The organism is Collinsella sp. OM07-12 (assembly GCF_003438275.1).
Lineage (GTDB): Bacteria > Actinomycetota > Coriobacteriia > Coriobacteriales > Coriobacteriaceae > Collinsella.
This window is the reverse complement of the sequence record NZ_QSTQ01000019.1, coordinates 1-52,405: the sequence shown is the minus strand read 5'-3', so window position 1 is coordinate 52,405 and position 52,405 is coordinate 1. Positions and strand designations below refer to the sequence as shown.

44 protein-coding genes are annotated in these 52,405 nt (G+C 59.0%); 22 read left to right on the top strand and 22 right to left on the bottom strand.

Annotated features, from left to right (window positions below; all coding sequences use genetic code 11):
* A partial coding sequence (locus DXB98_RS07835) for a hypothetical protein (RefSeq protein ID WP_147330313.1) occupies positions 1 to 467 on the bottom strand: 467 nt, incomplete at its 3' end.
* Positions 468 to 479: 12 nt separating this feature from the next.
* Positions 480 to 1,190, bottom strand: a complete 711-nt coding sequence (locus DXB98_RS07830) for a TetR/AcrR family transcriptional regulator (RefSeq protein ID WP_117743743.1) — start codon at positions 1,188 to 1,190, stop codon at positions 480 to 482.
* A 506-nt stretch (positions 1,191 to 1,696) separates the two neighbouring features.
* Here DXB98_RS07830 and DXB98_RS07825 point away from each other — a divergent pair.
* Positions 1,697 to 3,820, top strand: coding sequence for a hypothetical protein (locus DXB98_RS07825; protein WP_117743742.1), 2,124 nt, complete (start codon positions 1,697 to 1,699; stop codon positions 3,818 to 3,820).
* A 70-nt stretch (positions 3,821 to 3,890) separates the two neighbouring features.
* Here DXB98_RS07825 and DXB98_RS07820 read toward each other — a convergent pair whose 3' ends face one another.
* A complete protein-coding gene (locus DXB98_RS07820) occupies positions 3,891 to 4,481 on the bottom strand; it encodes a macro domain-containing protein (protein ID WP_158553180.1) in 591 nt (196 codons plus the stop codon).
* A 147-nt stretch (positions 4,482 to 4,628) separates the two neighbouring features.
* Between DXB98_RS07820 and DXB98_RS07815 the strand changes: the two genes are divergently transcribed.
* From DXB98_RS07815 to DXB98_RS07805, 3 genes are read left to right on the top strand one after another with little or no spacing between them, the layout of a single operon-like run.
* Positions 4,629 to 6,761 (top strand): hypothetical protein, encoded by a 2,133-nt coding sequence (locus DXB98_RS07815; RefSeq protein ID WP_117743740.1) that lies wholly within the window; start codon positions 4,629 to 4,631, stop codon positions 6,759 to 6,761.
* A 2-nt stretch (positions 6,762 to 6,763) separates the two neighbouring features.
* On the top strand, positions 6,764 to 7,837 hold the full coding sequence (locus tag DXB98_RS07810) for a hypothetical protein (protein WP_117743739.1): 1,074 nt from the start codon (positions 6,764 to 6,766) through the stop codon (positions 7,835 to 7,837).
* Positions 7,838 to 7,889: 52 nt separating this feature from the next.
* Entirely contained in the window at positions 7,890 to 8,879 is a 990-nt protein-coding gene (locus DXB98_RS07805) for a hypothetical protein (RefSeq protein WP_158553179.1), read from the top strand.
* Between the two features lie 256 nt (positions 8,880 to 9,135).
* Here the strand turns inward: DXB98_RS07805 and DXB98_RS07800 are convergent, their stop codons facing one another.
* The 3 genes from DXB98_RS07800 to DXB98_RS07790 form a co-directional block, all read right to left on the bottom strand.
* Entirely contained in the window at positions 9,136 to 10,125 is a 990-nt protein-coding gene (locus DXB98_RS07800; RefSeq protein WP_117743737.1) for a hypothetical protein, read from the bottom strand.
* Positions 10,126 to 10,288: 163 nt separating this feature from the next.
* Positions 10,289 to 11,122 carry a hypothetical protein gene (locus tag DXB98_RS07795; RefSeq protein ID WP_117743736.1) on the bottom strand — a complete coding sequence of 278 codons (834 nt, stop codon included), beginning with the start codon at positions 11,120 to 11,122 and terminating at the stop codon, positions 10,289 to 10,291.
* 10 nt (positions 11,123 to 11,132) lie between these two features.
* Positions 11,133 to 12,230 carry an RtcB family protein gene (locus tag DXB98_RS07790; protein ID WP_117743735.1) on the bottom strand — a complete coding sequence of 366 codons (1,098 nt, stop codon included), beginning with the start codon at positions 12,228 to 12,230 and terminating at the stop codon, positions 11,133 to 11,135.
* Positions 12,231 to 12,452: 222 nt separating this feature from the next.
* Here DXB98_RS07790 and DXB98_RS07785 point away from each other — a divergent pair, with 222 nt between their 5' ends.
* Both DXB98_RS07785 and DXB98_RS07780 read left to right on the top strand, forming a co-directional pair.
* A complete protein-coding gene (locus DXB98_RS07785; RefSeq protein ID WP_158553178.1) occupies positions 12,453 to 13,463 on the top strand; it encodes a YafY family protein in 1,011 nt (336 codons plus the stop codon).
* Between the two features lie 7 nt (positions 13,464 to 13,470).
* Positions 13,471 to 16,758 (top strand): ATP-dependent DNA helicase, encoded by a 3,288-nt coding sequence (locus DXB98_RS07780; RefSeq protein ID WP_117743733.1) that lies wholly within the window; start codon positions 13,471 to 13,473, stop codon positions 16,756 to 16,758.
* Between the two features lie 152 nt (positions 16,759 to 16,910).
* On the opposite strand, the gene DXB98_RS10525 is transcribed toward DXB98_RS07780, so the two are convergent.
* The 6 genes from DXB98_RS10525 to DXB98_RS07755 form a co-directional block, all read right to left on the bottom strand.
* On the bottom strand, positions 16,911 to 17,036 hold the full coding sequence (locus DXB98_RS10525; protein ID WP_255412936.1) for a hypothetical protein: 126 nt from the start codon (positions 17,034 to 17,036) through the stop codon (positions 16,911 to 16,913).
* 471 nt (positions 17,037 to 17,507) lie between these two features.
* A complete protein-coding gene (locus tag DXB98_RS07775; RefSeq protein WP_117743732.1) occupies positions 17,508 to 18,365 on the bottom strand; it encodes an HAD-IIB family hydrolase in 858 nt (285 codons plus the stop codon).
* An 87-nt stretch (positions 18,366 to 18,452) separates the two neighbouring features.
* Positions 18,453 to 18,791 (bottom strand): P-II family nitrogen regulator, encoded by a 339-nt coding sequence (locus DXB98_RS07770; RefSeq protein WP_117734256.1) that lies wholly within the window; start codon positions 18,789 to 18,791, stop codon positions 18,453 to 18,455.
* A gap of 191 nt (positions 18,792 to 18,982) precedes the next feature.
* Positions 18,983 to 20,260, bottom strand: coding sequence for an ammonium transporter (locus tag DXB98_RS07765; RefSeq protein WP_117743747.1), 1,278 nt, complete (start codon positions 20,258 to 20,260; stop codon positions 18,983 to 18,985).
* Positions 20,261 to 20,458: 198 nt separating this feature from the next.
* Positions 20,459 to 21,478: a putative ABC transporter permease gene (locus DXB98_RS07760; RefSeq protein WP_233502083.1), complete on the bottom strand. Its 1,020-nt coding sequence runs from the start codon at positions 21,476 to 21,478 to the stop codon at positions 20,459 to 20,461.
* 3 nt (positions 21,479 to 21,481) lie between these two features.
* A complete protein-coding gene (locus DXB98_RS07755) occupies positions 21,482 to 22,039 on the bottom strand; it encodes an HD domain-containing protein (RefSeq protein WP_117743731.1) in 558 nt (185 codons plus the stop codon).
* A gap of 228 nt (positions 22,040 to 22,267) precedes the next feature.
* Between DXB98_RS07755 and DXB98_RS07750 the strand changes: the two genes are divergently transcribed.
* The 6 genes from DXB98_RS07750 (at position 22,268) to DXB98_RS07725 (ending at position 28,803) form a co-directional block, all read left to right on the top strand.
* Positions 22,268 to 24,049, top strand: a complete 1,782-nt coding sequence (locus tag DXB98_RS07750; RefSeq protein WP_117743730.1) for a 1-deoxy-D-xylulose-5-phosphate synthase — start codon at positions 22,268 to 22,270, stop codon at positions 24,047 to 24,049.
* Positions 24,050 to 24,516: 467 nt separating this feature from the next.
* The gene (locus DXB98_RS07745; RefSeq protein WP_117743729.1) at positions 24,517 to 25,512 is read left to right on the top strand and encodes a glutamate ABC transporter substrate-binding protein; all 996 of its coding nucleotides are present in this window, start codon (positions 24,517 to 24,519) and stop codon (positions 25,510 to 25,512) included.
* 138 nt (positions 25,513 to 25,650) lie between these two features.
* Positions 25,651 to 26,310, top strand: a complete 660-nt coding sequence (locus DXB98_RS07740) for an amino acid ABC transporter permease (RefSeq protein WP_117743728.1) — start codon at positions 25,651 to 25,653, stop codon at positions 26,308 to 26,310.
* Entirely contained in the window at positions 26,307 to 27,140 is an 834-nt protein-coding gene (locus tag DXB98_RS07735; RefSeq protein ID WP_117743727.1) for an amino acid ABC transporter permease, read from the top strand. Before DXB98_RS07740 ends, DXB98_RS07735 begins: the two co-directional genes overlap by 4 nt.
* Before the next feature lie 36 nt (positions 27,141 to 27,176).
* Entirely contained in the window at positions 27,177 to 27,941 is a 765-nt protein-coding gene (locus DXB98_RS07730; RefSeq protein ID WP_117743726.1) for an amino acid ABC transporter ATP-binding protein, read from the top strand.
* Positions 27,942 to 27,993: 52 nt separating this feature from the next.
* A complete protein-coding gene (locus tag DXB98_RS07725) occupies positions 27,994 to 28,803 on the top strand; it encodes a gamma-glutamyl-gamma-aminobutyrate hydrolase family protein (RefSeq protein ID WP_117743725.1) in 810 nt (269 codons plus the stop codon).
* A 103-nt stretch (positions 28,804 to 28,906) separates the two neighbouring features.
* Here DXB98_RS07725 and DXB98_RS07720 read toward each other — a convergent pair whose 3' ends face one another.
* From DXB98_RS07720 to DXB98_RS07705, 4 genes are read right to left on the bottom strand one after another with little or no spacing between them, the layout of a single operon-like run.
* Positions 28,907 to 29,263, bottom strand: a complete 357-nt coding sequence (locus DXB98_RS07720; protein WP_117734248.1) for an Hpt domain-containing protein — start codon at positions 29,261 to 29,263, stop codon at positions 28,907 to 28,909.
* A gap of 23 nt (positions 29,264 to 29,286) precedes the next feature.
* Positions 29,287 to 30,210, bottom strand: coding sequence for an HD-GYP domain-containing protein (locus tag DXB98_RS07715; RefSeq protein ID WP_199407157.1), 924 nt, complete (start codon positions 30,208 to 30,210; stop codon positions 29,287 to 29,289).
* Positions 30,180 to 30,599, bottom strand: coding sequence for a hypothetical protein (locus tag DXB98_RS07710; protein ID WP_147330312.1), 420 nt, complete (start codon positions 30,597 to 30,599; stop codon positions 30,180 to 30,182). Before DXB98_RS07710 ends, DXB98_RS07715 begins: the two co-directional genes overlap by 31 nt.
* Before the next feature lie 55 nt (positions 30,600 to 30,654).
* Positions 30,655 to 31,452, bottom strand: coding sequence for an alpha/beta fold hydrolase (locus tag DXB98_RS07705; protein ID WP_158553177.1), 798 nt, complete (start codon positions 31,450 to 31,452; stop codon positions 30,655 to 30,657).
* A gap of 174 nt (positions 31,453 to 31,626) precedes the next feature.
* Between DXB98_RS07705 and DXB98_RS07700 the strand changes: the two genes are divergently transcribed.
* The 3 genes from DXB98_RS07700 to DXB98_RS07690 all read left to right on the top strand — a co-directional run bounded on the left by DXB98_RS07700 (position 31,627) and on the right by DXB98_RS07690 (position 34,475).
* Positions 31,627 to 32,403: a radical SAM protein gene (locus DXB98_RS07700; RefSeq protein ID WP_117743721.1), complete on the top strand. Its 777-nt coding sequence runs from the start codon at positions 31,627 to 31,629 to the stop codon at positions 32,401 to 32,403.
* Between the two features lie 116 nt (positions 32,404 to 32,519).
* On the top strand, positions 32,520 to 33,407 hold the full coding sequence (gene map / locus DXB98_RS07695; protein ID WP_022094665.1) for a type I methionyl aminopeptidase: 888 nt from the start codon (positions 32,520 to 32,522) through the stop codon (positions 33,405 to 33,407).
* A 132-nt stretch (positions 33,408 to 33,539) separates the two neighbouring features.
* Positions 33,540 to 34,475 carry a D-2-hydroxyacid dehydrogenase gene (locus DXB98_RS07690; protein ID WP_117743720.1) on the top strand — a complete coding sequence of 312 codons (936 nt, stop codon included), beginning with the start codon at positions 33,540 to 33,542 and terminating at the stop codon, positions 34,473 to 34,475.
* Between the two features lie 252 nt (positions 34,476 to 34,727).
* On the opposite strand, the gene DXB98_RS07685 is transcribed toward DXB98_RS07690, so the two are convergent.
* Complete coding sequence (locus DXB98_RS07685) at positions 34,728 to 36,113, bottom strand: M18 family aminopeptidase (RefSeq protein WP_233505130.1); 1,386 nt, start codon at positions 36,111 to 36,113, stop codon at positions 34,728 to 34,730.
* Positions 36,114 to 36,274: 161 nt separating this feature from the next.
* Between DXB98_RS07685 and DXB98_RS07680 the strand changes: the two genes are divergently transcribed.
* The 4 genes from DXB98_RS07680 to DXB98_RS07665 all read left to right on the top strand — a co-directional run bounded on the left by DXB98_RS07680 (position 36,275) and on the right by DXB98_RS07665 (position 40,676).
* Entirely contained in the window at positions 36,275 to 37,360 is a 1,086-nt protein-coding gene (locus DXB98_RS07680) for a carcinine hydrolase/isopenicillin-N N-acyltransferase family protein (protein ID WP_117743719.1), read from the top strand.
* Positions 37,361 to 37,500: 140 nt separating this feature from the next.
* Positions 37,501 to 38,580 (top strand): 6-phosphofructokinase, encoded by a 1,080-nt coding sequence (locus DXB98_RS07675; protein ID WP_117743718.1) that lies wholly within the window; start codon positions 37,501 to 37,503, stop codon positions 38,578 to 38,580.
* 393 nt (positions 38,581 to 38,973) lie between these two features.
* On the top strand, positions 38,974 to 39,912 hold the full coding sequence (locus DXB98_RS07670) for a helix-turn-helix domain-containing protein (protein ID WP_117743717.1): 939 nt from the start codon (positions 38,974 to 38,976) through the stop codon (positions 39,910 to 39,912).
* A gap of 443 nt (positions 39,913 to 40,355) precedes the next feature.
* On the top strand, positions 40,356 to 40,676 hold the full coding sequence (locus DXB98_RS07665; RefSeq protein WP_117734238.1) for a multidrug transporter: 321 nt from the start codon (positions 40,356 to 40,358) through the stop codon (positions 40,674 to 40,676).
* 116 nt (positions 40,677 to 40,792) lie between these two features.
* On the opposite strand, the gene DXB98_RS07660 is transcribed toward DXB98_RS07665, so the two are convergent.
* Positions 40,793 to 43,558, bottom strand: a complete 2,766-nt coding sequence (locus DXB98_RS07660; RefSeq protein WP_233505129.1) for an ABC transporter permease — start codon at positions 43,556 to 43,558, stop codon at positions 40,793 to 40,795.
* 5 nt (positions 43,559 to 43,563) lie between these two features.
* Complete coding sequence (locus DXB98_RS07655) at positions 43,564 to 44,265, bottom strand: ABC transporter ATP-binding protein (protein WP_117743716.1); 702 nt, start codon at positions 44,263 to 44,265, stop codon at positions 43,564 to 43,566.
* 317 nt (positions 44,266 to 44,582) lie between these two features.
* Between DXB98_RS07655 and DXB98_RS07650 the strand changes: the two genes are divergently transcribed.
* Entirely contained in the window at positions 44,583 to 45,818 is a 1,236-nt protein-coding gene (locus DXB98_RS07650; protein ID WP_199407155.1) for a chloride channel protein, read from the top strand.
* Between the two features lie 206 nt (positions 45,819 to 46,024).
* Here DXB98_RS07650 and DXB98_RS07645 read toward each other — a convergent pair whose 3' ends face one another.
* The 3 genes from DXB98_RS07645 to DXB98_RS07635 all read right to left on the bottom strand — a co-directional run bounded on the left by DXB98_RS07645 (position 46,025) and on the right by DXB98_RS07635 (position 49,594).
* A complete protein-coding gene (locus DXB98_RS07645) occupies positions 46,025 to 46,603 on the bottom strand; it encodes a methylated-DNA--[protein]-cysteine S-methyltransferase (RefSeq protein WP_233503857.1) in 579 nt (192 codons plus the stop codon).
* A gap of 403 nt (positions 46,604 to 47,006) precedes the next feature.
* A complete protein-coding gene (locus DXB98_RS07640) occupies positions 47,007 to 48,032 on the bottom strand; it encodes an aspartate-semialdehyde dehydrogenase (protein ID WP_117743715.1) in 1,026 nt (341 codons plus the stop codon).
* 173 nt (positions 48,033 to 48,205) lie between these two features.
* Entirely contained in the window at positions 48,206 to 49,594 is a 1,389-nt protein-coding gene (locus DXB98_RS07635; RefSeq protein WP_117743714.1) for an aspartate kinase, read from the bottom strand.
* Between the two features lie 104 nt (positions 49,595 to 49,698).
* Between DXB98_RS07635 and thrC the strand changes: the two genes are divergently transcribed.
* Both thrC and thrB read left to right on the top strand, forming a co-directional pair.
* A complete protein-coding gene (thrC, locus tag DXB98_RS07630) occupies positions 49,699 to 51,216 on the top strand; it encodes a threonine synthase (protein ID WP_117743713.1) in 1,518 nt (505 codons plus the stop codon).
* A 204-nt stretch (positions 51,217 to 51,420) separates the two neighbouring features.
* Positions 51,421 to 52,302 carry a homoserine kinase gene (gene thrB, locus DXB98_RS07625; RefSeq protein WP_006234874.1) on the top strand — a complete coding sequence of 294 codons (882 nt, stop codon included), beginning with the start codon at positions 51,421 to 51,423 and terminating at the stop codon, positions 52,300 to 52,302.
* The last annotated feature ends 103 nt before the right edge of the window (positions 52,303 to 52,405 follow it).

Here is a 52,405-nt window from a genome sequence, read left to right as displayed (position 1 = left end):
CATTGGGAGAGCAGCAGACCACCCGAACCGGTAATGGCGCAGGTCATCTGGGCCGTCGGCAGCACGGTCGCAGCGCCCTCGAACAGGTCGCGGGCGCAGGCGCGGACGTCGGTGTGATGGCGCTGGTACTTGGCGTACACGATCTGGTTGTCGTCGTTGAGCACGGCGAGCTTGACGGTAGTGGAGCCCACGTCGATGCCCAGGTGCAGGTTGCCGCGGGCGGCCTCGGGGTTGAAGATCGCGCCTTCGGGGGCTTGGGCGGCGGTGGCGGCTGCGGGCTCAGCGGCGGTGGCGGGCTCGCTAGCGATGGACGTCTCCCCTGCCGTGTTCTTGGCATCGGCAACTGCCTCGGCGACCTTCTCGGCAGCGGCGGTCGCGGCCTTCTGCGCAGCGTCCACCACGGCGGGCGCGGCCTCGCGTGCGGCAGCGACCACACGGTCTTTAATGCCCTCGACGAGTTTGCTCATCTGTTTCTCCTCTTAGTTGTTGGACTTGACGGTTGCGGCGGTGTCGGCCGCGTCCTCGAGCTGCAGGTTCAATAACTTCATGCCGTATTCCGGCACGTTGATATCGATGGGTTGGCCATACAGGTCGCCGGGGCGCACAAAGGCGATAACCGTCATGATGCGCGCCATGGTCTCGGGCGATTCGGAAAGGTCACGCTCAAACCAGCGCTGAATCATGCCGACCTCGGCACTCACGACGTAGGTGACGTAGTAGTCAAAGAACGTGCCCAGCGCCAGGCCCAAAATGCCCGTCTGCGCACGCGGCGCCACGGCCTCACGTGCGGTGTCGATAATCCTTTTAATGAAGGCCTGGTCGCCGCCCGGACCCAGCAGCGCACCGATTAAGTCACGGTTGGCCGCAAGATAACGCAGCAGCTCAACCGAACCGGGCGCCGGCTCGAGCTCGTCAATGTTACGATAAAGATCGGGCAGCTGAGCTGCGGTGATGAGCTCAATGCGCTCACGAATCTCGGCCAGCAAGCCGTCCTCGATTTGATTGATAAAGTCGGGAATATCGCGGTAGTGCGAATAGAACGTGCGGCGCGTAAGGCCGGCGCGCTCGGTGAGCGACGCAACGTTAATGCGCGAAAGGTCGCCGCTTTCGGCAAGCTCGCTGGCAAGTGCCTGGCGAAGGGCACGCTGCGAACGAAGGGACCGGCGATCGCATTTCTCGAGCTGGGACAAGCATCCTCCTTGTTACTCAGTCTGCGCGCTATTGCACAGTGCGAGTATTATTGCACACCGTGTGCATCAACACGTAAAGGCAATATTTGGAATGTGGCAGAGGGACTGTCCCTTTGTCACATTCACCCTTGTCGCAGAACCCCACCTACATTTTTCGAGTTATTCGGCCTCACTGCCAATCCTCCGTGAATGTCATACGGAATACTCGAGCCGCTTTGTTTTTATTTGGGCGTTTATTCGCTCACTTTTCACAGAATCGAACACCGTAAAGGACGCAGGCGGTTCGAAGAAGGCCCTTCTCGTCAGTAAGCACCCTCGGAAAGGCCGAATAACTCGATTTTTGCTGGTGGCGCAAACGGTGTTGCCAAAAACCGGCCTTGCTCGCCCGCAACGCGGCAAATTGACTATCTCAATGTCGTAGCGAGTTGCGACTTGATCCCGTTAATAGGACTAACAATGGCCCCACGCGTTGCATCATGCCGGTAACAATCGATAAGGAGGCCGACATGAACAACCACGCAAACGATAGCATCAGCGTTACTGGCAAGGACCTTGTCCTCAGCTGCATCAGAAGCCAAGAGCTGCGAGACCACATGCGCAAATACTTATACTGGCCGGCACCAATCATCGCTGGCTCTCTTAAGACGCTTGATGAAAAGCGCACCATGCTCGAGCAACTCCGCAAGGAGGTTTCGCCAGAGCTGACCGAAGATATCGATTCGCATCTCGCCCAACTTAACAGCGCGCTTGAAATGCTCGACAACATCGAGCGCGGCCGCGGAATCCTCCTGTTGCACGTCATGGTCTACAACGAGGAGGAACGCGGCGCCGACGCCCTTGACGGTCCCTTCCCCACCGCATCCTGGGAAGCCGCGCAAACGCTCATGAAGCGCTACATCGAAGAGTATCCTGAAGACGACTGGTCCGAATCGTACTGGAAGATCGACCTATACACCTCAGAAGACCTGCACGAACATCAAACGGCGCAGCCCTCCCTGTCGTTCGCGGCAACCAGGGATGGCGAGCTTATATTTCTCCGCGATCAGCGCAATAACCGCACTCGCAAATCGTATGTCGAAAGCGCCTGGCGAAACGATAGCAGGCGGTTCTGCGCGAACAACGAGCCTATCTACACGCCGTGGGTACCGGGCGACATCCTCAAAATCGACGGCCGTCCCTTCGACCACGGGCCTCGCTTTGCCATTGTGCTCGAAAACGACTACGAGCACACGCTCCGGGGACAGATCTGGTGTGCGGGCCCCAGCAGAGATCACGGCGTTAAGGAGGGTTCGCCTTCATCCGGCACCTTCAGCGACAGTCTCTTGGACCCCTTCATCCCCTCTGCCCTCTACACCGGCGAGCGCTATACCGGCGACTTGCCGGACGACTGCGCCTTTATGCTCGAGCTCTCGCAAAAGTTGCACGATGATCCCGACTACGGCAAACAATGGTCCGAGGGTTCCGTCGGACATGACTGCCTTCAGCCGTATCGCAAGCCCGCCAGCCAATGTGAGTTGGATATTCGTCCGGACATCTTTGAGTTTTTGGACTCGCGCAGCATTAAGGAGCATCTTCAACGAATCAACTACGAGCTCACCACGCCCGTAGCGGCTTTTATCGTCAATTGCTCGCATAAAGCAACGCTACAGCAAAAGCTCGAAGGCTGGCAAAAGATCATCGACAATATGCCCAATTGCGCCATGAGCCGCAGAAACGACACGATCAACATCCCGGACTTCCATGCCTTTCTGCGCAATGTCATCAGGCAGGAGCAAAGAAAGCTCGCGCACTTTAAAAGGACAGACGGCCAGAGTCTGTATTTCTTTGATGACTACTCATGGGACCGGCGCGGGCAGGGCGGTTGTCTTTACGGCCCGTACAGCAGTTATCAAAAGTGCTTCGATGCAACCTGGAAAGGGCTCGACGGTGACGATCCCAAAGCCATCAGGATCACTCGTCGTCCCATCGACCCAGACGAAGATCACTATGCCGACGACATGGTCTTACTCAATGCGAACGGCGAAGTAATGTCTTGCGATTATCGCAACAAAAGCGAGTGGGACGAGGCGGGCACCGCCAGCGATTTCGAGGACATGTGGTTTGATATCCCAACGCCCTTCCATGCCGGAGACATCGTCTGCAACCTCCAACGTCCCGACGAGCCGATGGTGCTATTTGACCTGCAAACTTGGGGATCCGAACGAGTCGACAAAGAGCTGGCCTCCTCCGTCTACAAAGAGCGCCTCGTGCAAAAGGCCGACAAGCTATTGCGTTGGCACCGATATGACGGCGACACCAGCGACATGTACGCCTACGGCTGCCAAGTCTCATCCGCCTTGCATTTCCCCTTCTACATTGGGGAGCCTGAGGGCTTTCTTTTGGACATCGATTATTACCGCAAGCCGCTCAAGTCAGAGGAGCGAATCCTTTACGGCGTCAGGGCATATGTCAAAGGCGACCTGGCGGTTGACTCACTCGCCGCGATGGCCAGCGCATGCGAGCTACAAGCACTGGCGGAGAAAAAGGTGCGTGGCTTCGAGGACGCAGACAGTTGGCTCAAGGACCGCTACCCGGAGCTGTTCGATGCGACGATAGACCCTTTGCTAAAGGGAGATAGTACCGGTTGCTAGGATTAAGGGGCCAACGCCTCAGCGGCGGTGACCCCTTCTGTTACGCTTCGATGCGCTGTTCATCAGCACATCAGCGGTACCATTCCTCCAAATTGCGCGACCACGCATACTCCCAAGTGATCTCTGCGGGAGGTTCGACGATTTGAAGATAGGCCTCCCACATGAGCATGGCTATTTTCTTGAACGGAAGAAATCCGCACGCTCCGCCGAACGCGGGAACCACGATTCGCTGACGTGAGGTTCGCATCGCTTCCATAAGCGTTGTCCTCATGCATTGATAGACAACCAAGGGGTCAACGATGGGAGTGGGGACCCGCATGGTTGGAGTGTGTATGAGCAGAATGTCCTCGTGCCCGGGAATTGGAACTGAAAAGCTCGTACCAACCGGCTGCTCGCCGTAAAACCGCTCCATAATAACCGTTCGCACTCGTTCGGCAAGCTCCGGTCCATACTTATCGGTTATCGCTAGGTCGTAATTGCCATCCATCAAGCCATATGAGTTCGCCGGCGATACGACGGCATCGATTTCAGGCTGCTGTTCGACAAACGCCTTAAAATCACAGCAATGCACCGCAATGCCTCTGTAGCCCCTAAATGTGTCCTCCCAGGCCTCCGCCATACCGGTGCTGTTCGTCACAAGATCCAGCATTATATTCTCCATGGCAATCCTTTCAGTACGCGCGCCCCCCATGCACCAGTGCGTTTCCAAAAGTATGTTTGCCGCGAGATTCATATCAGACCCGTTAATGGGACCACAAAGCACAACCTCTGATGGATGCTAACGGCAACGACCGAATTGGAGGTTGCTATGGACAGCAAAGCAGATACCGTGATCACCGATGCCGGCAGGGAGCTCGTTTGCAGTTGCATCAAGGACGATGAGCTGCGTGTTCATATGTTCAAACACATGGGAATGGCAGATGGCTCCCTCTGTAGAATCATCGGCGGTTCCCTCAAGACGCTCGACGAAAAACGAGCCATGCTCGAGCAGCTTCGCAAAGAGGTCTCATCGGATTACGCTGAAGCGATTGACTCCGGCCTTGACCAGCTCAACAGCGCGCTCGATATGCTTTACAACGTTGACCGCGACCACGGCATCTTGCTGGTCTCCGGCATGTTTTACAGTGAAGAGGAGCGCGGGCACGACACCTTTGACGGCCCCTTCCCCGTTGCCTCATGGGGAGCTGCGCAAACCCTCATGAAGCAATACGTCGATGATGACCCCGATGAAGATTGGTCCGAATCATTCTGGCAGATTAAGCTCTATACCGCCGAAGACTTACACGACCGCCCGTGCGCTCAAGCCTCGCTGATATTCGCCGCGACCATGGCTGGCGATTTGGTCTTTTTGAGCGATCGCCGGAATCAGCGGACTCCGCACCAAAGCATCGATCACTTGCCGTGGAACAATAGCAAGCACTTCTGCGCCAATGGCGAGGTCTTCTACACCCCCTGGTCCCCCGGCGACATCATCAAGATCGATAGTCGGCCCTTCGACCACGGCCCCCGTTTCGCCATCGTGCTCGAAGACGACTACGATAGTTCGTTCAAAGGCCAGGTTTGGTGTGCCTATCCGAGCAAAATCTACGGCGTTGAGGAAGGCAATCTCCGCTTGAGGGATTTCACGGACGGCTTCCTCGACGACTTCACGCCCTCTGCCCTCTATACCGCCGAACGTTATACCGGCGAATTGCCCGATGATTGCTCCTTTATGCTCGAACTCTCGAAAAAGCTGCACGATGACCCCAGCTACGGCAAACAATGGTCGGACGGATCGGTCGTACACGACTGCCTGCAGCCATACCGCACATCGGCCGGTCCCAGTGCCAACGCTATACGTTCGGACATTCTCGAGTTTCTCGACTCGCCTGACATCAAGGAGCATTTGAGAGACATCGGCTACGAGTTCACCACGTCCGAGGCGGCATTTATTGTTGCCCGTTCGAACGAAAAGGCGCTACGGCAGAAGATCAAGGGCTGGCAAAAGATTATCAACAACATGCCCAATTGTGCGATGAACAGGCGATACGGCACGTTCAATATCCCCAACTTCCATGTCTTTCTTCGCGACGTCATCAGATGGGAGCGCAAGAAAATCGCCCGGTTCAAACAGCCTGGCAAGCACATGTATTTCTTTGAGGACAAGACGGGAAGTCCCCATGAGAGCGGGTGCAATTATGGCCCCTACACCAGCTACGAAAAATGTTTCGAGGCAATCTGGAATGAGCTTGAGGAGGAAAATCCTACCTCGATAGAAATAACGCGCCGCCCGATCGATCCGGACGAAGACTACTATGCCGCCGACAGGCTCATGCTCAACGCAAAAGGCGAAATTATGGACTGCCAGCTGAGCTGCATCGACATGGAACGCGAGGGCGAAGACCCCACTTTCGCTTTTGAGTTGATGTGGTTTGACATCCCGACGCCATTCCACGCCGGCGACATCATTTGTCGTCACGGCGACCCTGGCGACCCCATGCTGCTTCTCAATATGCAGACATGGACCACGCAGCGGGTCATGGATGAGCTTCCGCCTTCCACCTACAGGGAATGCGCCGCAAAAAATGCCGACGACCTGCTCAGACACCATCGGCAAAATGGCGATACGAGCGACATGTACGCCTACGGCTGTCAGATTGAATATCCCCTGGAGTACCCCGTCTATATCGGAGAGCCGAGTTGTTTTCTTCTCGATATGGAATACTGCCGCACCCCGCTCAAGCCGGAGGCGAGAATTCTGTACGGCGTGCGGGCATATCTCGACGGCTATCTGGGTCTTGACTCACTTATTGCGCTATCGAGCCTTTACGAGCTGCAGGCGCTGGTCAAGAAAAAAGCCGAGCGGTTTGAAGGGGAAGACGGCGGGCTCAAGACCCGCTATCCGGAGCTGTTCGATGACACGATAGCCCCGCCGGCACGATTCAAAACAAAGAGGAGCTAACCATGGACATCTTGGATTTTGTGGACTCCCGGGACATTCGGGAGCATCTCCGCCGCATCAATTTTCAACCCGACACCATTGAGGCCGCCTATCTGGTTTGGTTTTCGAAGACCGCCACGCTCGATCAGAAATGCGAAGCTTGGCAGGAGATCGCCCGAACCATGCCCAATTGCTCGCTGGAGGCAACCCATGCCGGTCTTGGAAGGCCGGCCATCCCCGATTTCCATGCTTTTTTGTGCTGGACAATCGATTACAACAAGCGGTGCGTCGATGCGTTTGCGAGTGGGACGGGCTACGTTTATCAGTATGAAGAGGAGATTGTGCCCGACGGGCAACTTTGTGGGGCCTTCGGCGCGCCATTCAGCTGTTATGAGAAATGTGCCGAGGCGTTGCGCGGTGATGATGAGCTGGCGAGCCGTCCAGAGGCACGCGTACGCATCACCCGGTGTCCGCTCGATGCCGACGAAGAACATCACCGGGAAGATTGGCTCATGGTGAACGGTAAAGGCGAGGCCCTTTCCGTCTATTGCCCTTCCGCCGGCCCCGTTGAGAACGATTGGGAAATCGCATTCGAGTTCATCTGGGTCGATATCCCCACGCCGTTCCACACCGGCGATATCGTCTGGACGCCGCAAGGCAGTGCCCGCGAGCCGTTCACGCTGTTCGATCTGCGCACGTGGGACCGGACAAAGCTCGAGGCAGAGCTTCGGCAGGCAGACCGTTCTGACGAATGGCTTGATCATGCGCAGCAGCGCCTCGAGCACTATCGCCATGCAGGGGATATCAGCAACATGTGTGCCACTGGCTGCTCGATTACCTACAACGAGACGTTTCCCCTCTACATCGGCGAGCCAGACCCGCTTTACCTGAATCTTGAGTACTATCGCAAACCACTCGAAGACGAGCAGCGAATTTTAATCGCAGCCCAGGCGTACCTGCGCGGCGACCTGTATGTCGACTCACTCATCGCGTTTATCGACACCATAAGGATGGAGTCCAAGGCAAAGCGCAACCTGGAAGAGCTGCGTCTGGATCAGGCGCCGCTCAAGGAGAAGTACCCGCAGCTATTTGAATAAAGGCCGCATGTCCGAATCCACAAGAAGTCGCACCAACAACTCGGAGACTATCGTGCACGAAGAAATAATCAACTTGATCGACTCTCCGGAGCTGCGAGAGCATTTGCTGCATAATCCGCAGCTCCTGAGCGGCGACCATTACATGCAGATTGTCGGCGGAGCACCGGTTGAAATTACCCGCAAACGAGAGCTACTCGGCAGACTGGTTGCTGGCGGGTGCAACTCGTCAGACGACACCCCTTACTGGCACTATCGGCAGATTTGCATCGACTACATCGATGACTGTCTAGACGCGCTAAAGGCCGTCGACGGAAACAGGAAAGTGCTGCTTATTAGCGAAATTAGCTTTGTCGACGACGAAGTGGGATCCGCCATCACGCATGGCCCCTTCCCTGTGGCATCGTGGCAGGCCGCCTTGACGGCAATGAGGACATACGCAGACAAGTGGAGCGGAATGACAGATTTATCGTCCTCATACTGGATGATCGAGCTGTTCAACCTTGCCAACGACCCGAGCTGTTCATATCCATACGACGGCTTTCTGCAACCAGACTACACTTACTACGCAAACGCCTCCGGCGAAATCCAGTACATCTGCAGAGAAGAAGAGGGCGAATGCGGCGAGGTGCTCGACTGCATTGTGGGTGGAATCTTTGGGCCATGGTTCAAAGGGGCGTACGTTGACTTGCCCACGCCGTACAAAAAGGGCGATATTCTTGAAATCGACTGCAGGCCATGGGCACCAGGTCCTTGTTATTGTCTGGTAGCAAACTCGAAATTGGACTGCCTGTATCCCGATGGCGATGGGCGGATCAGATGTGGCTCTATCCCCTACGGCAGCTGCTTTGCCGGATGGGCACATACGAATCTGATGCTGTCGCCTGTGTTCAGGGCGAGAAAAGCAACGCAACCTTTGCCAGAAGAATACGCGGCCTTGCAAGCGATCGGGTTGGACCGGATAGATAACTTGCTAGAAGCGTGCACCGACAACAAAGAGGAAGAGCCCGGCTGGCTGGATATATATCGGCATCGCGCGTGTTGACGGATGCCGCAGACAGAGTTTCAAAGACGGCAAACAGCGGCGACGCCGATTCTACCGACAACACAGCATCGCGGTGCCCTACCGGTGGAGGCCCGAGTCACACGTGGCTCAAGGATGGCATATCGGAGCCAGCTGCATCCCAGACCAGAGCATTCGAGGCGTTCTGCCAGAAAAAGGCCTCGATAACTGAATGAACAAATAGCCCTCGACCAAAAGGTTGGACGAGGGCCATTTAATGCAGTATCTGTCAGCATCCCTAACAATCGATTGCAGCCAAAGCATGCTTGATACGCTTGCCGCTTGCACCCTTGAAGTAATACCAAATTAACCGGTCAACTTCGCGGTAGCCAATTTCGCCATTCTGATTATTGTCAGCGCGCCATTTATTGATGCCCTCGAGAACGGCGTCGTACAAGTTCCTGTATCTGGTATATCCATCCTCATCTTTTTTGTAATTCTCGATTGTACTTACGAGTTCCTGGCTGTCCTTGGCCCCCTTTATCCTCTTCATCCTGCAGCAGTCCCAGCTAGCCAGCCCCCCGCTCGCATAGCTATCCACGAAATATGGGAAAACACTGGCGACGACTTTATCGTAGATACAATACTTGTCGCCCAACTTCAAATACTGGCAGGTCCAGTGGCAAAACTTTGTAGCAAACGAGAAATTATTCTTGTTAACATCTGCCACATGAGCCTTATTCAGATAGGTTTTTGCAGCATACGCAATTTCAGGAACAAGCCGATCGTCGCCTACGTTTAATCGCTCTTTGAGATTCTCGATGTCGGCAATTATCTGAGCGGTAAAAAGCACGCCGCCGGTTACCGTCTTCTCCTCTTCGCCATAGAACATTTTCTTCACGACCGTTGGCTTCAGATCAAGCTTTTTCATGATGTCGTCGACTTTATGTCTACCAACGGCAGTTAAATGGGTCGAGTTTTCATTGTCAATTTCGTAAACCACTCTTCCTATGCACGTCATTCGCTCATGTGCATCGCCAACAAACATGCCTTCGATTATTTTGCAAAGTTCTTTTTTGTCCGTCTTGTTGTAATTCGAATCGTTTTCAACCATGCCGTTAACAAAGTTAATGTTTTTATCCGTAAAAAGGGGCACGCCGTTCTGATCCACGTCAAACTGATATGGGTCAGCCGTTCGCCCCGCATCTTTCACGTAAGGCATTACCAGTTTATTGACGCCATTGACCTCTTCCATCACCGGATTAAAATACATTTCTTGACGACCCATATGAACTCCTTCCCAGAGCTGTTCAGACATGACGTCAACAGAACGTAACGCCTAATATTGATGGTAATTCTTGACCCGCCCAGTAGTTTCTCCTTGGTTGTCGAACGGTCGCTTTCCGTCGATAGGCGCACTGCGGACCAGGCTATCGTTATTGACTACTGCTTCAGCCAAACACCAATGTGCAGGAAGGTTCCATGCCATCGGGGCTCATGCGGACCAAGGCGTCCGCATTGCAGTGGGTCTCCGCGAATACCGCATCGTTGTTTCGATCCCCGGCCGCAAAGCAACCCGCTAGGATGGCGGATGTCGGGCTGAGCATGTTACGTAGATCGCGCAGGACTGCGTTTATCGGGCGGTTGTCGTCGAGCATTTCGAGTCCGTCGATTACGACCACGACGTCCTTTAGCACCGCTCTGCCCCATGTTTGGTTGCCGAGCAACCAGCTCGTTAAAAGGTCCATGGTCATGTTATCTTCGGCAAACATACCCAGGTTACGCTGCTTGAGACGCACCGTTGCGAGGATCGCCTCGACCCGTCGTTCCTCAAGATCCCCCGGCACCTTGGCGCCCATCTCAGCTCGAATAAGCCGGGCGACCGCATCCTCTTCACGCTCCCGCATCGGCACGTAAAGCACGGTACACTGCTCGCTCAGGCATAAAACCGCATGCGCCAGCACGTTCGAAACGTCTTCATGTGCGCCGCCAATCACGCTGAGCTTGCCCAGCCCAACGCCGCCACCTAGGGCATCATCGACCGGCATACCGGTCTTCAACACTCGCGGGGCTTCAAGCACCGACGTCTCCATACCGCGATCGAGCCCAGAAACCAGCCGACTGTGAAAACCGCTGAGGTCAAAACCCTCGTCATCACGTTCTTTGCGATTCCCACTACGCTGATTCGCGGGCGTCGGCGGCATCACGCCCGGGAAGCTCACCATCTCGCCCAAACTCACAGAACGGCCAATTCGGTCGTCCCTGGAGTCCATCTTTAGCGTCATCGCAACCCTCCTAACGCCTACCGCGCTTACCAGTAGCCTTAAAATTCCAAATGGGCTTAAGCCGGTGAATGACCTCGACCGTCGGGTCCATGAGCCTCAGTACATCATCTGCAGGTTTATACGCTTCGGGAGATTCGTCGAGCGTCGTCTCACATGCGCTCGGACAGTAGACGCCGGCATCGCGCATCTCGTTAACGAACGACCTGGTATCGAGCGTTTGGAACGCTTTGACGCGGCTCATCGCACGACCCGTCCCATGCGGCGCCGAGCAGTTCCAGTCCTCGTTTCCCTTGCCGCGCGCAATAACGGCACCGTCGCGCATATTAAACGGAATCAGTACCATCTCTCCCGCATGAGCGCTAATGGCGCCCTTGCGAATCATGCCGCCTTCCGAGATGTAGTTGTGCATGGTGGTAAAGCCGTCTCCGTCGAGTCGAATTCCCGTACGCTCAACAATCTGTGCGACAATCGCCTTGCGGTTCTGGTTCGAAAAGCGCTGGCAGTTATGCATATCGACGAGATACTCGGCAGAAAGATCGCCCCCGAGATACTTAAGCTCGTCGGGGATATCTGCCGTGCACGTCTTCTGCGCCAGCGCCTGATGGTGCTCCGCCGTCTGCTTGCCCATGTTGCGCGAGCCGGTGTGCACGACCAGATATTGGCACCCATCCTCGTCCTCGTCGAGTTCAATGAAGTGGTTGCCGCCGCCCAGCGTGCCCATGGAGCGCTCAACCTTGCGTTTATCCTGCAGCCAATCACGCGACTCCATGTCAAAGTCCGCGAGTACGCAGGCAGGATCGCGATGAATGCTAAAGCCCGTAGGCACCGCGCGCTTCACGTCGCGATTGAACTGAATGAGGTCATCGCGCGCAATGGTCTCCGCAAGCGGCACACAATACATCCCGCATCCGATGTCGACCCCCACCAGGTTGGGAATCACCTTGTCGCCCAAGTTTGCCGTAAAGCCAATCACGCAGCCCTTGCCCTTATGGGCATCGGGCATGATGCGGATCTTGGCGCCTTCAAACGCCGGGCAGCTGGAAATCTCCTCGATCTGCTCCTTGGTTGAATCCTCAAGATTCTCGGCAAAGACTTTGATGTCTGCCATCGCATTTCTCCTGTTTTGATCCTTGTAAACCGGAACCGGCCCCAAGCCAACAGAGTGCATGTCACGCCAGCCAGCCAAACCGCCGATTTCCGTTTAACCACCTTTCGCCCTATTCGGACTCTTATTGCTGCGAATACTACGGTCGCGCGGGCTACAATGAGTCCCAATAACGGGTCTTGTTTTGTATCTTCGGCTGTTACCCTGCCGGCGAAAGGAGACAACGTGGCGAACAGACCAAATCAAAAGCTCAGGCTTCTGTTCCTGCTTAAAACCTTGATGGAAAAGACCGACAGCGCGCACGGGCTCACAACACAGCAGATCATCGAGGAGCTCGCCTATCACGATCTCGAGGCCGAACGAAAGGCCATCTATCGCGACCTGCAAACACTTCGCGACTTTGGGCTCAACATCGACCAGCGCGGTGGCAAGGAATGGGCGCTGGTCTCACGCCCGCTCGACCTGCAAGAACTCATCATGCTTGTTGACGCCGTGCAGAGTTCGCCGTTTTTGACCGATAAGTTGACCGACCACCTCATCGGCAAGCTGCAGAGCCTCGCCAGCCTGGGCGAACGCGAGCTGATGCACAAGCGCGTCGACGTGCCTTCGCGCGTGAAGATGCAAAACTCCGATGCCCTGCTCAACATCGACTTGATTCAGCAGGCTATGCGCGAAAAACGCAAGATTCGGTTTCGTTACTTCCACTACGACGCCGCCAAGCAAAAGGCCCTTAATCATGACGGAAAGACCTACGAGCTCACGCCCGTGCGCCTTATCTACTCCGACGAACTCTATTACATGATCGGATTTCGAGATAAATGGGCTAATGCCGGCTCGGGTCATCAGCCGTTCACGCCTTATCGCGTCGATCGTATGCTCGACGTTGCGGTGTCCGAAGAGTCCGCAACCAAAGATCCGCGTATTGCGGGCTATGTGCTTGAGGATCACGTTTCACCATCATTTGGTGTTTATGCTGCCGACAAAACCACCGTGGTACTGGAACTCGACGATCGTGCGATGAACCCGCTCATCGACAAGTTCGGGCTCGACGCCGTTGTGTTTGAGAACCAGGATGGGCGCTTGCTGGCGACCGTCAAAGCCCCACTGTCGCCGCAATTCTTTGGCTGGCTCTTGCAACTCAGCACCTTCATTAAGATCGTTCAACCTCAAAGTGCCATCGATACGTATCTCGACTATCTCGATAGCACGCGTGCACTCTACCAGGAAGACAGGTAATACTGCCATGAACATGACCCCCGAACTCATAGCATCGCTAGACCGACTAAACCCCGAACAGCACGAGGCCGTCGAATGCCTAGATGGTCCGCTGCTCGTCATTGCCGGCCCCGGCACCGGCAAGACGCAGCTGCTGAGCCTGCGCGCGGCGAACATCCTGGCCAAGCGCGATGCCGCCCCGCGCAACATCCTCTGCCTCACCTATACCGAGGCGGGAGCGGAAGCCATGCGCAAGCGCTTGATTGAGCTCATTGGGCGCGACGCCTACGGCATCGAAGTCAGCACGTTCCACGGATTTGCAAGCAGTATCAGGTCGCGCTATCCCGAGTACTTCGTGCGCCCTTCGACCGACACGCTTGTTACCAGCCTGCACCAGCAAGAGATTTTTGATCGACTGCTCAAATCGCTGCCCTTTTGTTCTCCGCTAGGCGGAGGGTCACCTGATATGCCTGCGCAAAACATCGGTAAGATGATCGGCTTTGTCTCCAAAATCAAACGCAGTGGCCTGGACTACGACACGCTGAGCGCCATCGCGCAGCAGAATATCGACGCCGCTACCTGGCTCACCGAACATTCCGAGCTGCTTACACTTGTCTGTGAAAGGGCAAGCGCTGCGTTGGCTGAGCGTTTTGAGGAAGAGGCCGAGCGTGCCTGCGGCATGGCGCCTACATCGCTCACCCGCCCGATCGGCTGTCCTGCTGGCACGTATGTACCGTACATTCTTGAGTTGCGCGACACCGTTCGCCGCACCGAGCTTATTGACGAGAAGGGAAAGTCGTCGGGATACACCAAGGTACGCGACCAATTCTTTGGCGGTAGCAACTCCCAAGGACGTACGTTTAAAATTGCCGAGCAAAGCGAGCGACTTAAGGCTGCTTGCGACGTTGCACGTCGCTACCAGAGCGAGCTCAACCAGCATCATCTCTACGATTACGACGACATGATCGGCGACTTTGTTAACGCCGTCGAGCACAACGACGCATTGCGCCAAATCCTCCAGGACACCTATAGCTACATTCAGGTCGACGAATTCCAGGACACCGATGGTGCCCAGATGCGCATCATCGAGCTGCTCTGCGACGGCGTTGGTGCGCCCAATATCATGGCCGTCGGCGATGATGATCAGGCCATCATGCGTTTTCAGGGCGCCACGATCGAATGTGCTAACCAGTTTGCGGCCGAGTTCTCGCCCCGGAGCATCGTGCTCAAGACCAACTATCGCTCCACGCCCGCCATCGTTGAGCTTGGTCAAGCTATCGCACGGCAAATTGAATATCGCCTCGACGCCAGCTCGAATAAGTCAATCGAAGCCTTTAAGCCTCAAGGCGATCAGGTCAGCTTTAGCGAGAACGTCTACACCGGCAAAGCCGAGGAATACGCCGCCGTTGCCGCGAGCATTAGGCAGAGGATTGATGCTGGCTACCTCGATGACTGCGAAGATCCCGATGAAGGAATTGCAGTCATCTCTGCCAAACACGCCGCATTGCGCTCGCTGATTCCCTTCCTCGTTAAGGAGAACGTGCCGTTTTCGTATCGCGAGCGGCAGAATCTCTTTGCCTCCGAGCGTATGCAGACGACGTTGGCACTGTTGCGTTGCGTTACCGCGCTTGCTCGCGGGCAAAAAGGGCTGGCAAGCAGCTATCTCCCCCAGATCATTTGCGCCACCGAGCTGGGCGGAAATCATCCGTCATCCGTGGCGTTTGCGCTCAACGCCAAGCGTGAGCATCGCGGCGACTGGATGGCCGCCATGCACGAGAGCGATAACGTCCGCGTCAAAGAGCTGTACGACGGCCTTATGCAGTGGGCGGCCGAAGCCAGCACCTCCCCTGTCAGGCCACTGCTCTTTAGAATTGTCGAACGCAGCCTTGGCTATTATCAGAATTGCAAGGAACAAAATCCGCTGGGCGCAGCCGAATTCAATGCCGGCATCCGCGCCCTGCTCACCTTTGCCGAAGGTGAAATGGGAGATGCGCGCCGTATGGGACGTGCGCTTCGCCTGCCCGATATTGTCGACAAGCTCGATGCCGCTCAAAAGTTTGGCGTGAGTATCGACGCATCGATCGACCTCGGCACGCCGGGAGCTGTTCGCCTCACCAGCGCCCATAGCTCTAAGGGCCTGGAATTCGACTGCGTCTACCTGCTCGATGCCGACGACTCCACTTGGCACAAAGGCGCCGGCGGCATGAGCTTGTACCCGTCCAACCTGCTTATTCGCGAGGAAAAGGATGATGACGACGCGCGCCGCCTGCTGTTTGTCGCCATCACGCGCGCTAAACGACACCTCGAGCTGTACCGTGCCGGCGGGTCGGCACTGCAGGAGCTCACGGGGCTTATCGACTCTTGCGAGGTTTCTGCTGAAGCAGACCAGCTCAGCATTGCAATCGAAACCGAGTGGCGCGACAACTACGTGCTCGATACGCCCGAGCTCCGCGCGCTTCTGGATCCTCATACCGACGTGAAGTTTCTTTCTGCCACAGCACTCAACAACTTTGCGACGTACGAGCCTGGATGCGCAAATAGTCTGCACTTCCCTGAGAAGCAGATTGTGCGCCTGCCCACGGCGCCCACGATCCAAACCGAATTCGGCACCATCATTCACGCGATGTTCGAGGAGATCGTTAATAGAATGGAAGCCGATGGCGAGACGGCGATTGAGACAATTGAGGCCGAGTATCGCCAGCAGATTTCGTGGCTCGATTTTGCCCCCGAGGACGTCCATCGCTATTCGGAGCGCTTCGAACGCATTTGTCGTGCATTCGTCCCCTGGCTTGTCGAGCACGTCCATGGCTATCGCTGCGTCACAGAGGCGAATATGCAGTGCCTGACCACCGAAGGAACTCCGCTCTTTGGTTTTCTCGACCTGCTCCTCGTTGACGATGCAGCTAAAACGGTGCAGATTGTTGACTACAAGACTGGCTTTGGCAAAGAAGTCCCTGCAGGCTACCATCGTCAGCTCAAGTTTTACAAACTGCTGGTCGAAGCGTCACCCGAGTTTTATGGCTACACCGTCACTTCCATGGGCGACTACTATGTAGAACCCGACAAGACAACGGGCGAGCTCCGCCCGCCGTTCGCGACAACCGCCAACGCCGACGACATTGCCGAGCTCGAACAACTCATCGATGCCGTATGGTCGCGCATTGAACACGGTGCTTGGGATACCGGCGCTTTTGAGCAGAGCGATGCCCATGAGCTTGCTATCGAGGAGCAGAAGAGCTGTCGCAAAAAGGCCGACAAAGCCGAGATCGTGCAACGCGCTTACGAGCATTGGCTAGTCGAGAACCCCGGAATGTGACGAAGGGACTGTCCCTTTGTCACGCCCCGCCCACCTTTTGAATCGGCATTACCGATTGTCCGAAATGGCATTCGTGGGTAGAATAGTGTCGACGGCAGCCCAAGTTGTAGCTGGCTGGGCAGCGCCGTTGTTTGCATTAGGGGGTCAACGCCTTAGCGGCGGCGACCCCTTCTGTTGCGCTTCGAACGCTGCTTGAGTGCCTCGGAAAGGCCGACAAGCGCTGTGAAGAACGAGACCAAAGCGGTCAGAAGCCTCACGAAATCAATCAGGCCGGTCATGGGCATCACCTCCCATCAAATGGAGGGCGTTGCCCGGCACATGGAACTGCCGTCAACGATACCGATTCTATCAAAGCGCAGTTAGATATGCGAATGTTTGTTCGCATTTCAGAAGATCAAAGCTCGGGTATGGCGAAGGAACAGTTCCTTTGCCATACCCGAGCCTGTCGCCGAACTGCCACCTACATTTTTCGAGTTATTCGGCCACGCTACTGGTTCTGCATAAATGCACCGCCGGGATTATCTGAGGGTTTTTGTCCTTATTTGAGCGTATATATGCCCATTTGCGCACTTACGTCACCGAATCAAACACCATTAGAGGCATGAATGTTCCCGAGAGGGCATCTTTAGCCATTTAACGACCTCCGACAGGCCGAATAACTCGAAATTTGTTGGTGGCGAAAGCGTAACAGTCCTATACGCCAAAAGCCGGCATCTCCCATGCGACAAAGTGAGTGTCCCTTTGCCACATTATTCGATGACGGTGCGAGAGTTTTGCTTATGCATGGTGGCAAGCATGTGTTTGGGGACGGCGTGGACCATGCAGCTGCCGATGGTCGCACTAGCGGCGGCCTTAGCTGCATCGCTTGCGTTTTTGGTCGCGTAGCTGTGGCGGAAACGCTTGAGCATGGCGATGTCGTTGCCGCCGTCGCCGTAAACCGCGACCTCATCCTCGGCAATACCGTAGTAGCCCGCCAGCCAGGCCACGCTCTCACCCTTGTTGCACGCCACGTCCGTGATCTCGAACATCACCGGATCGAACGGCGCGTTGACCACGCGGTCCGATCGCTCGGCCAAATATGCCTTAAGGTCGCGCTCCAGCTCGGACGAGATCACACGGCAGTTGATCTTGCACACATCGTGGCGCAGGATGTCACCGATCGACTGGTCGAAATACTGTTCCTCGTGATAGCCGCCACGTGCACGCATGCCGCGCATCACGATGCGCTTGATAGGGCTGTCCTTCTTAAAACCCGCCTGGTGCATCTCGAACGAACCGCTCGAGAACATGCCGTCGGGCGTGGAGCAGTCGAAGCAAATGTCCGGAAACTCCTTGAGCAGCTCCTCGGTGATCTGCGGATCGATGGTCCAGGTCTTGAGCACCTCGCCATGACTGTCGCGCACGATGGACCCATTGGAGCAGCAGGCATCGAGCGCCAGCCCCGTGAAGCCATGCTCGCCGATTGGCAACGTCGAGCGCCCGGTCGCGGGAACCACATGCAAGCCAACCTCGGTCAGCTCACGAATGGCACGGCGGATGGTCCCGTCCGCCTCATGCAGGGCGTTCAGTAGCGTTCCGTCTAAGTCACTCGCAAACATCTTGATCATGGGCGTGCCTCTCCTTCGTCTGCACGATATTGTAGACGAGAACGAGCGCGCCCCAAGAGAGGCACGCCCGTCAGGCGAAAGATCGTCCTACACCGCGGCCGGGCCGTGTTCGCCGGTGCGAATGCGGATGACTTCTTCGACCGGCTCGACCCAAATCTTGCCGTCGCCGACGGCACCGGTGCGAGCGGCGTTGCAGATGATTTCAACGATACCGTCGACATGCTCATCAGCGCAGATGAGGGTGAACTGCACCTTAGGAATCGTGTTGACGAGCAACTCGTTGCCGCGCACGTATTCCTTCCAGCCATGTTGCGCGCCGCAGCCCTGCACCTGGTTGATGGTCATGCCGCGAACATCGGCAGCAAACAGTGCGTCTTTGAGAACCTCAAGCTTCTCAGCACGAACAATCGCCGTAATCTTCTTCATAGTGAATTCCTCTCTTCAATAAAAGAAATGAATTGCCATTCAATGAGGCGGGTTTCCCAGGTGCCGCAGATTGGGTTGAAAGAGGAGCGCCGCGTACTTTTGTACGCAAGCGACGGTTTGAAACCCAAGGTGCGGTGCCTGGGGAAGCCGCGCGACGATTGAACGGCAAGGTGCGGAGCCTGGGGAAGCTGCTAATCGAGTCCGGAGAAAGAAGGATATGCGCTCTCGCCGTGCTGGCTCGCATCCAGGCCCAGCGCCTCGTCGGCCTCGTCCACACGCAGGCTGCCGTGGAACAGTGCCTTGACCACTGCGGCGATCACCACGTCGAGCACCAGCACGATAACGACCGTCACTACAATGCCCAGGACCTGCGAGACAAGCAGCGACGCGTCGCCCGTATAGAACAGGCCGCCTTTACCGGTCCACGAGAGTTCCGGCACGCAAAACAGACCCGTGAGCACGCCGCCCAAAATGCCGCCGATGCCATGGCAGCCAAACGCATCAAGCGCGTCGTCGTAGCCGAACCTCGTCTTAAGATGGCTGATAGCCAGATAGCAGACAGGAGACACGATCAAGCCCATGACCAGCGCCGCCCATGGCTCGACAAAGCCCGCACCCGGCGTGACCACCACAAGGCCCGCGACCAGACCGGTGCTGGCACCCACCAGCGTGGGACGACCGGTATGCACGCGCTCCACGACAAGCCACGAGACCATGCCCGCCGCACTGGCCGTCACGGTATTGAGAATGGCGAGCGCAGCCACGGCATCGGCCTTAAACTCGCTGCCGCCGTTAAAGCCAAACCAGCCAAACCAAAGCAGGCCGGCTCCCAGCGCCACAAACGGGACGTTATGCGGACGATAGCTCACCATGCCAAAACCGCGACGACGGCCGAGCATTAAGCAAAGGATCAGGCCGGTAAGACCAGACGAAATGTGCACCACGTCGCCGCCGGCAAAGTCGAGCGCGCCGATGATGTCGCCGATAAAAGAGCCATCGCCGCCCCAGACCATGTGGGCGAGTGGCGCATAGACCACGAGCAGCCAAATGCCCAGGAAGGCCGTCATGGCACCGAACTTAACGCGGCCGGCCAGGCTGCCCGTGACGATGGCGGCCGTGATCATGGCAAACGCCATCTGGAAGGCGATGTTGATGATCTGAGGGTAGACGGCACCGTCCGCGGCATTGCCCTCGGCCGCCTGCAGTACCTGGTTGAGCACCGGCAGGCACAGCAGCTGGTCAAGGCCTCCAATAAACGGACTCGAGCCGTCGCCGCCATAGGCCAGCGACCAGCCGGCAACAATCCACAGCACACCAACCAGGCCAATGGCGCCAAAGCACATAAGCATGGTGTTGATGACATTTTTGCGCCTGGACAGGCCACCATAGAAAAACGCCAGACCCGGTGTCATAAAAAACACGAGCATGGTGCAGATGAGCATAAACGTTGTCGATCCCGTATCGTACATTCGCTCTCCCTTGGTCGCATGAACGTTGTCGGCGCCCATAATGCGGCCGAGGGGCAACTGGTGCAGACCAGATACGGCGCTGTTAAACGCTGCGTTGCCGAATGGAAACGGCGCCGCAATCTTGGAAACGGCGCGGCAACGGACGCGAAACGAACGGGAAATACGCAAGCAAGGGAGCCGTGAGCGCATCCGTCCCGGCTAGCGCCGGAACAGCTCGCGGGCTCGGTCGCGAAGGTCGGTGGCTCGGATGACGCCCTCGTAGCGGTTGATGCGCAAGCGCGGGAAGGCATTGAAGAAGCGCAGGTCGCGTCGGCTGAGCGACACGCTTGGCACCGGACGGCTCATGCGCTTGCCGGCAAGGCGACGACTGAGCGACGGACGCGGCATGCTCGGCGCGGCACCGGCCACGCGGCGGGCGGCAAGCGCCAGGCCGCGAGCACCATCCGCGATAAACGTCGGCATCGAAGCCTTCTCGCGCAGGGCATCGAGCGCGGCGTCACCCAGCTCGGCCAGCCACGCGTTAACGGCACGGCTACGAATGTGCGTCTGTGCCACCGAGTCAATCGTAGAATCGGGAATACGTTCGAGCATTGAATCCGAGGCATCGGCAAGCGACTCATTGATGCGGTCGGCAAGGTCGGCCCGGACGCGCTCCAGCTGATCAGACAGGCGCCGCCAGCTCGCCAACGAGCACACCGCGTCGACCATCATCGCGACCGCGACGATAAAGGCGGACAGCCGCACAATCAGCACCGGCAGATGGCCAAACAGCCCCAGCAATGCCGGCTCCACTAAGCGGCAAATACACAACGCACCCAAGCCAAACGCGCAGGCCCAGTACAGACAGATGCGTCCGTGCAGGTTAAACGGCAGGTGCGAGTAATCCCAAAAGCGAGCGCCCGTTGTTTTTTCCAACAGCACGCCCACGCTGTACTCAATCACGCTGCATACGAGCGCTGCAGCGACAAACTGGCTCGACGCATCAGGAATTCCGCGCAACAGCAGCCAGCAGGCAATGCCGCCCGCGCCATAGATGGGGCAGCACGGCCCCAGCAAAAAGCCACTGTTGGCAAATCGTCCGTGGTTGAGCATGGCGCAGACTGTCGACTCCCACACCCAGCCGCAAAAACCGTAGAAGGCAAACGAGAGCACCAGCGCCGAGAGCGGACAGGCGGCAAGCGTCGCGCCGTCAAATGCCATGTCGATCGCGGTCCCCACCGTCTACCCTCTCCTCTTTTCGCTCGAATCTTTGCTCGAGCCGTCACTCGAGCCCTCGTTCAAATCGTTCGCGCCGCCTTTGCGCGGCAGACGGCCGACGACCGTCTCGCACAGAGCGCACCATTTATCGGCCAGGCACACAATCCATGCCTCGCGACACGTCGGTGGAACCGGTACCAGCGGAAACATATGGCGCACGATGATATTCCGCTCGCGCGGCGTCAGCTCAAAATCCTCTTCGGCACGCGCCAGGGCAAAAAATGGATGCCGAAATCCGTGCAGTCGATGGCTCGGGTCGGGGTCATGCCAATCGTAGAGAAAGTAGTCGTGTAACAGGGCTCCGCGCAGCAGCGAGGCACGGTCGACCGAAATGCCAGCACGGCCAAGGCGCTCGGCAAAAGACAGGCTCGCCCGCGCCACCGAGGTCACATGTGCATAAACCGTCACGTCACCATGCTGAATAAACTCGTGCGTCAGGCCCAAGCGGCCCGCCTGGGCCAGCTGACGGGCGGCATCGTCGACCTCGCGCGCGATGCTCTTGGCACGAACGGTATCGGACATGCGGCCTCCTTCCAGCGGCTCTCGGCGGCAAGCCACAGCCTGCACGCAATGAATAAAATCATCATGGAACTTATCAGTATGGCATCGGGCAAAACGTTTTGCCCCGCCAGTTGGCGAATTACCGCGCCGCCGTCACATATCAAACGCCAAAATGTGCGAGACTGTCTTGTGCAATTGTGCCGGCCGAGGGAGCGCCGGCGCTCGATTCGCATGGAGTAACCCACAACGATGCTGCTTACGCAAACGACAACGCCCGAGGACGTCAAGGCTCTTAATCGCGCCGAGCTCCCGCAGCTCTGCGGCGAGATTCGCCACGCCATCCTCGAAAGCTCCGCCGCCGTCGGCGGGCACGTTGCCCCCAACCTGGGCGTCGTTGAGCTCACGGTTGCGCTTCATCGCGTGTTTAACTCCCCCATCGACAAGATTGTCTTTGATGTTTCGCACCAGACCTACGCCCACAAGGCGCTGACTGGGCGCGCGTACACTTATATCGATCCGGAGCGTTATGGCGAGGCTTCTGGCTTTGCCAATCCCGACGAGTCCGAGCACGACCTGTTCGCCATGGGCCACACCTCCACGTCGGTGAGCCTGGGCTGCGGCCTAGCGCACGCTCGTGACCTGGCGGGCGATGCGTACAACGTCATCACCATCATTGGCGACGGCTCGCTTTCGGGCGGCCTGGCGTTTGAGGGCTTTAACAATGCCGCCGAACTCGATAGCAACCTGATCATCATCGTCAACGATAACGACCAGTCCATCGCCGAGAACCACGGTGGCCTCTATCGCAATCTGTCCGAGCTGCGCGCCAGCAACGGCACCTGTGAGCGCAACGTTTTCCGCGCGATGGGACTCGACTACCGCTATCTGGATGCCGGTAACGATGTGTTGGCCCTGGTCGACACGCTGCAGGAGCTGCGCGATATCGATCATCCCATCGTGCTGCACGTCTCCACCGCCAAGGGCAAGGGCTTTGAGCCAGCCCAGAACGACCCCGAGCGCTGGCATCACGTGGGTCCGTTTGACATGGCAACTGGACGCAAGCTCTGCCCGGGCCATCCGAGTGAGCCTGCGCCGCGCACCTATGCCGACATTACGGGCGAGGCGCTCAGCGCCGCCATCGAGCACGATCCGCAGGTCGTGGGCATCACGGCCGCCACGCCCTACATCATGGGCTTTACACCCGAGCTTCGCGCTGCCGCCGGCAAACAGTTCGTCGATGTGGGCATTGCCGAGGAGCATGCCGTAACCTTTGCCACCGCGCTTGCGCGCTCGGGCGCCAAGCCAGTCTTTGGTGTGTACGGCACGTTTTTGCAGCGCGCCTACGACGAGCTGTGGCACGACCTGTGCCTCAACGACGCCCCCGCAACCATCCTGGTGTTCGGTGCGTCAATCTTTGGCACCACGTCCGAGACGCACCTTTCGTTCTTTGATATTTCCATGCTGGGCGGTCTTCCCAACATGCGTTACCTGGCGCCTTCCTGCATGGAGGAATACCTGTCCATGCTGAGTTGGTCGCTCGATCACCGCGAGCATCCCGTGGCGATTCGCGTGCCGGGCATTGGCTTGGTAAGCCGCCCCGATCTGGCGCCCGCCGAAGACGCCGACTACAGCGCCGTTCGCTACAACATGGTGCGCCAGGGCCGCGATGTGGCCGTGCTCGCGCTTGGCGATTTCTTTGAGCTGGGCGAGCGCGTGGCAAACCGCCTGGCTGCCGAGTACGGCATCGAGGCCACACTCGTCAACCCGCGCTTTGCAACCGAGCTCGACCGCGAGTTCCTCGACAGCCTTGCCGCCGAGCATCGCGTTGTCGTCACCCTCGAGGACGGAATCTTGGACGGTGGCTGGGGCGAGCGTGTGGCGTGTTACCTGGCCTGCACGCCCGTGCGCACGCGCACCTTCGGCATCGCCAAGGGCTTCCCCGACCGCTACGACCCCAACGAGCTGCTCGCTCAGAGCGGCATGACGGTCGAGAACATGGCTGCCGAGGCCGTAAGGCTGCTCAACGAGTAAGAAAACCTCCGCAAGGGAAGCACCCCTGCGGAGGTTTTTATTTCCCCCAACTCAATTATTTCGATCTGTAACATCTAGGACCCGAATTCCCGTCTAACTGTTACAGGTCGAGACAAAACAGCGGGGCAGGCCGCCACATCTGCAAGAACCACCACAAAGGTGCCTGTCCCCTTTGTGGTGGTTTTAGGTCATGGTCGATGCGAAGAATGAATAACCGTTCATACGCGATCTCCTTACTTATATAACGACCACCATGAGCGACCGCGCCGCCCACAAGGCGGCGTCTCAACTGCAATAACCGACGTTTTACCAGATAAAACCTGCCAAAATAAACCTATCCCTATTTGGTAGGTAGAATAACCCATAAGGTAAGTATGTTTCTAAGTTATTTCGTGTTGACCCATTTGAGCGCAATAGGGTATAACTCTACTCAACCACTAGGATTTTTTTGAGAAAGGTGTTCTCCCATGAGCAAGAACCTCTCCCAGCAGGTCGTTCTCGACCGCCGCGGCTTTGTCGCCGCTACCTTCGCAACCGTCGCCGGCCTTGGTCTTGCCGGCTGCTCCGACACCAGCGCCGAGGCCGACAAGGGTTCCGCCGCCGGCTCTTCCAAGAGCTCCAAAAATACCGAGGCTTCCACCACGCTCGACGCCAAGGCATTCGACAAGCTCGTCAACGACGGCCCCAAGGCCGATGACGACGCCATCGCCGCCAGCACCTGGGCCACGGCCGTCAAAGACGCCGGCGTCTTTAAGATCGGTGGCGTTCAGACCTCCACGCTCTTCTCCCTCCTCAACGAGAAGGACGGTCAGACCCGCGGCTTCGACGCCGGCATCGCACAGCTCCTGTCCAACTACATTCTGGGCGAGAACAAAGTCGAGATCACGCAGGTGACCTCGGACACGCGCGAGTCCGTCCTGCAGAACGGCCAGGTCGACGCCGTCTTTGCCACCTACACCATCACCGACGAGCGCAAGAAGCTCGTCTCCTTCGCCGGTCCCTACTACTACACCCAGCAGGCCATCCTGGTGCTCGCCGACAACGACGACATCAAGAGCGTCGACGACCTGGCCGACAAGAACGTTGCCGTCCAGTCCGGCTCCAACGGCCCCGCCATCCTGGAGGAGTTCGTTCCCAAGGCCAGCCAGCAGGAGTTCAAGACCGACGAGGAGGCCCGCCAGGCACTCCAGCAGGGCCGTGTTGATGCCTACGTCATCGACAACAACATGCAGCAGAGCGCCCTGGTCCGCGAACCCGGTAAGTACAAGATCGCCGGCAAGCCCTTCGGCAGCAAGGAGCCCTACGGCATCGGCCTGCCGCTCGATTCCGACGGCGTTGCCTTTGTCAACGACTTCCTCAAGAAGATCGAGGACGACGGCACCTGGACCGAGCTGTGGCAGATCTGCATCGGCGACCGTACGGGCGACACCAATGTTCCCGAGCTGCCCGAGATCGGCGCCTAGGCAACGCGCCTAGTAACGGCCGCAATGAAACCATATGGAAACGCACGGTGCGCTTTATTGCGCTAAACTGTTTCTTCACTGAGTTGTCGGGGCTTCCGTACACACGGGAGCCCCTTTCCTTATCGGCGGGAGGTCCGCATGAGTCTCTCCGAGCTCTGGTCGCTCTATGGCCAGAACTACATTGAAGCGCTGCTCGCAACCTGGGGCATGACGCTTGAGTCGTTTGCCATCGCCATGGTGCTGGCAGTCGCCGTCACTGTGATGCGCGTGTCGCCGCTCAAGCCGCTACGCGTCTTTGGCGACCTGTATGTTCAGGTCTTCCGTAACATCCCCGGCATCGCACTGCTCATTATCGTCGTCTACGCATTGCCGCCGCTCAAGGTCGTTCTGCCCTACCGTACCTGCGTTATCGTCGCCACGGTGTTGCTGGGCTCCGCCTTTGGCTCCGAGAACTTTATGAGCGGCATCAACACCGTCGGTGTCGGCCAGGTAGAAGCCGCCCGCTCGCTGGGCATGGGCTTCAGCCGCATCCTCGCCAAGATCGTGATCCCGCAGGCACTGCGTTCGAGCGTACTGCCCATGACGAACCTCTTTATCGCCGTCATGCTCACCACCGCGCTCGGCAGTCAGGTGCCGCTTAAACCGCAGGAGCTCACCGGCGTGGTGAGCTACATCAACACGCGCTCGCTCGGCGGCGTCGCCGCGTTCTTTATCTCGGCGCTCGGCTACCTGGGCACGGCCTTTGTGGTGAGCCACATTGGCAACTATATCGATAAGAGGGTGAGGATCCTCCGATGAGCAAGCACTCCACCTCCGCGCTCACCATGCGCGATGCGCTCTACGAGGCTCCCGGCCCCAAGATGCGCGCCAAGATTCGCGTCGGCACCGCCATCTCACTTGTTGCCGTGGCCGCGCTCATCGCTCTGGTACTGCAGCGCTTTTATGTGACCGGCCAGCTTTCGGTCCATTACTGGTACTTCTTTACGCACCTCACCACCTGGAAGTTCCTGCTTGCCGGTTTTGAGGGCACGGTAAAGGTCGCGCTCACCGCCGGCGCCATCGCGCTGGTACTGGGCTTAGTCCTCATGCTCGGCCGTACCAGCGACATCAAGCCGCTGCAGCTGGTCTGCCGCGTGCTCACCGATTTCTTCCGTGGCGTGCCGAGCCTGCTGTTCATCTACTTCTTCTTTTTGGTGCTGCCCCAGTACAAGATTGCGCTGCCGTCGTTTTGGATGCTCACACTTCCCGTCGCGCTCGCTGCGGCCGGCGTGCTTGCCGAGATCTTCCGCGCCGGCGTCAACGCCGTGCCGCGCGGCCAGGTCGAGGCTGCCCAGGCGCTCGGTCTCTCCAAAGCTAAAATCACCTTTAAAATCGTGCTGCCGCAGGCTATTCGATTTATCATCCCGTCGTTGATTTCACAGCTTGTGGTCGTCGTCAAAGACACCACCGTCGCCTATGTGGTGAGCTACCCCGACCTCATGCAAAATGCCCGCGTGCTCATTACCAACTACGATGCACTCGTATCGGTTTACCTGGTGATCGCGGTCATCTATATCCTCATCAACGTCGCGATCAACAAGGCCGCTGTCTACGTTTCGCACAAGACCGGCGCGACCATCATCCGCTAACGATTTACCATTTCGAGTCATAAGGAGCCGAGCATCATGGCACAGAGCACTTCTACTACCGACAACCGGCCGTTGATTGAGCTCAGGCACGTCGATAAGCACTATGGCGATCTGCACGTCCTCAACGACATCAACCTCTCGGTCGACCGCGGCGAGGTCGTCGTGGTGATCGGTCCCTCGGGCTCGGGCAAGTCGACCATGTGCCGAACCATCAACCGCCTGGAAACCATCGACTCAGGCGAGATCCTCATCGAGGGCGAGCCCCTGCCGCAGGAAGGCAAGGATCTTGCCCGCATGCGCGCCGAGCTGGGCATGGTGTTTCAGCAGTTCAACCTGTTCGCACATATGACGGTGCTGCAAAACGTCATGCTGGGACCGGTCGACGTGCTGGGCATCTCCAAGGATGAGGCTCGCGAGCGCGCCATGGACCTGTTGAGTCGCGTAGGCGTTGCGGAGCAGGCCGATAAGGTGCCCGCACAGCTCTCGGGCGGTCAGCAGCAGCGCGTCGCCATCGCCCGTTCGCTTGCCATGCAGCCCAAGGCCATGCTCTTCGACGAGCCCACGAGCGCCCTTGACCCCGAGATGATCAACGAGGTGCTCGAGGTCATGGTTCGCCTGGCCCAACAGGGCATGACGATGATCGTGATTACGCATGAGATGAACTTTGCCCGCCGCGTGGCCGACCGCGTCGTGTTTATGGCCGACGGTCAGATCGTGGAAACCGGCACGCCCGACGAGTTCTTCGACCACCCCCAGACCAAGCGCGCCCAGGACTTCCTCAACTCCATCAAGGGCCACTAGCCCAATTGCCATATCTGCTCGCCATGACCATCCAAACTCGAAAGCAACACCTATGATCGGAACTCGCACTTCATCGTCATACACCCCGCACGTCGACGTCGATCCCGCCGACCGCCCGCTCATCCTCGTCGCGCCGCGCTGGGAAGAGGCGAAGCCGTTTTTAAGCGAAACGCTCTCCCCCAACGAGGAAATCGCAAGTGTCTTTGTCGATGCCATCCTTGCCGCCGGTGGCCTGCCGCTGCAGATGTCTATTACCGAAGACATCGATGTTATCCGTCATTACGTGGAAATCGCCGACGGCATTGCCATTCCTGGCGGCCCGGACGTCAACCCCAAACGCTGGGGCGACGAGCGTCCTTACGACCCCACGCTGTGCTGCGAGATTCGCGACCGTTTTGAGTTTAAGCTGGTTAACGAGGTGCTTCGCGCCAAGAAGCCGCTCTTTACCACCTGCCGAGGCACGCAGCTGCTCAATGTCGCCACCGGCGGCACCCTGTGCATGGACGTGCCGAGCCTGGGCGCGCGCGAGGGCCGCACGCAGTGGCGCCATACCCACGTGCTCAACGACCCTGTGCATCCTGTCGAGGTCGTGCCGGGCTCGCTGCTGGAGCGCGCGGTTGGCGGGCACAGGTTGATCCAGACCAACTCCGCACACCACTGCTGCGTCGATCGTCTGGGTAAAAGCACGCGCTTGGTCGCCAAGGCAACCGACGGCGTACCCGAGTGCATCGAGGTCGAGGGCCAGCCGTTCTGCCTAGGCGTGCAATGGCATCCCGAGTACACCTGGCAGACGCTCGAGACCGACTTTAACCTGTGGAAGTCGTTTGTCGAGGCAGCGGCAAAGGTTAAGCAGGCCCGTTAGTTCACGGACAGCACAACAAATAAGGGCGCCCCGCCGGCCACATGGTCCGACGGGGCGCCCTTTTGCCTATATGCATCCGGCGCGCATCAAAGCTCGCAAGCTCTTATTCAGCCGCCTCGCGTAAGGCCGACATCGTAGCTGTATATTGCTGCTGCAGCGCATGCATTCCCTCGCGAGCGCCGTCAACGGCATCGGCGCCGCGCAGCGCCTCGGTCACCACGACCGCCGGCTCATACAGATTATCGAATCCCAGGTTCTGGCTCACGCCCTTGAGCGTATGCGCTGCCATAAACGCACCTTCGGCGTCTCCTGCCGCCATGGCGGCCTCCAGCTTGTCCATGCTCTCGTCATCCAAAAACTTGAGGGCAAAGCGGGCAAGCATTTCCTCGCCCATCAGCCGAGCGCACGCGTCATCATAATTAGCGCCGATCTTCTTATACGCCTCACGCATGGAAATCATGGATTGAAACTCCTTTGGTCAAACTAAATCGTGGGAAACGCGACAACGTCGGCGGGGCGTGCCAACGTCTCGGCAATACGGTCTTGCACCTCGAGCAGACAGTCCAGCAGCAGCGGGTTAAAGGTGCCGCACTTACCGTCCAGGATCATCTGGATCGCCTCCTCGTGCGGGATGGCATCCTTGTACACGCGAACGCTCGTCAGCGCATCGTACACGTCGGCCACCGAAACCACCTGTGCGGCGATGGGGATATCGTCGCCCTTAAGGCCGTCGGGATAACCCTTGCCGTCCCAGCGCTCGTGGTGCCAACGCGCAATCTGGTACGCATATTCCATAAGCGCATTGCCGGCGTGATGGCGGCCCAGCTCATGCAGCATGTCGGCGCCGATCGTGGTATGCGTCTTCATAATCTCGAACTCCTCGGGCGTGAGGCGCCCGGGCTTGTTGAGAATCGCATCGTCAATCGACATCTTGCCGATATCGTGCAGCGCCGAAGCCAAGGCAATCGTGGAGCGCTCCTCGTTGTCGAGGGAGATGTTGTCGCTACGGTGGACCAGGCAGCCGAGCAGTAGCTCGGTCAGCTTCTCGATGTTCGTAACGTGCCCGCCGCTCTCGCCATTGCGAAGCTCCATGACGCCGGCCATGATGTCGATGAGCATGCGGCTGTTCTTGACGCGCTCGTTGTACTGTTGGGACAGCAGGCTCGTCAGACGACGCTGTTTGGCGTACAGGCGGATGGTGTTGCTTACACGGCGGCGCACGACACGGGAGTCAAACGGGCGGTTGACATAGTCCGAAGCACCCAGCTCGTACGCGCGCAGCACCACATCGTCGGAATCTTCGCTCGAGATCATGATGACAGGCAGATTGTCAATAATCGACCGGCGCGACAGATCGCCCAACACCTCAAAGCCGTTCATGCCCGGCATGACAATGTCCAGCAGCACGAGCGACAGCTCATCGCCACACCGGCCTGCATGCGGGCGCTGCGAAGCTTTTCCTCATAATATCGGCGATTGCGCACGCTCGTCAGCACGTCGGTGTAGACAAGGTCCTCCTCTGCGGCCTCCTGTTCATCAATCGGGCGCACCATCAGCAGGACGTGAAGCTCGCCCTCGACCTTCAGAGGGCGCAGGCGAGCGCGGTACTCAACGCCATCGTTGAGCAGCCGTTCCGACACCTCATCGGAGCCTGCCAAGACCTCCAGACCTGACTGGCGCAGACAGGGACACCGATCGCCGGCGAGCAGGCAGTTGGGATCGCCCTTAATCTGGTCGGCCGACAGCAAACGCACCACGGGGTAGGGCTGAAGCCGCAGACGTTGGGTTTTGAGCACCCTTGTTAACACAGCCGAAACGTCTACGAAAGAAGCCCGTTTGATGATTCGGCCGCTAGAGCCCCAAGATGCCGCGGACAGCCTGGGCGGCCGCTGTCGGGCGATCGCGCAGCCCGTTGTGCGCGCCGGGAACTACTACGAGCGGACAATTCAAAAGCTCAGCCGCCGTTCTCGTGCCCGCCTCGCGGGGCGTGCCAATCGAGAGCTCGCCCAGAAACACGGCGGCCACCGTTTTCGAGGCGCGGACGCCATCCCAATCGGGAACGCAGGTCATAGTGATCTCGTATTCGTTTGCCATGAAACTGCGGCCGTTGCGCAGGGCATGCTTGGCTTCTGCCTCGGTTAACTTGGGGGCTTGAGGGTCCGAATCGCCGATGGCGCCCAGGAAGGCCCTTAGCGCCCTCGAGACCTTTCCCGCAGCAATCATCTCGAGTAAAACCGGGGCCGCACCCAGGCCGGCGCCTTCGTTTGTCACGGCGGGTTCATGCAGAATCGCACGCGAGACAATGGTCGGGTTTGTACGGAGAAGCTCCAGGGTCACCAGCGTACCGGCACTGTGCGCGAGCACGTTTGCCGGAGCGCCGATATGCTCGATGACGGCCTGCAGGTCGTCGGCCTGGGCGGCGAGGTCGTAGCGCCCGTCCGCGGCGTCGCCGCTCTCGCCGCAGCCGCGGCGGTCGTAGGCAACTACGCGGCACACTTGGCTGAGCTCGCGGGCGATACCCTCAAAAAATGTGCCATCGACGCAGGCACCGTGCACGCATATCAAGGCAGGCGCATCCGACGGCACGCCCGACTCGGCAAACTCGCGACAGGCAATCGTGGTGCCCGCATTCTCGACCGTAAAATCCATGTTATGCCCCATCGTCTTGTGCCTTGTTAACACATGAACTGTACCCGACCCGAAACCTTTCATATCGCAGGCATCGAGGGCAGAATGAAAAAACGAAACCTAAGAGCACAAGCCAAACCAGACTTTGGCGCCGATGCTATGCTTAGGCACAACTGTCCCAAGGAGCATATGCCTATGTCTACGTTTTTAAATGCCAGCCCCATCTTTGGACCGGTGCGCAGCCGCCGTCTGGGCCTTTCTCTCGGTGTCAACATGATGCCGGCATCGGGCAAGATCTGTACGTTTGACTGCATCTACTGCGAGAACGGCCTCAACGCCGAGCGCCCCTGCCATGAGCCGTACAACACAGCTGCCGTGGTACTCGACGCGCTCGAGGCAAAGCTGCGCGAGATGGCAGCCGAGGGCGAGCTCCCCGATGTGATCACCTTCGCAGGCAACGGCGAGCCCACCGCCGCACCGGAGTTTCCGCAGGCCATCGCCGGCGCCGTCGCGCTGCGCGACGAGCTTGCCCCGAACTCCAAGATCGCCGTGCTCTCCAACGGCACGCGCACCGATCGTCCCGAGGTGCACAACGCGCTCATGATGGTCGACGACAACATCCTCAAGCTCGATACCGTCGACCCGACATTTATCCAGCTGCTCGACCAGCCTGTTGGCCCCTACGACGTCGAGCACCAGATCGAGACGTTCGCGAGCTTTGACGGTCACGTTATTATCCAGACGATCTTTTTGACCGGCGAGTATCAGGGCAAGTCCCTCGATAACACCGGCGAAGCGTATGTCGGCCCTTGGCTCGCGGCGCTCGAGCGCATTCGCCCACAGGAGGCGACCATCTACACGGTAGCGCGCGAAACACCGATCGCCGGCCTTGCCAAAGCAGCGCCCGAGGCGCTCGATGCGATCGCCGCACGTGTGCGCGCCCTCGGCATTCCCTGCCAGGTGAGCTACTAGCGCGCGGCCACCCGCCAGCAAATCATCCTCAACTGACAGGGTAGCTAAAAAGCCCCGTCCCAAATGAGCTGGTCTGCGGGTGAGCTATACTAGCTGCAAATGAAAGGAAGTTAGCCATGTTTGACAATGGACCCGTGCCCGGCCGCAACGACGCTTGCTGGTGCGGCAGCGGCAAAAAATATAAGAAATGTCACAGCGCCTTCGACGAGCGCCTCGAGCGCTTGTGGGAAGAGGGCTGGGAGGTTCTGCCTCGCACGCTCTACAAGACGCCCGCCGATATCGAGGGCATTAAGCGCTCGGCCGCCATCAACGTGGGCGTGCTCGACTACGTGGGCGAACACATCGCCGCAGGCATGACCACCAACCAGATCGACCAGATGATCTACGACTACACCGTCGAGCACGGCGGCACGCCGGCCGACCTCAACTACGAGGGCTATCCCAAGAGCGTGTGCACCTCAATCAACGACGTCGTCTGCCACGGTATCCCCTGCGATGCGGATGTGCTGCACGAGGGCGACATCATCAACGTGGACTGTTCCACAATCTTGGACGGCTACTTTAGTGATTCGAGCCGTATGTTCTGCATCGGCGAGGTCTCGGCCGAGCGCCAGCGCCTGGTCGACGTCACCCGCGCCAGCGTGGAGGCTGGCCTTGCCGCCGTCAAGCCGTGGCTGCCGCTGTCCGTGATGGCCGAGGCTGTGCAAAAGACCGTCGAGGACGCCGGCTTTAGCGTGGTGCGCGAGTACGGCGGACACGGAATCGGTAAGGAGTTCCACGAGGACCCGTTTGTGGGCTTTACCACCGAGGCGCCCGATGTGGACACCATCATGGCTCCGGGCATGGTCTTTACCATCGAGCCCATGGTCAATGCCGGAGCGCCCGACATCAAGATTAGCAAGGGCGACGGCTGGTGCGTGCGCACCAAAGACGGTAGCGATTCGGCTCAATGCGAGGTACAGCTCGTGGTGACCGAGGACGGTTACGAGCTGCTGAGCTGGTAGCCACACGAACGCCGGATGTCTATGGACCTGCAACCGTCCATGCATCCGGCGTTTCGTTTGAACGTTTTGCCTGATAAAACCTGCCAAAATAAACCTGTCCCTTTTTGGTAGGTCAAGCGGAGAGGACTGCTTGTGAACATCCTGGTTTTGCTGCCCGTCAACGACCGTCATCGCGCAATTCTCGAGTCGAGCGCTCCGGGCGAAGATTTTATCTACACGAGCGCCGACGCTGTCACGCACAAGCAAGTCGCCGACGCCGACGTGATTCTGGGCAACGTCGACCCCGCCATGCTCATGGCATGCGAGCATCTCCAGCTGTTGCAATTGCAGACCGCCGGCTATGACGACTACCTTGCCGCCGGCACCGTGCCGGCTGACGCCAAGCTGTCTTGCTCGATCGGCGCCTACGGTCAGGCCGTAAGCGAGCACATGTTTGCCATGGTGCTGTCAATGATGAAGCGCCTGCCCGGCTATCACGACTTGCAGCGCGAGCATCGCTGGGAGGATTTGGGGCAGGTTACCTCGCTCAAAAATGCCAACGTGCTGGTGCTGGGCGCGGGCGATATCGGCGGCCACTTTGCCACGCTCTGCCGCAGCATGGGCGCACACGTCCGCGGCATCAAGCGCCATCCGCTCGTCTACCCCATTGTGTTTGAGGACATGGACGGCATGGATGCCCTGTCTGAGCGCCTGGCGGAGGCCGACATCGTCGCATCCTTTATGCCCAGCACGCCCGAGACCCGCGGTCTGGCGAACGCCAAGTTCTTTGCCGCAATGAAGCCGGGCGCCTTCTTTGCCAACGGCGGCCGCGGTGACCTTGTGGTCGCCGACGACTTGGTTGCCGCCCTGGAGTCGGGACATCTTGCCGGCGCCGCGGTCGACGTCACCGACCCCGAGCCCCTGCCCGCGACAAGCCCGCTGTGGGACGCTCCCAACATGCTCATCACGCCGCATATCTCGGGCTGGTTCCACCTAGAGGCCACGCTCAACAACGTGGTCGACATCGCCGCCGAGAATCTACGCCATCTTCTGGCTGGCGAGACGCTACGCTGCTGGATTGAGCATTAGGGTTCCGCCGTTCTAACGAACGGCGGACCGGTCGACGCTGCGCGCCGCCCAGAGCGACAATTTGTCATTCAAAAGGCAAGGCATGACCAGAAGGTCTATGCCTTGCCTTTTTCATGCCAACTTGTTCGCTCTGGACATCGCTCGCTGACGCTTGCTCAATCTGCGGTGTCTTAACAATTCTGTCCAGCTGTTGGCGTTGCGGCATTTGCCCAGATAAAACCTGCCAAAATTAACATCCCTTTTTGGCAGGTTTTAGAGCTCCACGCTTTCGGCGCCGTTGATATGGAGGTCACGCTCGTAGAAGGCGGTGAGGGCGCGGATGGCGCACATCACGTCGCGCACGCCGCCGGTCTCGTAGCTCGAGTGCATGGCCAGCTGCGGCAGGCCCACGTCCACAGCGTGCATACTCGCCTGCATGTTCGACAGGTTGCCCAGGGTGGAGCCGCCGGCCATATCGCTCTTGTTGGCGAAGGCCTGCGTGGGTACGTCGGCGTCGTCGCAAATAGCCTGGAACACCGCGCGGCTAAAGGCATCGGTGCAGTAGTGCTGGTTGGCGGCCTCCTTGATGACGATGCCGCCGTTGAGCACAACCTGGTTGCGGGCGTCGCACTTCTCGGCGTGGTTGGGGTGCACGGCATGCGCGTTGTCGCAGCTCACGAGCATCGAAGCGGCAAGCGCACGGTGGTACGACTCGTCGTCGAAGCCCAGCGATCCGTTAATGCGGCGCAGCGCGTCGGCCAAGAACGTCGACATGGCGCCTTGCTTGGTCTCGGAGCCAACCTCCTCGTTATCAAAGCAGCAGAAGACCGAAACGTCGTGCGCGTTCTCAGCTCCCAAAAATGCCTGCAGCGAGGTGTAGGCGCAGGCCAGGTCGTCGAGCTTGGGCGTCGAGATAAACTCGTCGGCCCAGCCCCAAATGCGCGCATCCTGGCGGTTGACCAGGAACAAATCGCGGCCCAGAATCTGCTCGGGCTCAACATCCAGCTCGTCGGCGATCAGGGCGTCAAAGTCGCCCTGCTTAAGGTCGCCAGCGCTAATGAGAGGGTACAGGTCAACGGCTCGGTTGGGCGCAAAGCCCTCGTTAACGCCGCGGTTCATATGGATGGCAAGGCTCGGGATGATGGCGACTTCGCGCTCGGTAGCGAACAAACGACTCTCGATACGGTCGCCCTCGCGTACCAACACGCGGCCCGCGAGTGCCAGCGGACGGTCGAACCAGGTGTAGTCGATCATGCCGCCGTAGGCCTCGGTGTTCAGGCGCAGCGTCTCGCCCGCGCCGTCGAGCTCGGGCACGGCCTTGACCTTAAACGTCGGCGAGTCGCTGTGCGACGCCGTCAGCTGAAAATGATAGTCACCGGCAACGCCGTCCTCGCCCCACGTAGCGGCCAGGTCCTCGCCCACTTTAAAGGCAACAACGCTCGAGGTATTGCGCTGCGTGTAATAACGCCCGCCCGGCTCGATGTCCCACGCCGCATTCTCGGGCAGGTAGGTAAAGCCCGCCTCGTCGAGCTCGGCCATAATGGTCGCCGCCGTATGGAACATGCTGGGGCATGCCTCGATAAAGTCGATAAGGTCGTTGGCGGCCTCGATATCGTCGGCCGTCACATGCGCGCGCTCGGGCGTTTCCTGATCCGTCATGCTCTCCCCTTTCACTGGGCTGATGGTCCCCTCCAGCATACCCCGCCGCGCCAGTGCCGTGCCTTTCATTCCATGTTTAATCCCGCGCCGCTCGCCAAGTTGAGCCATCATGCCCGCACTCCTTTTGCGACAATTACGCTAACAGGACGAAAGGAGCCGTCATGAAGCCACGTAACATTGCCATCGCCTGCGGTGTCGCAGGAGTCGCCGTCGGCCTTGCCGCTGCCACCGGCATCGTTTATCACAAACAAATCAAGTCTGCCGCGTCACTCAAACGCTTGACCGGCTACGCGGATGGCTATGACCTGTACGCAATCGACATTGCCTACGACTACGATCTTGATCGCATCATCGCCACTGGCGTGCGCGACGACCAGGCCTACATCGATGCCGTGGTGGCACAGGTGCTGCCCGGTGTGCCGGCACATGTCCAGGCGCCCCAGTTTGCCTGCAGCGCTTTTGTCGCCGTAGATGCCGAAGGCCGCGTGCGCACCGGTCGCAATTACGACTTTAAGGACGACACCTCGGCGCTGCTGGTGCGTAATCACCCGTGCGACGGCTATGCCTCCATCGGGTTTGCCGCCCTTAACAACCTGGACGATAACACTCCGCTTGACTCCGTCGGCGGACGCGCTGCGGCGTTGATAGGCCCGTTTGCCCAGCTCGACGGCGTCAACGAATGTGGCGTGTCCATTGCCGTGCTCACCCTGGATTCCAAACCCTGTGACCAGGACACGCAACGCCCCGTCATCAATACCTCGCTCGCCATCCGTCTGGTGCTCGACCGTGCCGCCACCACGCAAGAGGCCGTCAACCTGCTTTCCGCCTACGACATGCACGCCATGGCAGGACGCGATTACCACTTCTTTATCAACGACGCCGCCGGTGACGCGCGGGTGGTGGAGTGGGATCCGCGCGATCCCGACCGTGCATGCAAGGCGACGCCCGTACGCCAGGTCACGAACTTCTACGCCTGCTATGGTGACGAGGTGCTCCCCAACCAAAAGAACGGCGAGCTGGGCCATGGTAAAGAGCGCGCCGTCGCAATCGCCGATGTCCTCGACGCCCGTGCCGGCGCCCAAGACGAGGCAGTCGCTTGGAAGGCCCTACGCGCTGCGGCGCAAGAGCCCAATCCGGAAGACATCACCAGCAACACGCAGTGGTCGGTCGTCTTTGACAACACCGAGCCCGCTGCCGCCATCACGCTGCGCCGCCACTGGGGCGACGTCGACGCCTTCGCGCTGTAAGGAGCCAGGCCCGTCGACCTTACGCTCGCCTGACGTTGCTTACATTTCTATACGCTTGAGCTAACACGTTTTACCCCTGTATCAACAGTGTGCGGGGGTAAACTTATGCGCATGTTATAACTTGCCCGGAAGGATTCATCATGCTTAGGATCGGTCTTCTTACCAGTGGCGGCGACTGCCAGGCGCTCAACGCCACCATGCGCGGCATTGTCAAAACGCTCATGACCAATAGTGAAGAGCCTATCGAGATCTATGGTTTTGAGGACGGCTACCAGGGCCTTATCTACAGCAGGTTCCGCGTTATGACTCCCGCCGATTTTAGCGGCATCCTCACCCGCGGCGGCACCATTCTAGGCACGAGCCGCACGCCGTTCAAGCGCCTGGACATTCCCGAGGCTGACGGCGTCGAAAAGGTGCCCGCGATGGTCCACACCTATCACAAGCTGCAGCTCGACTGCCTGTTTATGCTGGGCGGCAACGGCTCCACCAAGACCGCCAACCGTCTGCGCCAAGAAGGCCTGAACGTTATCGCTCTGCCCAAGACCATCGATAATGACACCTGGGGCACCGAGATGACGTTTGGCTTTACGAGCGCCATCGACGTTGCCACCAAGTGCATCGACGACATCCACACCACCGCCTCGAGCCACGGCCGCGTGTTCGTCATCGAGATCATGGGCCACAAGGTTGGCTGGATCCCGCTGTACGCTGGCGTCGCGGGCGGCGCGGATGTCATCTTGATTCCCGAGATCCCCTACGACATGGATAACGTCATCAAGACCATTGAGCATCGCATGGAGACTGGCAGCCGCTTTACCATCGTGGCCGTCGCCGAGGGCGCTATCTCCAAGGAGGACGCGGCGCTGTCCAAGAAGGAGTACAAGAAGAAGCTCGCCGAGCGTACGAGCCCGTCGATTGTCTACGACATCGCCAAGGAGATCGAGGCCAAGACCGGTCGCGAGACCCGCGTCGCCATCCCCGGTCACACGCAGCGCGGCGGTCAGCCCGACGCCCAGGACCGCATCTTTGCGACCCAGTGCGGCGTCGAGGCGGCACTGGGCTGCCTACGCGGCGAGTTTGGCTACATGATTGCCCTGCGTGACGGCAAGATGTGCCACATGCCGCTCGAGGATGTCGCCGGCAAGCTCAAGTTTGTCGACCCCCAGAGCGACCTGGTGCGCGAGGCCAAGGCATTGGGCATCAGCTTCGGCGACGAATAGCCTCGGCCGAAACTGCTCTCATCGGAGGCCCCAGGGCTTACCTCCCAAATCGTCCTCGGACATGTCAGGATCCCGCCGTGCGCTCCGCGCGGCGGGATCCTTCCGTCCTGCGGAAAGATTTGGGAGGTAAGCCCTGGGGCCTCCTGCGGTAACTAGGGAGGTCGAGGCTATTCGTCTTCTTGCTGCAAGTGCGTGGGCTGAGATTTTGGGATGTTGCAGGCTCTTAGCTGAGAGTAGCACTGACATTTGTCCTGAAATGGCTGGTCGTTAGGAGTTGCTACCGGTAGTTGCGGTAGGGTTGGAGCAGATTCTAACTAGAAATGGTGGTCGCTACTGGTTGTTCTCGGCATACTCGGCTCATTCGATTACGGTCACCACATGAAAGGAACTGTTATGGATCTTGCGATGGCGCAGCAGCTCGTTGATCGCCGCAAGGCTGCCGGGCTTTCTCAGGAGGCGCTTGCCGCCCAGCTGGGTGTGAGTCGTCAGGCTGTCAGTAAATGGGAGCGCAGCGAATCCTCACCCGATACCGATAACCTTATTGCGCTCGCCGCGCTGTATGGCGTGTCGCTGGATGAACTGCTGTATGGAGAGGCGGTGGATAGCACTGATGACTCGCAGACTGATGATGAGGCACAGAACAGCAACGCCGGCACCAAAGCTCCAGATGGGGCTGAAGAGGCTGAGGCTTCTACTGAGCACGCTGATTGCAGCGATAAGCCACTTGTCGATATTTCCCTCGCGCGCGGCATCCACGTTATTGATCCCAACAAAGGCGAAGAGGTCCATGTTGGCTGGAGTGGCATCCATGTGGCTAACGAGCGCAAGGGTGAAGAGGTCCATGTGGGGCCAGGCGGATTGCATATCGATACGCTAGAGGACGATGGACATAACGTGCATACCAATGACGATGGCACCGTCACCATCGACGGCGAGACGTTTTCCAGCTGGAAGGAAGCACACGACAAGCTCGACCATCATGGCAAGCATTTCCACACCAAGGTCGGTCGTGCGTGGAACAAGTTTCCCTTCCCCGCACTTGTCGCTCTCGCCTATCTGGTGCTCGGCATTGTCTACGGCACATGGGACATGGGGCTTTTCCTCGTCTTTCTGGTTCCCGTCTACTACGCGATTGGTGACTTCATCGATCGGCGCCACCTGTCTAAGCTGATCGAGGCCATCTACCCGGCAGCCGCCATCGCTTGGTTCCTCTACATGTGGCTCTGTTTGGGACAGCCCCATCCTGCATGGATCATCCTCATCACGATTCCCGTCATAAAGGCGCTCATGCGCTGGTGCCGCAAACAATGGAAGCACCGCAAACAGGCCTAACACGCTCCGACCCACCAGCACCCAACCACCCCCGCCCTTCTCCTAAGTTGCGGTGAGATAGGGACTGTTTCGAAGTTCCAAAGCGCCAAACAGTCCGTATATCACCACAACTTACAAACAACTGGGTCAGTTCCGGCACGGAGATTAGCATTGAGCTGACCGCGCGCCAAGAAAAGGGCCTATTTACTACGTTTAACTCGAGAGGGCCGACCATACCCGCCTTTTCCGAAAAATGGCAAGCCCTCTACCTGCGGTTTTAATTTCATAATCTTTGTCATGGTCGAGGGTGTGGTAGCAAACGTAGTAGATAGGCCCGTTTTGTGGCATACGACCCATTCAAGCCCAATCTCGAAGGCTAAAGAGAGCCTCTCATCCACGCCTGGGAGCGAAAACCAAATAGAATGAAAGGCAAATGGAAAGCCCGTTTGACGAGCGGAGGACATATGCGCGACGTAGCCGAAAGCGACTGGAAGCTGTTTAAGAAAATGCTTCCTCAATGGCAAGAACGTTATATGGAAAAGCTCATCGCCCAGTACGTTGAGATGCTGAACGGCGACAGCGAAGCGTCCAGTAGATTTTGGGCATTAGAAGAGCGCCTCAATAGAGACAAGCTGTCCTCAGGCGTAATCGCAAACAACATTCGCCGCAGCACAATGCACCGCGAGATAGCCAATTTGCTTATCGACAGCGTGATCACCCTTGACGACCTTGACGGTTTTACCGAGGACATTAAGAGCTATGCGCAACGCTGGATTGGGCAGTAAGAGCACTGAACGACAGACCTCCCCAGCAAAACGGGGCAAACGCTGGGCCACCTAATGGTTGTCCGGCGTTCGCCCAGATAAAACCTGCCAAAATAACCCTGTCCCTTTTTGGCAGGTTACTCGGCGCTCTTGAGGGCGCCGACCATGTCGATCTTGTTGAGCGTTCGGTTGGTGGCGAGGTTGACGATGATCGTAAAGCCGAAGGAAAGCACCACGGCAAGCACGTAGCTCAGCGGCTCGACTTCGACGTCAAAGTACAGCGACGGCATCTGCAGGATGTACGTAAAGCTCTCGGCAAGCAGGCCACCCAGCGGCACGCCCAGCGCGGCACCAATCGCCGTCAAAATCAGCGTCTCCTTGTTAACGTAGTGGTGCACCTCGCCACGACGGAAGCCCAGCACCTTGATAGTCGCCAGCTCGCGTTCGCGCTCCGAGATGTTGGTATTAGACAACGTAAATACCACCACAAACGACAGGCACGCCGCCATAAAGGTCACAAGCACCACGACCGAATTGATAATCGTAAAGTTTGCCTCATAGTTTTCCCAATGCTCGGCGGTACTCGACAGCGTAATCCAACCATCGCTCTTAAGACGGTTGGTAAACGCAATCTGATCGGCCGACGAACCCTTAAGCAGCGCAAGGATGCCGTTGAGGCGCGCGCTTCGACCGAACGCGCTCTCATAGGTGCTCTGCGTCATATAGAGCGTGTTGCCCAGATAGTTAAGCGAAATGTCGCTGACCTTGACCTTGGCGACGTTGAGTGACGAATCCTGGACATGTGCTGTGTCACCCGGCTTGATCCCCAGCACCAGCTGAGAGCTCTTGCTCAAATACACATCCCCGTCGCGCAGGGCGAGCGGTTCTTCGGACTCGTCCTCGAGACACACGTAGTCGTCCAGGTCGTTCGTGCGGTCATCGGGCACCACGATCAGTTGCACGGTCTCGCTCTTGCCGCCAAATGTAAAGGTGACGTTGTCGGTCATAATCGGCAGCGTCGAAGTCACGGTCACGTCGGAATCCTTGGCTGCGCTTCGCTCGTCGAGCGCCGCGCACGTCTGCGAAAAATCGTCGGGATTGGCGACCGCTAGCAGGTCATAGCGCGTGATATGCCCGTACTGCTTGGGCGAAAGCGCCACCGATGTATCGCGGATGCCCATACCGCAAATCACGAGCGCCGTGCAGCCCGCGATGCCAAAGATGGTCATAAAGGCGCGCTTTTTGTAGCGGAATAGGTTACGTGCAGCGACCTTATTTAAGAAGCCCATGCGGCGCCAGATAAAGCCGATGCGCTCGAGCAAGATGCGCGAGCCGGCGCGCGGGGCCTTGGGGCGCATGAGCGAGGCCGGGGTCTCGGCCATCTCGTGGCGGCAGGCGATAATCGTGGCGCCCACCACGCCCACGGCAAACAGCGCCACCGAAACGATCGAGGACACGATGTCGTACGAAAGCAGCATCTGGGGCAGCGAGTACATGTCGTCGAATACCGTAAACAAGAACAGCGGCAGGCCCACAAATCCAATGATGTTGCCCAGCACGCCGCCAATCAGGCAAGCCCACAGCGCATAGTCCACGTATTTGGACAGGATACGCCCGCGTGAATAGCCGAGTGCCTTGTACAGACCGATGAGCGTGCGCTCCTCCTCGACCATACGCGTGGCGGTGGTGAGACTGATGAGCACAGCGACGATAAAGAAGATGAACGGGAAAACCGTGGCGATGGCCTCGATCGAGGAGCTATCGCTCTCGACGCTCGAGTAGCTCGCGATGTTGCCGCGGTCCTGGATGTACCAGGTGCATTCGCCAAGGTCGGAAATCTCGGCGCGGGCATCGGCAAACTGCTGGTCGGCGGCGGCACGGCGCTGGTCCAGGTCGGCTTGCGCCTGCGCACGCTCCTCGCTGCCCTCGGCCATACGATCGATGTTGTCCTGTTCAATCCCAAAGAGCATATTCGCTTGGCGCTCGGCCGCATCCAAACTTGCCGGCGTATCGACCGTCAACTCTTGAGCACGTGCCTTTTCGCGTCCGTCGCGGATCTTATCGATATTGCCCTTGACCTCATTAATCTTTGTCGTGTAGGCATCCGAATAGGAATTGAGGCTCTTAGCCCCCTCGACGGTCACGTGAACCGCGGAGTAGGAAGAAGATGTCGCGGCATCCTCGCTCACATAGAACTTATAGTCCGCAGCCGAAGCAGCGCGAAAGGCATTGACGGTCGAGTCGGAGCTCACATCGGTGGGGTCGAGGACCTCAGCCGTAATGGTGTAATCACCCGCGGCGAACTGATCCTTGGCACTTTGATTGGACGAGCTCGCATCGTTGGCGGCAAAGCTCACCGTATCGCCGATTTTCTTGCCCGAAGCCTTCAAAAAACGCGAGGTCACCGCGACCTCGCCGGCACGCTCGGGCAAATCGCCACTCACCAGCACCGGCTGATCGATATTCTCCCTGGAAAGGCTCTGGACGACCACGCGCTCGCGCGTTGTACCCACGGCGGTGTAGGCGGTCTCGGTGTAGATGCCCTCGGCTGTCTCGACGCTGTCGACCTCTTGAATGGCCGCAAGATCGTCGCGCGTAAGGCCATAGGTCGACTGCACGTTAATGTCATAGACATTCTGCTGGTCAAAGTAGGCGTCAACCGAATCGCACAGGTCCTCGCAGCCCGCCTTAAGGCCACACATCACACTCACGCCAAGCGCCGTGATGACCACGATGGACAAGAAGCGCTTAAGACCGCCTCGGATTGTGCGGTAGATGCCACGGCGAAACACCGTCGGCACCATGTCGTTTGAACTTTGGGCAGTGCGGTAGGTCGCGAACTCTCGGTCGCGACCGACGTGCTCCGTATCACGGTTTTGGCTGTTTTGGCGATCCTGGTCCATGGGCGCTACCACTCGATCGTCTCGATAGGTACAGGATTTTGCTGGACAGTCTCGCTCTCCACGCGGCCGCTCTTAAAGCGGATCAGGCGATCGGCCATGGGCGCCAGCGCGGAGTTGTGGGTGATGATAATGACCGTAATGCCTTGCTTGCGACAGGTGTCCTGCAACAGCTGCAGAATCTGCTTGCCGGTTTTGTAGTCGAGCGCGCCCGTGGGCTCGTCGCAAAGGAGCAGCTTAGGGTTCTTGGCCAGCGCGCGGGCAATGGACACGCGCTGCTGCTCTCCTCCCGAAAGCTGCGCAGGAAAGTTGGCGAGGCGCTCGCCCAGGCCGACCTGGCAAAGCGTTTGCTCGGCATCGAGCGAATCGGGGCAGATTTGCGCCGCGAGCTCGACGTTTTCGAGTGCCGTCAGGTTGGGGACCAGATTGTAGAACTGGAAAACAAAGCCGACGTCGGCGCGGCGGTATTCCACGAGCTGCGCCTCGTTGGCGGAGCTCACGTCGCGCCCGTCCACCGTCACGGTGCCGGAGGTCGCCGTATCCATGCCGCCCAGAATGTTGAGCGCCGTGGTCTTGCCGGCACCCGAAGCACCCAGAATGATGGCGAGCTCGCCGCGCTCGACCGTAAAGCTCGCGCCGTCGAGCGCGTGGATGCGGGCGTCGCCCTCGCCGTATGCCTTGATGACGTCTTTGAATTCAATATAGGCCATCGATTAATTCCCATCTGGTCGGATAACTCTTTAGTATTACCCATTTCCCACCCACCAAAAAGGGACAGGCTCATTTTGGCAGGTTTTATATGGGGGAATGGCGGGTGTGGGCGAGGCATTGAGGCTATCCAAGTCAACCATTTGACCCAAGCCTCGCCCACCGCTATGATGCCGCTTCGGAATGAATGTCTCCGCTGGGTGCGCTAGCTAAGCTGTCGCGTCACCCTAAACCGCCTTGTTGCTGATGACTTCTGCTGTTACGTGGTGCCTCCTAGGTATCACGCCGCGGCAGGAGTCTTTTTTGTTTTGGAGGAGAAGTGTCAGAAAGCAGCACATCGAGCAGGATTAAACGCCTGGTCAACACCTATAGCGGCCTCGTGCTTATGGGCGCTGTCGGAATCCCCGTCGGCATTATCGTTGGCGCCATCTGCGCGCTCTTTGGTCGCGTGCTTCTGGCGATTGGCACCTTCCGTGACGAGCACATCACTCTGCTCCTTCCCCTCCTCGCCCTCGCGGGCCTTGCCATCGTGTTTGCCTACCGCACTTGGGGCAAAGGCACCGAACGCGGCATGAGCTTAGTATTCGACGTAGGCCACGGGCGCGAAGACGCTATCTCCCCGCGCTTGGTGCCGCTCATTATGCTGAGCACGTGGGGAACGCACCTCTTTGGCGGCAGCGCGGGACGCGAGGGCGTGGCCGTGCAGATCGGTGCAACCGTCTCACATTGGATCGGCCGACGTTTGCCTTTCCGCGACCCCGGCAACACGTTTTTGCTTATCGGCATGGCTGCCGGCTTTGCCGGACTCTTTCGAACGCCACTTGCAGCCACGGTCTTTGCTATCGAAGTGCTGGTCGCAGGACGCATGGAATACCGCGCGCTGTTTCCCGCGCTTACGGCCTCACTCGCAGCAAGTATGACCTCCGGCGCCCTAGGACTCGAGAAGTTCGAGGTCGCCGTTACCGCCTCGTATGCGCTCGACCTCCCCGGTCTTGGACGGCTAGCGCTGTTGGGTATCGCGTTTGGTATGGTAGGCGGCGCTTTTGCCTGGTGCCTTGCCCATGCCAAGACCCTTGCAGCGCGGCTGTTCCCCAACCCTTACATACGCGTTGCCGTTATGGGCCTTGCACTGTCGGCGATTCTGTTCGTACTGTGGCAGGGGCGATACTGCGGCCTTGGCACAAACCTGATATCGGCAGCGCTGGACGACAACGGCAAGATTGCCATCATGCCTTGGGACTGGGCGCTTAAATTCGCACTCACCATCGCCACGCTTGCCGCAGGATATCAAGGTGGTGAGGTAACGCCGCTGTTCTCCATCGGAGCAAGCCTGGGTGTCGTGCTCGCCGGAATTCTCGGCATGCCCGTCGAGTTCTGCGCCGCGCTGGGCTACGCCGCCGTCTTTGGCGGCGCCACCAACACGCTGCTCGCGCCAATCCTTATCGGTTGCGAGGTCTTCGGTTTCGGTAATCTGCCGGCGTTCTTCATCGTCTGCGTTGTGGCTTACCTATTCAACATGGATAAGTCCATCTACGCCCTGCAGGAGCGGGCGTAGATCGATGTCCAGGCAGGTGGTCTCAACCGGAAACGGCGTCCCACTCTGAGGCTGTATTCCGGGGCACGGTTTCCGCTCGGGACGCCATTCGGAAAGCGCATCCCGCTTTATAACAGAATTCCGGAACGTGGTTTCCGTCTGAGCCTCCATTCGGAAAGCGTGTCCCATTCTTTCACGGCATCTTGGCTATGCAAAGTGCTCGAGCGTTACTCCTCGTACGCGCCCTCAAGCCGCAGCAGCCACTCCTTGCGGTCAAGGCCGCCAGCATATCCGTTGAGCGAACCATCGGCGGCAACCACGCGATGGCACGGCACAATAATCGAAATGGGATTACGCGCGACCGCGGCCCCCACGGCACGGGGAGACACAACGGGTGCCTCATTTCCCGGCACACGATGTCGAGCCGCAACACGCTGGGCGATCTCGCCATACGTAGCGACCTCGCCACGCGGAATTGAAAGCAGCTCGTACCAAACTTCACGCTGAAACGCCGTGCCAATCATATGCAACGGCGGCGTAAACCGAGGCTCCTGCCCCGCAAAATAAGCATTCAGCCAAGCCCAGGAACGCTCAAGCACCGAAGAAGCCGCACCATTTGCCGGACTCACCGAAGACATCCCACCGGCACCAGAAACCGCATCGGCACCTACGACATACTCCGCATCCTCTTTGAGTAGCGTAGAGCCAAAGTGCTCCTGCCTCTCAAACCAAAGCCCCGTCAAACCGCGGCCATCAGCGGCAAGCAGGATTTCGCCCAAAGGCGAAGCAAACGTCGTCGTGACCACCAGCGGCTCCTTTCAAAACTCCGCAACATAATACCGCGAATTGTGCAGACAACCCCAATCGACCCCAAAGTCACCCAAGGCAGCAGGCGCGAACGCGCCGCAGCTGCCGGCCGAGCCCCACAGTCCCCAAAGGCGGCAGGCGCGAAGCGCCAAGGCCGCCGCCGGGACCAGGGCCCGCAACAACCACGTGCCCCCACATCAGCCCAACGGCCCCAACCAACAACGGCCCCATCGCAGGCCGCGCGCAGCAGCGTCACCGCAGGCGGGGGCCGGGTTTAGTTTTCAGAACACTCCGCAGACCAGTGTGGCGCCTTGTCCGCGGCTCCGAAGGAGCAGGACAAGGCGCCACACATGGTCGAGGACGTTCTGAAAACTAAACCCGGCCCCCGCCGGACAGGTCAACCTACTCGCAGAGCAGCTTAGCGATCTGGACGGCGTTGGTTGCCGCGCCCTTACGGATTTGGTCGCCGCAGCACCAGAAGGTGATGCCACGTGCGGCCTCGGGGTTCGAGATATCACGGCGCACGCGACCGACCCAGATCAGGTCCTGGTCGGAGGTGTCCATCGGCATGGGGAAGCGATCGTGTGCATCCTCGGCACCCAGATCGTCAACCAGCTTGACGCCCGGAGCGGCGGCAAGCGCAGCACGGGCCTCTTCCACCGTGATGTCGCGCTCGAACTCGAGCGTAATGCTCTCGGAGTGCGAGCGCAGCACGGGCACGCGCACGCAGGTGCAGTTCACGCGCAGCTCGGGCAGGTGCATGATCTTGCGGCCCTCGTTTTGCAGCTTCATCTCCTCGGAGGTAAAGCCCTCTTCCTTGACGCCGCCAATCTGCGGAATCAGGTTGCTCGCCAGCTGGGCGGCAAATGCACGCGGCTCGGGAATCTCCTCGCCACGGCCCAGAGCGGCCAGCTGAGCCTCGAGCTCGGCCATACCGGGAGCGCCAGCACCCGAAGCTGCCTGATACGTGGACACGATCATGCGCTTCACGCCGGCGAGCTGATGTAGCGGCCACGTAGGAACCAGACCGATGATGGTCGCGCAGTTGGGGTTGGCGATCAGGCCGTGGTGCCACTTAATGTCATCGGCGTTAATCTCGGGCACGACCAGCGGCACCTCGGGATCCAGACGGAAGGCGTGGCTGTTGTCGACCACAACGGCACCGCGCTTGACGGCCTCGGGCAGCAGCTCCTTGGCGATATCGTCGCCGGCAGCGCCGAGTACGATGTCGCAGCCCTCAAAGGCCTCGGGGCAAGCCTCTTCGATCACAACCTGCTCGCCGCGGAACTCAACGGTCTTGCCCGCAGAGCGCGCGCTCGCCAGCAGCTTGAGCTTACCGACCGGAAACTCCTGCTCGTTGAGGCACTCGAGCATCTGGGTGCCCACAGCTCCCGTCGCGCCCAAAATAGCAACCGTGTACTGTTTCATGCTTCCCCCTTTAAAGGTTGTAGCTATCGCCCGCACGCCAAGCAGGCCGGATATTCTTGCCCAGTTTATACAAGAACGGGGCGGATACAAAACCCGCCCCGTCGAAACGAAACCGAAACGAAACGCCCGGCAGTAGATTTTTGGGACATCCTAAAAATCTACCGGGACGGAAACTACTTGTGGAGTGCGGCCAGAGCGGGATCGACCGGCGCAGGAGCCTCCAGATCGGAGACCTTCACAATGCCGTTCTCGTCGGAGAAGGCTCGGTAGATGGTCTGAATCGCCAGGTCAAAGTCCTTCTCCTCGACACCGATAATGATATTGATCTCGTCACAGCTCTGCGAAATCATGCGCACGCTCACGCCGGCCTGGCCGAGCATGCCAAACAGATGGCCCGAGATACCTGCACGACCGCGCAGGTTACGACCGACGGTAGCAATAAGTGCCAGACCCTCAACCACCTCGATCTCGAGCGGCTCGACTTCCTGTTGAATGTCGCCCACAAGCGAGTACAGCGAATCGTGCACATCCTGCTCCTGCACCACGGCGCCAAAGCGATCGACGCCGGTGGGCATGTGCTCAACGGAAACGTCATAGCGCTCGAACACCGAAAGCGCGCGGCGCATAAAGCCGACGCGGGGCTTGGTGCGGTCGCGGGCCACATTGATGGCGACAAAGCCGCGCTTGCCGGTCACGCCGGTAATGATGGGCTCTGCCTCGCCCTCGTCAGCCGTCTCGCTAATGATGGTGCCGGGGTCCTGCGGCGCATTGGTGTTCTTGATGACCAGCGGAATACCCGCCTCACGCACAGGAAACACGGCCTCCTCGTGCAGGACGCTTGCGCCCATGTACGAAAGCTCACGCAGCTCCTCGTAGGTAACGCGGGCGATGGGCTGCGCCTCGGGCACAATACGCGGATCGGCAGAATAGAAGCCCGAAACGTCGGTCCAGTTCTCGTACAGATCGGCGCCCAGGCACTTGGCCAGAATCGAGCCGGAAATATCGCCGCCGCCACGATCGAGCAGCTTGATCTGACCCTCACGCGTCGCGCCATAGAAACCGGGCATAACAAAGCCGCCCTGCTGACCGTACTCCTGCACCAACTCGGAGGTGCGGTTCATGCTGAGCGTACCATCGTGATGGAATGCAACGACCGTCGCGGCGTCCAGGAACGGCAGGCCCAGGTACTCGGCCATCAGGCGAGCGGTGAAGTACTCGCCGCGGCTCACAAGCTCCTCAGTGGAGTAGCCACCGGAGCGAGCACGCTCGGCAAAGGCCGCAAACTCTTCGCGGATGGGATAGGTGAGCTCCAACTCGTCAGCGATATCAAAGTAGCGCTGGCCAATGTCCTCGAGCAGTTCCTCGCACGACACGTGGTACTTAACGTGCGCGTTAACCAGGTAAAGCAGGTCGGTCACCTTGGTGTCGCCCTTAAAACGGCGACCGCAGGCAGAAACCACCACAAAACGGCGGGCAGGGTCGGCATCGACGATGGCCTTGATCTTCTTAAAGTGTTCGGCGTCGGCGACCGACGAGCCGCCAAACTTGGCAATCTTAATCATGGGCTGGAGGTTACCTTTCTAAAAAGCCTCTGCGAACCTATTTTGCGCGCTCTGATACCATGGTTTCACCGATTGGGACCAAGGCATCCGAGGAGCAGTGTTATATGGGAACTTATCATAGTACACGAGGACGCACTTTATCGTGCTCAAGTAAGGTGGCAATCCGTACTGGCATCGCTCCCGACGGGGGTTTGTTTGTCTCGGACGAGCTCGGCACCCAGCAGGTCGATATCAGCTCGCTTGCAGATAAATCGTACTTTGAAATCGCTCAAGATGTGTTGGAAATGTTACTGAATGATTACACGGCCGAAGAAATTTCGGCGTGTGTCGACGAAGCATACCGCGGCACGTTCGCGAGCGAAGAGGCTACGCCGCTCGTCAAACTCGATGCCGCACCGGGCGCCGACGCCCCTCAGACCTATGTGATGGAGCTCTTTGGCGGCCCCACGAGCGCCTTTAAGGACGTCGCCCTGCAGATGCTCCCCCGCCTGATGGCCCGCACCTCCGCCAAAGAAGGCGGCGCCGAGCGCATCATGATCGTCACCGCCACGTCAGGCGACACGGGCAAGGCCGCACTCGCTGGTTTTGCCGATGCTCCGGGCACGGGCATTACCGTCTTTTATCCCGAGGGCAAGGTCAGCCGCGTCCAGAATCTGCAGATGTCCACACAGGAGGGCGACAACGTCGCCGTCTGCGGTATCCGCGGCAACTTTGACGACGCCCAGAGCGCCGTCAAACGCATCTTTGCCGATAAGGAGCTGGCCGAGCGCCTGGAGGCCGCCGGCACGGTGCTTTCGAGCGCCAACTCCATCAACGTCGGCCGCCTGGTGCCGCAGGTCGTCTACTACTTTGCCGCCTATGCGCAGCTGCTGCGCGCCGCCGCTATCGAGGCTGGCGACGCCGTAGAGTTCTGTGTGCCCACCGGCAACTTTGGCGATATCTTGGCCGGCTACTACGCCAAGCGCATGGGTCTGCCCGTCGCCAAGCTCGTCGTGGCGAGCGACAAGAACAACGTGCTGGCCGACTTCCTGACCACCGGCGTCTACGACCGCAACCGTCCGTTCTTCACGACCATCTCGCCGTCGATGGACATCCTTATCAGCTCCAACCTGGAGCGTATGCTCTACTTCCTGTCCGACGGCGACTGCGAGCTCGTTGCCGGCCTTATGGAGCAGCTTGCCCAGACCGGCCGCTACGAGGTGCCCGCCGAGCTGCTGGCCAAGATCCAAAGTGTGTTTGGCTGCGGTTGGGCCAGCGAGGACGAGGTCCGCACTGCCATCAAGAGCTGCTGGGACGCCAACGGCTACGTGATCGACCCGCACACCGCTTGCGGCTATCACGTCTTTGAGCAGGTCGCCCCCGCCGAGGGCGCCAAGGTCCGCGTGCTGCTTTCGACCGCCAGCCCCTACAAGTTCCCGCGCGCCTGCTGCGACGCCCTGGGCCTCGACGTTCCCGAGGACGACTTTGAGGCCATGCGTGTGCTCGAGCAGGCCACCAACACGGTCGCCCCGACCCAGCTCGCCGAACTCGAATCCAAACCCGTCCGCTTCGAAGACGTCTGTGACGTCGATGAGATGGCCAACTACGTAGAGTCTGCAGCAAAAAAGATGACTACCAACTAAAACCCCTTATAAGGCGCCGGCGAAAGCCGGCGCGCCTTCTTCCATCAGATAGCCCCCGGGATGATGACGAACGCGCACAGCGTGCCTGGTTGTTTAGTTCGTCGCGAGTTCCGCACGCAAAGGAAAGCACTTAATGTGCTTTCCGTCTTGCGCAGGACTGCCCGAGCAGCGAACTAAACAGCCAGGCACGCCAGGAGGACTCACATGATCAAAATCACCGTCCCAGCAACAAGCGCCAACTTGGGTATTGGCTACGATACCCTCGGCATGGCCGTCAGCCTCTACTCGCACTTCACCTTCGAGCGCGCCGACAAACTCACCATCACGGGCTGCCCCGAGGAGTTCCAAAACGAGAATAACCTGGTCTATGTGAGCTTTGTCGATGCTCTGGCCGCCTGGGGCGAGCCGGCATTCCCCGTCGCTATCGACATTCAGACCGACGTGCCCGTCGCCCGCGGCCTGGGTTCCAGCTCCACCTGCGTCGTCGCTGGCATCATGGCTGCCGCCGCGCTGACAGGCCACACCGTCGACCGCGCCGAGCTCGTCCGCATCGCCACCGAGGTCGAAGGCCATCCCGATAACGTCGCCCCCGCTATCCTGGGCGGCGCCGTCTGCTCCTTTACGCCAACCGATTCGCTTCCCCAGTGCCTGCGCTATGAGGTGAGCGATCGCTTGCGTTTTATTACCGTGATTCCGCCCTACGAGGTGCACACGAGCGAGGCGCGCAAAGTCGTGCCGCAGGAGATTCCGCTCTCCACCGCCGTGTGGCAAATGGGCCGCATCGCCGGCATGACGCGCGGCCTGGAGACCGGCGACCTGGACCTTATTGCCGCCGCCAATGACGACCGCATCCAGGAGCCCTATCGTCGCCGCTTGATCCCCGATTACAACGCCGTGCGCGACACCTGCCTGAACGGCGGTGCCAAGACCATCTGGATCAGCGGTTCGGGCTCAACCCTCATGGCCGTAACCGATGACACCATCGTAGCCAAGTTCCTGCAGGTCAAGCTGCGCGAGCAGTTCCCCAAGTGTGATACGCATATTCTGACGTGCGACACGGAAGGCGCCCAGATCGAATACCTGTAGTCGCCGTCCCGTATACTCGCCGGGGAGGCCAGGGGCTTTGCCCCCAAATCGTCCTCGGACATGGCAGGACCCCCGCTGCGCACTTCGTGCGGCGGGGGTCCTG

Bases quoted from the DNA above. Each gene is read 5' to 3' on its own strand.
- DXB98_RS07765 (WP_117743747.1), bottom strand. From the start codon at position 20,260: ATGTACGATACGGGATCGACAACGTTTATGCTCATCTGCACCATGCTC.
- DXB98_RS07790 (WP_117743735.1), bottom strand. From the start codon at position 12,230: ATGGCAGACATCAAAGTCTTTGCCGAGAATCTTGAGGATTCAACCAAG.
- DXB98_RS07755 (WP_117743731.1), bottom strand. From the start codon at position 22,039: ATGTCCGATACCGTTCGTGCCAAGAGCATCGCGCGCGAGGTCGACGAT.
- DXB98_RS07800 (WP_117743737.1), bottom strand. From the start codon at position 10,125: ATGGGTCGTCAAGAAATGTATTTTAATCCGGTGATGGAAGAGGTCAAT.
- DXB98_RS07740 (WP_117743728.1), top strand. From the start codon at position 25,651: ATGAGTCTCTCCGAGCTCTGGTCGCTCTATGGCCAGAACTACATTGAA.
- DXB98_RS07685 (WP_233505130.1), bottom strand. From the start codon at position 36,113: ATGACGGATCAGGAAACGCCCGAGCGCGCGCATGTGACGGCCGACGAT.
- DXB98_RS07775 (WP_117743732.1), bottom strand. From the start codon at position 18,365: ATGATCAAGATGTTTGCGAGTGACTTAGACGGAACGCTACTGAACGCC.
- DXB98_RS07820 (WP_158553180.1), bottom strand. From the start codon at position 4,481: ATGGAGAATATAATGCTGGATCTTGTGACGAACAGCACCGGTATGGCG.
- thrC (WP_117743713.1), top strand. From the start codon at position 49,699: ATGGGAACTTATCATAGTACACGAGGACGCACTTTATCGTGCTCAAGT.
- DXB98_RS07640 (WP_117743715.1), bottom strand. From the start codon at position 48,032: ATGAAACAGTACACGGTTGCTATTTTGGGCGCGACGGGAGCTGTGGGC.
- thrB (WP_006234874.1), top strand. From the start codon at position 51,421: ATGATCAAAATCACCGTCCCAGCAACAAGCGCCAACTTGGGTATTGGC.
- DXB98_RS07700 (WP_117743721.1), top strand. From the start codon at position 31,627: ATGTCTACGTTTTTAAATGCCAGCCCCATCTTTGGACCGGTGCGCAGC.
- DXB98_RS07725 (WP_117743725.1), top strand. From the start codon at position 27,994: ATGATCGGAACTCGCACTTCATCGTCATACACCCCGCACGTCGACGTC.
- DXB98_RS07810 (WP_117743739.1), top strand. From the start codon at position 6,764: ATGGACATCTTGGATTTTGTGGACTCCCGGGACATTCGGGAGCATCTC.
- DXB98_RS07670 (WP_117743717.1), top strand. From the start codon at position 38,974: ATGGATCTTGCGATGGCGCAGCAGCTCGTTGATCGCCGCAAGGCTGCC.
- DXB98_RS07780 (WP_117743733.1), top strand. From the start codon at position 13,471: ATGAACATGACCCCCGAACTCATAGCATCGCTAGACCGACTAAACCCC.
- DXB98_RS07665 (WP_117734238.1), top strand. From the start codon at position 40,356: ATGCGCGACGTAGCCGAAAGCGACTGGAAGCTGTTTAAGAAAATGCTT.
- DXB98_RS07825 (WP_117743742.1), top strand. From the start codon at position 1,697: ATGAACAACCACGCAAACGATAGCATCAGCGTTACTGGCAAGGACCTT.
- DXB98_RS07745 (WP_117743729.1), top strand. From the start codon at position 24,517: ATGAGCAAGAACCTCTCCCAGCAGGTCGTTCTCGACCGCCGCGGCTTT.
- DXB98_RS07705 (WP_158553177.1), bottom strand. From the start codon at position 31,452: ATGGATTTTACGGTCGAGAATGCGGGCACCACGATTGCCTGTCGCGAG.
- DXB98_RS07635 (WP_117743714.1), bottom strand. From the start codon at position 49,594: ATGATTAAGATTGCCAAGTTTGGCGGCTCGTCGGTCGCCGACGCCGAA.
- DXB98_RS07815 (WP_117743740.1), top strand. From the start codon at position 4,629: ATGGACAGCAAAGCAGATACCGTGATCACCGATGCCGGCAGGGAGCTC.
- DXB98_RS07735 (WP_117743727.1), top strand. From the start codon at position 26,307: ATGAGCAAGCACTCCACCTCCGCGCTCACCATGCGCGATGCGCTCTAC.
- DXB98_RS07720 (WP_117734248.1), bottom strand. From the start codon at position 29,263: ATGATTTCCATGCGTGAGGCGTATAAGAAGATCGGCGCTAATTATGAT.
- DXB98_RS07655 (WP_117743716.1), bottom strand. From the start codon at position 44,265: ATGGCCTATATTGAATTCAAAGACGTCATCAAGGCATACGGCGAGGGC.
- DXB98_RS07675 (WP_117743718.1), top strand. From the start codon at position 37,501: ATGCTTAGGATCGGTCTTCTTACCAGTGGCGGCGACTGCCAGGCGCTC.
- DXB98_RS07730 (WP_117743726.1), top strand. From the start codon at position 27,177: ATGGCACAGAGCACTTCTACTACCGACAACCGGCCGTTGATTGAGCTC.
- DXB98_RS07750 (WP_117743730.1), top strand. From the start codon at position 22,268: ATGCTGCTTACGCAAACGACAACGCCCGAGGACGTCAAGGCTCTTAAT.
- map (WP_022094665.1), top strand. From the start codon at position 32,520: ATGTTTGACAATGGACCCGTGCCCGGCCGCAACGACGCTTGCTGGTGC.
- DXB98_RS07770 (WP_117734256.1), bottom strand. From the start codon at position 18,791: ATGAAGAAGATTACGGCGATTGTTCGTGCTGAGAAGCTTGAGGTTCTC.
- DXB98_RS10525 (WP_255412936.1), bottom strand. From the start codon at position 17,036: ATGACCGGCCTGATTGATTTCGTGAGGCTTCTGACCGCTTTGGTCTCG.
- DXB98_RS07660 (WP_233505129.1), bottom strand. From the start codon at position 43,558: ATGGACCAGGATCGCCAAAACAGCCAAAACCGTGATACGGAGCACGTC.
- DXB98_RS07680 (WP_117743719.1), top strand. From the start codon at position 36,275: ATGAAGCCACGTAACATTGCCATCGCCTGCGGTGTCGCAGGAGTCGCC.
- DXB98_RS07795 (WP_117743736.1), bottom strand. From the start codon at position 11,122: ATGACGCTAAAGATGGACTCCAGGGACGACCGAATTGGCCGTTCTGTG.